The sequence below is a fragment of the Paenibacillus amylolyticus genome, assembly GCF_003719335.1.
GTDB lineage: Bacteria > Bacillota > Bacilli > Paenibacillales > Paenibacillaceae > Paenibacillus > Paenibacillus amylolyticus_D.
On record NZ_RIAS01000015.1, the window covers coordinates 1 to 56834 of the forward strand.

Below are 56834 nucleotides of genomic sequence, written 5' to 3' on the forward strand. Positions count from 1 at the left end.
CTTAGCTCAGCTGGATAGAGCGTTTGACTACGAATCAAAAGGCCGGGAGTTCGAATCTCTCAGGGCGCGCCATTATTTTTTCAAAGTTTGCCGGCGTGGCGGAATGGCAGACGCGCTCGACTCAAAATCGAGTGGGAAACCGTGGAGGTTCGAGTCCTCTCGCCGGTATATTTAACGGGATGTAGCTCAGCTTGGTAGAGCACCTGGTTTGGGACCAGGGGGTCGCATGTTCAAATCGTGTCATCCCGATTTCTAAAATCACTATCTAATCAGATGGTGATTTTTTGTTTTTCAAAAGATATCTACTTCTGATTTTGGATATGACGATTACTTTAACTTGTCTGGTCAAGACACTCTATTGTTTAATAAGGCTGGGTTTGCATAAAGGTTTATCCATTAGGTCACAATAGGTTTAAAAAAGTGATTGAAGGGGTTTATGTGAACAGGTTTACCTTACGAAAACAATTAAAGAGACGATGGCGGCGATGGAAACGAACGTTGTGGATGGTTGCTGCTATATGTGCGGTTACGATATTAGCATACCGTGGTTTATCTATATCAGCAGCAGTTGAGCGTTTACTAACAACCGATTTTGGTGAAGCCATGAATGTTATGGGTTCGGTTAAACAGGATCAACGATCGCCACAGGAGATTCAGGTGATTGTAGACCAGCTTGAAACAGGTGCAGACCAATTAATACGTGTCGTTTTACAAACCAAATATATTTGCGGTGTTGAAACGGAACAACTGGGGAGAATGAATATCCCTCAATTAAAAATGTTGCTTGCCCAACATCCTGAGTGGGAAGCAAAGGTTACTTCCTCAGATACGTTACATCTGAATCAAAGCGTGGATGATCTTTCACCTGTTTGTAAACAAGAAGCATACATCAGTATCGATGCTGCAGGTCATCTCAATCTGTATGAGGGCAAACCCACTGAAGAGAACGTTATTCGCACTTTTTTTCAACTCGATGTAGGTACGCTGGAAAGTTCATTGCCTGAAGGGGTACTGGAGCAATTGCAAGAAGGCATTCGTATACAGGACAAAGATGAGTATGACAGTGTAATTTCGACGTTTAGTGACTTTGCTGTGGATGAAACACATCATTTACTTCGAAATGGCGGATAGCCAATGAAACAAGGAATATAACCTCTAAGTCAGAAGTGTACAGTTACCTAAGAGAAACGATATGAAGAGAAGTGAAGAGATGGCTAGGGAAGGACATCGTGCTGATGTCCTTTTTGTCGTTTTTTAAGTCAACCCGCTCTATAAACTGAGATCTTTGGAGAATGCAGACGAAATACAATAAGCTTTGGCATAGACAAAGTTTTTCCTGCCGCCAGGCCTATCTTTTGTTATAATGAAATGAACGATACATATGTTCGCTTTTGTAAGGGAGAGATGGTTTTGCGTTTTTTGGGAATTGACCCGGGTATTGCGATTGTGGGGTTTGGCTTTGTAGATAAAATCGGGAACAAGGTTGTGCCCGTACAATATGGATGTATTCAGACGGAGGCTCATACACCAGATGAGGATCGGCTTCTTCACGTATATGAGGGCATGGTGCAACTGATTGATAAGTATAAACCAGATGCAGTCGCACTGGAGAAACTCTTTTTTAACCGTAACGTAACAACAGCGATGTCTGTCAGCCAGGCTCGAGGGGTGATGATTCTTGCAGCTGCTCAGAAAGGTTTGCCGATTGCGGAATATACTCCAATGCAGATCAAACAGGCAATCGTAGGATACGGTAAGGCGGAGAAAAAACAAGTGCAGGAGATGGTCAAAATGTTCCTTCGTCTACAGGTTGTGCCTAAACCCGATGATGTTGCAGATGCATTGGCTGTTGCCGTTTGTCACGCACATTCTTATACATTAAATTCCAAGTTGAATGAGGTATTGCGAAAATGATTGATTTTCTAAGAGGACAGTTCATACATGTCGAAAGTGATTATATTGTTCTGGATGTTCATGGCGTAGGTTACCGTGTGTTCTGTCCGAACCCCTATGCGTTTGCCAAGCAGGAAGGCGAGATAATCGTATACACCCATCATCATGTGCGTGAAGATGCGATGCTGTTATTTGGATTTGTGACGAGAGAGGAACAGCGTTTGTTCCGCAAATTGATTGAAGTATCTGGAATCGGGCCAAAGGTGGCACTAGGCATTCTTGCTGGAGGTACGCCAGATCACGTCGTTACGGCGATCTATCAGGAGAATCTGACATTCTTGACGAAATTACCAGGTATCGGTAAAAAAACAGCGCAACGCATGATTCTGGATCTGAAGGACAAATTGGACGGTTTCGGTACAGCAGTGTATGCAACAGGTCTCTTTGCACCACCATCCGAAGAGGTTGGAAGTGGGTCCTCATGGGATGAGGCGCGTGAAGGTCTGAAGGCGCTTGGATATACGGATAGTGAACTGGACAAAGTATGGCTCAAGTTGAAAAAAGATGTGACAACCGCAGATTCTGTGGATGTACTGATGAAGCGGGCACTGCAAATGTTATTTACGGGTTAATTTATTTTTCATAGTCGTACTAGTGTTGCAACCTGCAAGAAAAGGGTGGGAAGAACATGGATGAACGGATTATATCCGCTAACCTGATGATGGAAGATCAGAACGTTGAATTAAGCCTTCGTCCCCGATATCTAAATGAATACATCGGGCAGAATCAGGTGAAGGAAAATCTTAAAATATATATTGAAGCTGCTAAATTGCGGAATGAAGCATTGGATCATGTCTTGTTATACGGACCTCCGGGTCTAGGTAAAACAACACTCGCGAATATTATTGCAAATGAACTTGGCGTAAACCTAAGAACCACTTCAGGCCCTGCAATTGAACGTCCAGGTGATCTGGCAGCGCTGCTGACGAATTTGCAAGAGGGGGATGTGTTATTCATTGACGAGATCCATCGACTTCATCGTACCGTTGAAGAGGTGATGTATCCGGCGATGGAGGATTCTGCTCTGGATATTATGATCGGCAAAGGGCCAAGTGCGCGTTCCGTTCGTTTGGACTTGCCTCCATTTACGTTAATAGGAGCTACGACACGCGCAGGACTTTTGTCAGCTCCGCTTCGGGACCGTTTCGGTGTGATTAGTCGTTTGGAGTTCTATACGGTTGATGAACTGGCTTACATCGTGTCACGATCCACTGATATTCTAGGTGTAGAGATTGTTGGGGATGCTGCGGAAGAGATTGCTTTGCGTTCACGAGGGACACCGAGGATTGCAAACCGTTTGTTAAAAAGAGTACGTGATTTTGCACAAGTACGCGGTGATGGCATCATTACACAAGCACTGGCAGAAGAGGCGTTGCAACGCCTGCAGATTGATCCGCGTGGGTTAGACGATATCGACCACAAGATGCTCAAGTCTATGATTAACAGCTTCCGAGGAGGCCCTGTTGGACTGGATACGATAGCGGCTACAATTGGGGAAGAATCTCAAACGATTGAGGATGTGTATGAACCTTATCTTTTACAGATCGGTATGATTCAGCGTACGCCAAGAGGGCGAGTAGTTACTGATCTAGCCTACCATCATCTTGGTTTGCCTGTTCCGCCAAGAGACAGTAAGTAAGACTTAGCTTTTACACGTCGTCTATGCGAAAAACTTGAGAGCATAGATGAAGAGCACGACATTGCCTGGATTTAAACAGAAAACGGAATTCATAGAAATTGAACAGGAAGTTGAAATCTCTGTGAAAACTGACCGATATAAAGTGAAAGACATGTATGGAGAGGAGCCTGATTGTGGGAAAAGCAATACGCACGAAGAAGTGGAGTCGTCGATTGAAGGTACTGGCGGCTACTCTGTTGACAGTGGGGTGCTTGCAAATGCCAGCTTTTGCGGCTGGTGATAATGCACAATTGATCCGAGTAGCTATGTTTGCGAATTTAGGGAGCACATATAAATCAACGACACCTCTAATTACACTTGAATCAACAGGTTCATGGAGTATTCAGGCTAGTGGGGATACCAATGTGACTCTTCCATCGGGGCAAACACGTTTTAGTGCAGATGGATTCCGCGTAAAAGTATTAGAGACTGTTGATTTCAAAACAGCCGCAGCGGCAGCAAAATTGCTTCAGGCTACGGCTGATAAACCTTTACTGTATGTGGTGACGTTTAATGGCAAAACACTGTATCAGCTATACACCGGTAACTACGGTTCAGCAGCACTTGCAGGACAAGCCGTTGCACGGGTTCAAAAGACAGCAGGGACTCAATTAGCGGGACAGAAACCCGTTGTAACCGGTAGCGAACGTCTGTCTTCTGGGAATTATGCTTCTCTTCAGGAAGCAGAAGCAGCACAGTCAAGTTTGCTTGCAGCAGGATTTACAGCTTATCCTGTATTGCAATTAGATGGAAGCAATCAGCCCTATACGGTATGGGTTGGTGAAGCGACATCTGCGGCCGAGTTATCCACCTTGAAGCAACGTGTTGAATCCAGTGTATCTGGCATTAGCCTCTTTCCTGTAGGTAACAGTCCAGGTTTGATTATCCGTCAGGACGCAGGATTAAGTATGGATGCCCTTAAAACAGCTCCACATTACACGATTGCAGGCAATGACTCCAAGGTAATGGTACAAGGAAGTGGCAACGGTATAAAAGTTGTAGAGCGCTCCCAGCGTACATATCGCGGAGATATGGAGATCAGCATCGTTAATGGGGATCTAGCTTTAGTTAACGTTGTGCCACTAGAACAGTACTTGTACTCGGTTGTTGGCGCAGAAGTGTATTCTTCTTGGCCAACTGAAGCACTTAAAGTGCAGGCGGTGGCTGCCCGTTCCTATGCGCTTCAACAGGGCGAGCGTTTCAAGATCGCCAATGTTGTGGATACCACACTGAGTCAGGCATACAACGGAATGAACTCTGAGAACGACAAAGTAACGAGTGCGGTGGATGCAACGGCTGGGGAAGTGCTCAAAAGCGAAGGCAAAATTGTAGAAGCTGTATTTTCATCTAATGCAGGAGGGCAAACTGCTCATCCTTCTGAAGTGTGGAACGGTGGGGCAGCCGTATTTACCAATGTGGATAGTCGCGGCGATCTGTCTGCGCAGGCTGGACTGCATACATGGTATCATGTGCTGATGAGTTCAGGTGTGAGCGGATATATTCGTGAGGACAATGTAAAAGAATTAACAACGAAGACGGATGCTGGACTCTCCAAAGCAACCGTAACGGCTCAAAATACAAACATAAGACCGATCCCGCTCGTTCAATCCAATGTTGAGCCAGTTGCCAAAATCAATCCTGGAACGGAGGTTGTTGTATTGGCAAAAGTGGCTCAATCCAATGATTATGCATGGGTGAGAGGGCCGTTTACTTCAGCACAACTGGTCAAGACATTGCAAGGTAAGACAACTGTAGCCGCTCCAGCTTCCATATCAACGTTGGAAGTGACCAAGCGAGGGCCTTCCGGACGAGCACTGGAAGTTACGGCCAACGGGCAACCGTTGACTGTTAAATATGCCGATACTTACCGCTCTGCACTCGGCGGATTACCAAGCACTTTATTTGATATTGCAGGGACCGGAAGTTATACTGTATTAGGCGCTGACGGTCAAAAAGTCAGCAAAACCGGATCACAGGGCGCTTCAGTATTGTCTGCTTCAGGCACGAGCACCTCATCCAGCAATGCACTTGTTGTGATGAGTGCAGATGGTCAAGCGAGAGCCGTGACACAAGGTCAGACCTTTATGTTTATTGGTCAAGGGAATGGACACGGACTTGGCTTATCTCAATGGGGCGCCAAGGGTATGGCTGACGAAGGGTATGATTACCAGGCGATATTGAAACACTATTATCAAAACGCGACTATTGTTAAGGAATAGAAGACTATGATGTTAAGAAACGAAACGAATATCAAAGCATTAAGGAATGAATAGAACATGAATGTGAACTTATATGATTTTGAGTTACCAGAGGAATTGATCGCTCAGACACCGTTGCTGGATCGTACCGCTTCTCGTTTGCTTACGTTGAACAAAGAGACAGGGGAGGTTACCCATCACCATTTTCCTCATATTATCGATGTACTGGAGCCAGGAGATACACTGATTCTGAATGACACACGTGTATTGCCTGCCCGCTTGTTTGGTACTAAAGAGGACACGGGGGCAAAAGCCGAGGTGCTGTTGCTTAAAAATGTCGAAGGTGATCAATGGGAGGCACTCGTCAAGCCGGGTAAAAAGCTGAGAGCTGGCTCTGTTATTGTGTTTAGTGATGAATTAAAGGCTGTCATTAATGAAGTAGGCGAAATGGGTGCACGTACATTAACGTTTGAGTACAACGGTATTTTCCAGGAGATTTTAGATCGCCTTGGTGAAATGCCGCTACCACCCTATATCAAGGAAACGCTGGACGATCGAGAGCGTTACCAGACGGTATATGCCAAACATGAAGGCTCTGCAGCTGCACCGACAGCAGGTTTACACTTTACTGATGAGCTGCTGGATCAGATTCGCGATAAAGGTGTGAATATTGGATTTATTACCCTACATGTTGGGCTTGGTACGTTTAGACCGATGTCTGTTGACGTGGTTGAGGATCATGTTATGCACGAGGAGTATTATTCTTTATCACAGGAAACGGCTGAACTTATTAATCAGACAAAAGAGCGTGGTAATAAGGTTTTTGCAGTGGGCACGACCAGCTGCAGAACGCTGGAGACGGTGGGAAGTAAATTTGAAGATGGTATGTTGCAGGAAAGCAGCGGCTGGACGAGCATTTTCATCTATCCCGGGTACTCCTTCAAGGTGATTGACGGAATGCTGACGAATTTTCATTTACCCAAATCAACACTGGTGATGCTTGTTAGTGCACTTGCGGGTCGAGAGCATATTATGCATGCCTATGAGGAAGCCATCAAGGAGAAATACCGTTTCTTTAGCTTTGGCGATGCGATGTTGATTTATTAATAAACCGATTAACTTTTAGAGGATGATTATAACCAATGGCAGCAATTACGTACGAACATATCAAAACGTGTAAACAATCTGGTGCGCGTCTGGGACGTGTGCATACACCTCATGGTGTTATTGAGACGCCAACGTTCATGCCGGTTGGCACACAAGCAACGGTAAAAACGATGAGTCCCGAAGAACTGAAGGAAATGGATGCTCAGATTATTCTGAGTAATACGTATCATTTGTTCCTGAGACCGGGTCATGAAATTATCCGTCAAGCTGGCGGTTTGCATAAATTCATGAACTGGGATCGTCCTATTTTGACAGATAGCGGTGGTTTTCAGGTGTTCTCCCTCAGTGAGATGCGTAAAATTACCGAAGAGGGCGTTCATTTCCGCTCCCATCTGAATGGTGATAAAAAGTTCCTTTCCCCGGAAGTGGCTATGGAAATTCAGAACGCTCTGGGATCAGATATTATGATGGCATTTGATGAATGTCCTCCATATCCAGCTGAATATGAATACGTCAAAAAATCACTCGAAAGAACAACTCGCTGGGCGGAGCGTTGTATTGAAAGTCATGCTCGTCCGCATGATCAAGGATTGTTTGCCATCGTACAGGGAGGCATGCACGAGGATCTCCGTCGTCAAAGCGCGGCTGATTTGACTTCCATGGATTTCCCGGGGTATGCTATTGGTGGACTGAGTGTTGGAGAACCGAAACATTTGATGTATGGTGTATTGGATTACACGGTGCCTTTGCTACCTTCCAATAAACCACGTTATTTGATGGGGGTAGGTTCACCCGATGCATTGATTGAGGGATCGATTCGTGGAGTGGACATGTTTGACTGCGTGTTGCCGACCCGAATTGCCCGTAACGGAACAACGATGACAAGTCAGGGACGTCTGGTCGTTCGCAATGCCAAGTTTGCAACCGATTTTGGGCCTCTTGACCCGGAATGTGATTGCTACACTTGCCGCAACTATTCCAGAGCGTACTTGCGCCATCTGATCAAAGCAGATGAAACGTTTGGCTTGCGTCTCACAACGATCCATAATCTTCATTTCCTACAGAACTTGATGCGCAATGTGCGCAAAGCCATAATGGAAGATCGTTTGCTTGATTTCCGGGATGAATTTTTCGATCAATATGGTCTGCATGACAATGACAAAGGTTTCTGATTGAGGTTTTTGCGGAACCGATGTGACAAGCAGTAACTGTACGTATAGTCGATAAGGGGGAATTTTGATGTTTCAAGCAATGACTGCTCAAGCTGCAAATCCTGGTGGTGGAATTTTTTCGTTGATCGTACCATTGGTATTGATGGTCGCGATTTTCTACTTCCTGATGATTCGCCCACAGAACAAAAAGCAAAAACAGCGTAATGCGATGTTGAGCCAGTTAAAAAAAGGCGATAAAATTGTAACGATCGGTGGTCTTCACGGTACGATTGCTGAAATTACAGACGACGTGGTGGTATTGCGTGTAAACGACGTTACCAAGCTTACGTTTGACCGTAATGCGATTAGCAGCGCTGTAAGTCGTGAAACGGCTGAATAATGGTATACATGATGAGAATATGCACCGGCATATTCCCGAAAAGAGAATCGGATCTGAAGTAGATCCGGTTCTCTTTTTTTCGTGAATTGATTATGAACGTTGTGTGTTGACTCCAAAGATGCCGCCAAGAGCCGATATGAGGAACGCGCTGAGTAGCTGCAAGCTGTCTTTCCAGTTAAACGAAGCGTCCAGTGCCAAAAAACCGATGAGCAACACGAGAAGCCCATAAACGATCCCTGTGAAGCCACCATAATACCATCCTTTCTCACCTGAACGTTTCCCCGCAATGAAACCACCGATGAGCAATGACAAACCATGTACAACATAGGTATAGGTGGAAAGATCCTGTTCTCGCATGCCGCTCATCCACAGGAAGAAAGAAAGAATTAATGCTCCGATAAACATCCAGACAAAAGCATGACAGAGGCCAGACAGAATCGGATTGGACATCCGAATTGAGAACAAGCGGCGAATCAATTGCATAAAGCAACCCCCTTGTACAAGTTTGAAATTATTACAGTGTATGGTCAAGCCTTCTGACTTATGAACTGATTTCCATTAAATGAACGGATTATTTCTGCATGAGCATGTGAGGTTCAGGTCAAAATAGGGATTGCACTTCAGATCTCTGTACAATGCTGAAATTCGAAGGAGGTTCCTGTTATGAATTTCACTGATTTTGGCCCTCACATATATCGAACCATACTCATGTATTTCCTGGTGTATTGCGCTATTCGTGTTATGGGTAAACGTGAGATCGGCAAGTTATCTATGTTTGATCTGGTCGTGTCGATCATGCTTGCCGAGATGGCTGCTTTTGTGATTGAGGATATCAAAAAACCGCTATCTCATGGTATTGCTCCGATGCTAACAGTCATTGTTATGCAAATTGGGATGGCTTATGTCGGTTTGAAAAGCCGCAAGCTTCGTCTGATGATCGATGGAAAACCTACGGTTTTAATCTCCAAAGGCAAGCTTCATCGGGATGAAATGCGCAAGCAACGTTACAATCTGGATGATCTGTTACTGCAACTTCGGGAACAAAATATTGACAGCATCGGTGATGTAGATTTTGCGCTCCTGGAAACAACGGGGAAACTGACTGTGTTTCCGAAAGATCAGAGCTCTGAAGGCTCCGGTTCCGGTTCCGGTTCCGGTTCTTCCAATTCATCTACACAACAAAAAGAAAATGTTAAACTGAAAGGTTTCCCTAACATCAAATACGAGGGTTTACCCGTGCCCTTAATTATGGATGGGAAAGTACAGGATGAGAATTTGGAAATGATCGAGAAAACACGTTTCTGGCTGAAAAATCAAATTCAGCAAAAAGGCATTAACGATTTTAAAGATGTGTTTATATGCTCAATTGATCATAATGGCAAGTTATATATAAGTGCTCGTGAAGACAAAAAATAAAACTATTTTTTTTCAGAGCGACCTTTGAACCATGAGCCAATGAGGGGAGCGCGTGATAGATCATGAAAGTCTATCATTTTGGTTAAACCCATGACCATCAAGTAAACAAGCAAACCGATGGAGGGTGCAAGGATCATGCGAAGCCAAAACGGAAACAGCGCCGCGGTATGCTCATAGACGAGTAAGGTTGCAGCACCCATGATGAACATGCCAGCTCCAGTTTTGACCCAATCCATCAGCTTGAAGCGAAAGTTTAATAACTGGCGAACACTGCCCGCGTGTAGCAAGGTTACAACCATCGAATTAATACAGATGGCAATAACGGCACCGAAGATTCCATACTCAGGTCGCGAGGCCAGCATTAGAATTAACGAAATTTTGATGACGGCCCCTATAAACGTATTCAGCAATGCTTTACCCGGACGGTCGAGCGCCTGCAGCGCAGCCTGTAGTGGAGCTTGAATATAAATAAACAAGGCAAAAGGAGCCATCAGCTTTAGCATGCTTCCAATCGATGCATCATCATAAAGCAGCAGACACATCGGTTCGGCAAGCACATACATAAAGACAGAGAAAGGTGCACCAGTGACTAGAGCTAGCCGCAGAGCCTGATGCATTCTTTTGTGAATCAGCGCACGATCACCATTGGCTGAAGCTTCTGACAGGGAGGGTACGAGTGATGTTGCGAGAGAAGAAGTCAGTGCTCCCGGAAGTAGCAACAGAGGGATTACCATTCCTTGTAATGCACCATATTGAGCCGTGGCTAGTCCTTTAGCAATACCGGCAATGGCGAGGCTCTGGGCTGTCACGATCGTTTCAGCGAGATAAGAGAGAGAACCGACAAGGCGACCAGCCGTAACAGGAACAGATATAGCCAGCAATCGGCGGATTAATCCTCTCTGAGAAGGGGGAGCTGCTGCAGAGAACTCCTCTTTCTCTTGCAAGTTTAAAAAGACATCTTTCACAGACTCCGATGAAGGAGGGCGAGCCTGTTTTCTACGACGAGAAAGGGGCAATTCTCTTTTAAACTTTGCATAATTCCACAGGAGCACCAGCATTCCGCCCAGTTCTCCAACCATGGCACCGAGCATGGCCCCAGCGGCGGCATGTTCAATCCCTTTAGGTAGCAACAGCCATGCAAACCAGATCACAAAAATGATACGGATGATCGTTTCAGTAATGGATGAGATCGCGGTTGGCATCATATTTTGCATACCTTGGAAATATCCCCTGTACACTGCTGAAACTGCAATGATAGCAATCATAGGGCTCATGCTGACAAACGTATGATATACTCGCTCATCTGTGAGTACATATTGGGTGATCCAAGGGGCAAACAGGATGCATAAAAACATAAAAATAACACCGAGAGTGAGTGTGAAGCTAAGGCTGATCTGCAAAATACGTTGGGGCGAGTAACGGTTAGCACCCGTCTCGGCTTCGGCGACTAGCTTGGCCACAGCTAAAGGAATGCCTCCGGTAATCAGTGTCACCAGCACGATGAAAAAGGGATAGCTCAGTTGATAGATCCCTACACCCTCTGCACCGATTACTCGTGGCAGTGCGATCCGTGGAATGAAGCCGAGAATCCGGTTGATAATGCCTGCTGCGAGCAGGATCATGGCCCCCTGAATAAATGTCTGTTTCTTCAAAACTACCCCTCTTTCCCGGTTGAAGGTACAGGTTATCCTCATAATTGGGACAAAGCCGTTGTATTTCATCCTATGCCGGTCTTTCATCATCTCATGACAACTCGGACACGATTAACAAAAAGAACCATAAACAAGAAGAAGGAATATGAAAGGGTGAGGTCGAATGATGTAGTATTGGTGCCGCATAAAGGCTCGGATGTATGAAGGGAGGCTCCCCGTTGGAAGAAATGAATGATGTGGAGTTGGAACAGTCAATAGAGATGCTCTGTCGAAGTAAGGCGGAGGAATTAAGGCTTGTCGGTTACGAATATGTCACCAGCAAAGATGTCTGGAATTGTGTCAGTCACAAATACGAAAAACAGGGTATTCCACCGCTTCACCAACTGGTGAATGACATATTGTCACTGAAAGCAACAAGCTTTATGAACTTTATGACGGTGTCTGCATACCGGGGATCCTCTTTCTAGACGAAAGGGATCTTTTTTGTTGAAAATTGACTGCTTTTTACGGCATCGCTATAATAGGAATATTGAGAACGAAAGGGGATCTAGGAACGGCATGAAAAGAATTATCAGTTTCATTCTGGTCGTGCTTGTCACCACAGGGGTTATGGTGGGTACAAGCCCGGAGCTGCTCAAAAATATACGCTTGGGCCTTGATTTAAAAGGAGGCTACGAGATCTTATATGAAGCAGAGCCGCTCGAAGCAGGGCAACAACTCAGCAAAGCATCCTTGGTACAGACAGCCAAAAGCCTCGAAAGCCGTGCGAATGCGCTCGGAACAAGTGAGCCGGAAGTAACTACGGAAGGAACCAACCGGATTCGATTGAAACTGGCAGGAGTTACGGATGAGGCCGAGGTTAGAGCCAAAATGAAAGAACCCGCTGTTCTGACCTTCCGGAGTAAAGCTCCGAACGACAAAGAAGGCGAGTACTCCAAAATCGAGCTTCGCGGTAATGAGTTTGTCGAAAATGCGGCCAAGGTTGTTTTCACTCAATTGAATGAGCCTATGATCGACATTAAAGTAAAAGACAAAGCCAAATTTTCTGAAATCACAAAACGTTTGATCAATCAACCTCTTGCAATCTATCTGGATGATCAATTGCTTTCAGCACCAGAAGTTAGACAACAATTGACTGATGGGTCTGCTCAAATCTCAGGTTCCTACACACGCGAAGAAGCGAATCAGCTTCGTGATACGATTAACCTGGGTGCCCTGCCGCTGAAACTTACGGAGAAATACTCCCAAAGCGTAGGCGCAACTCTTGGTAAATTGTCTCTGGATCAGACGATTAAAGCCGGTTTTATTGGCTCGATCATCATTCTGATCTTCATGATTGGACTGTATCGCATCCCAGGTATCATCGCGAGTTTTGCACTGATCACCCATACGTGGTTAGTACTTGCCATTTTCTATCTGGGGGAATTCGTGCTTACCCTTCCGGGTATTGCGGCCTTCATTCTGGGTATAGGTATGGCGGTTGATGCAAACATCATTACGTACGAACGGATTAAGGAAGAGATGCGCAGCGGCAAGTCTATCTTGTCATCCGTTAAGGCTGGCGGTAAACATTCCTTCCGTACGATTATTGACTCCAATATCACAACCATTATTGCGGCAGCTGTAATGTTCTTCTTGGGTACTGGTGCAGTTAAAGGTTTCGCACTCGTACTGATTTTCGATATTGTGACCAGTATCATCACGAATATTTTCTTCTCCCGCTTCCTGTTAGTCCTGCTTGTGCGGGGTAACGTAGTCAAGAAGCCTAAGTATTTCGGAGTGAAGGAGAGTGAAATTCGTGCGCTTTAATTGGAATTATGATTACGTAAAAGGCAGTAAGATTGCCTATATCTTTTCGATTATTTTGACCGTGGCGGGGATTGTCAGTATTCTCGGATTGGGGCTTAATTACGCAGTTGATTTTAAATCAGGTTCCAACGTAGATATTACGGTATCCAAAGCGATTACTACAGAGCAAATTAATCCAATCATCAAGGACATGGGTGTCAATGAAGGTGATGTACACATCACGCCTGGTGCAGATCGGGTCAATGTTCGTTTTTCCAATGTACTGGATGAAAATATGGAGAGTAAATTCAAGCAGGAATTTAGCAAGCTGGATTCCACAGCTTCTTATGAGGTCAACACCGTTGATCCGGAGATGGCGAAGGAACTGGAGCGCAACGCGATCTATGCCGTTCTCATTGCGAGTATCGGGATTATGATCTACGTGGCCATCCGGTTCGAATGGCGATTTGGTCTTGCAGCTGTTATTGCACTCTTCCATGATGCATTTGTCGTTATCAGTATATTCTCCATCTTCCGATTGGAAGTGGATTTGACCTTTATTACAGCAGTGCTGACGATTGTCGGTTTCTCGATCAACGATACCATCGTTATCTTTGACCGGATTCGGGAAAATCTGCGTTTTGCCAAAAAGACAACGAAAGCCGATTTACGTGAGGTTGTGAATCATAGTTTGGCTCAAACGATGACCCGTTCCTTGAACACAACGTTTACGGTATTTGCTGCTTCAATCTGTTTGTTCATCTTTGGTGGAGAGTCCATTCGTATGTTCTCTCTTGCTATGGTAATCGGAACGTTGTTCGGCGCTTATTCTTCAATCTTCATTGCTGCTCCACTCTGGTTGGTGCTTAAAGGTAAACAAATTAGCAAACCTAAAGCAGCGGCAAAAGCTTCTAACTAAACATCGGAATGTAAAGCCGCGTCTGCCAGGCGCGGTTTTGCAACGTTAAGTACAGAATTAAGGGGGAATCAACATGACAAGAGAAGCTGGTCGGTCCGCACAAGCGGCAACATGGAGCGGGATCGTCGGAAACATGGCACTTGCGGTCATCAAAACAGGAGTAGGATACATGGCGAATAGTAAATCATTACTGGCTGATGGCTTGTATTCTGCCTCCGAAGCCGCCTCTTCCCTGGTTGCTCTTTTCCCCTCAAGATCTTCTGTACAATCCAAAGGCAAGATGCAAAAGGAACGCCTAAGAGAACATGCAAGGGCTGCAAAACCGGGCATGACTGTTCTTTTAGCGGTGCTTATTTTGATGGGAGGCCTACAGCTGGCTATTTCCGCATTAAGCAGTCTATCCAGTGGTGAACTCGAAGCGCCTGGAAAGTCTGTCCTTTTGGTAGCTGTTGCTGCGCTAGCTGTGAAAGAAGCTATATTTCAATTTCAATACCGATATTTCCGTAAACGAAATCAGTCCCAGGCTATGTCGTATGCCTTGCAACATAGACGTGCATTATATTGTTCACTAGCGGTATTAATAGGTATCATCGGTGCGATGGCAGGGGAAGAAACGGGCTTGAGTCTGCTGCTTTATCTTGATCCAACCGCAGCTCTTATTGCTTCCGGTTTCATTTTGTATAAAGGATATCGGATGATTGTAGACACGGTCTATGGTTCACTTATTCAAGAACTTGAGCAAGAGGATGCTGCGGACTACAAGGAAACAGTACAACGGGTATACGGTATTATCACAATTGAACATTTGGTTGCACGGGAGCAGGAACATGATGTTACCATTGAGTTGGTTGTTAGTGTGAATCCCAGAATCTCCATATTGGAGGCGCAGGAAATTGCAAACCGAGCCAAGACATTGTTGTTAACACGTTTCAGTCATGTAAAAGAAGTTCAGATCCAGGCTATACCATATGATCCTGGATATCCTTATAAATCCAATCATGAACTGCCCGATCATGAAGCGACATTAATTCAGTGATGGCGCTGGGATCTCGTAGATCAGGAAAGGAGCGTTAGCGTTGCTATATTCGCAATATCGGTGGAATACACCACATATCAATCTGGAGGCGGCTGCGGCACTATCGCAGGCGCTTTCCGTTTCCCCTCTAGTAGGACGTTTGCTTGTAAGCCGAGGTGTGCACAATGAAGAGGGAGCAGAACGTTTTTTACATCCTGACTTGAATCAGATGCATGATCCTTATCTGCTGCTAGGCATGAGTGAGGCTATTCCTCGAATCAAGCTTGCATTGGAGCGAGAAGAACATATTTTAATTTATGGAGATTATGATGCCGATGGAGTATCCAGTACATCGCTCATGATCCATCTGATGCGTCATTTGGGAGCCTCATATGATATCTATATTCCTCATCGCTCGAATGAAGGTTACGGTCTTCATAATCATGCTTTGGACTGGGCTCAACAGCAAGGGGTTACATTAATTATTACTGTCGATACGGGAATCAGCGCTGTAGAACAGATTGCATATGCTGCAACACTGGGGATAGAAGTGATTGTGACGGATCATCACGAACCCCCTGAGGTTTTGCCAGATGCTTACGCACTGATTAATCCGAAACTACCGGGGTGCCCATATCCGTTCAAGGGCCTAGCCGGGGCAGGTGTAGCGTTGAAGGTAGCTCAGGCATTGATTGGTGAGGTGCCGGGTGAATGGATGGAGATTGCCGCGATTGGAACGGTAGCTGATTTGATGCCGCTTGAAGGTGAGAATCGGGTGATTGTCAGTTACGGGATCGAATCCATGAGAGGTTCCAAACTTCCTGGAGTTAGTGCCTTACTTGAGATTAGTGGTGTGGATCAAAGCCAGGTGACATCCATTAATATTGCTTTTGCCATGGCTCCACGTATTAATGCTAGCGGCCGATTAGATCATGCCGGAAGAGCGGTATCACTGCTCACGACGGAAGATTTGGATGAAGCCCATGCCCTTGCGGGACAGCTGGATCTACTGAATCGAGAGCGGCAACAAGTCGTGGAGGGTATTCTACAGGAAGCGACGGCACAACTGGAACAGAAAATTGAGCAACGTTCCGGAACTGTGCCGGATGTTATTGTACTGGCAGGTGAAGGGTGGAATGTTGGTGTAGTCGGCATTGTGGCTTCCAAGCTGCTGGAGCGATACTATCGCCCAACACTGATTCTGGGAATCGATCCCGAGAGTGGCGTCTGTAAAGGATCTGCACGTTCCATTGAAGGTCTGGATATTTATGAGGCACTTACAGTGAACAAAAATAGTATGGATCATTATGGTGGACATCCTGCAGCTGCAGGAATGACGCTGCATCGTGATCAATTGGAAGAGCTTGAGGCGGGTTTAAATGAATATGCCGCGACGGTACTAACAGAAGAAGATTTTGTACCTCAGCGCCTGGCTGATGATGAATGCAGAATTAGTGATGTGCCACTCAAGGTGATCGAGGAGATTGACCGATTACAGCCTTTTGGCATGAGCAATCCATCACCACGTTTTGTATTGAGAAAGGTAACTGTCAAGGAAACCAGGACGATGGGGCGGGAAAAGCGCCATTTGAAGCTGGTTCTTGAACAAGACGGTCAGCAGTTGGAAACTGTTGCTTTTGGCAAGGGAGCACTGGCTGAATTTCTCTCCCCCGGTTCTGTTATCGATGTGATGGGGGAACTGTCGATCAATGAATGGAATGGCATGAGAAAGCCACAGATGATGCTTCAGGACATCCACGTTCCTGGGGCACAAGTGTTTGATATGCGCGGACATGCTGAGCCGCTGACCGCAATGAAGCACTTCCTGAGTGCGCTTGACGTACACCTGCGATATAAAGCGGGGGCGATTGGGGCCATTGTTCGAAAAGAAACCAATGTTTCTGAGGGAAATTCATTGTATGAACCGTGCCTTTGGGTATATGATAGAAAGGTCGGGTTATTTCCGTGTAATGCTGCCGCAGAGCAGTATGGGCAGGAAGAAGTCCGGACGTTATTTGTGTTTGATACGCCGGAAACTCCGGAACAACTTGATGCAATGCTGGCTTTGTTCAGCGGAGCCGAGAATATCATCCTTCTGCATGGATCAGGCAACCGTCGAGACCGACTTCAGATGCCCTCCAGAGAACTGTTCAAACGGTTTTATATGCTGGTGTTCCAATGGAAAGCGGAACCTGTGGAGGAACAAGAGATAATTCCTGTGCTCAGTCGTCAGTGTGGTTGTTCTACGCGTATGATCACGATGATGCTTGATGTTTTTGAAGAGCTGGCCTTCATTACTCGGAAGGACGGTAAAATCATAGTTGCGGCCAACCCGCCAAAACGTGATTTAACTTCAGCAGGTCATTATCAGGCGCTGGAAATTATGGCTGAGACAGAACGGGTGATGCTGGATGCATCTACACCTCAGTTGACACAATGGATGGTATCCCGGATGAAGGGCGTATCTTAGATGGAAGTTTGTGTATTTATTTTAGGAGGAGATTATTTTGGATTTTAAAGAGTATATTCGTGTCATTCCTGACTTTCCACAACCGGGAATCAGCTTCAAGGACATTACAACATTGTTGAAAGATGGAGAAATGTACCGCAATGCGATCAATGAACTGAAACAGATGGTATCTGAACTGAAAATTGATGTCATTGCTGGACCTGAAGCACGCGGTTTCGTTGTGGGCGCCCCACTGGCATACGCTCTTGGCGTTGGTTTTGCTCCAATTCGCAAAAGCGGAAAATTGCCTGGAGCGACGATCGAAGCAGGGTATGATCTCGAATATGGCAAGGATACACTTGCAATGCATACAGATGCAATCGAGAAAGGCCAAAATGTCCTGATTGCAGATGATCTGCTCGCAACGGGTGGAACCATTGCAACTTCCATTAATCTGATTGAACAATTGGGCGGTAACGTGGTAGGTGCTGCATTCCTAATTGAATTGACAGATCTGAATGGCCGCGGTAAATTGCCTGAGAATATGAATGTGTTTACGTTGATGAACTACTAATACGTAAATCCATCTAATGAGTTGCTGTGAGTCATGAAAGTTTACTTCCCAAGTTTCCCGGGAAATAATATACAGCATTAATGATCGGCAAAAAGCCTGCTTCTCCAACGTCTTACGTTGGGAAGGCAGGCTTTTTGAATTTCTTTTTTTGAAGATGAGATACGTGATGAAATACGCTATCTATGTTGAGATAAGCACACGCGAATCTTACATTTTGTTCATTGTAATACTTAATCAGGTGTTTTTTCGATGATTGGCTGTTTCTTACTGTCTTCGTTCAATAAACCAAGTACCTCGAACAATTTAAACAACAGACTAAGAACCATTCCGGCAATCGTAGCCAGCGCCATGCCTTTCAGGTGTACTCCATAGAAAGAGATTTCCGTACCGCTAAGTCCAATAACCAATACGAGTGTAGTTAGGAGCAGATTTGTCGGTTTGGCAAAATCGACTTTTTGTTCAACCAAGATGCGTAGACCAGAAGCCGCAATGACTCCGAACAGAAGCAGGGATACACCGCCCATAACCGGTACTGGAATGTTCGCAACAAGCGCTGAGAACGTGCCTGAGAAGGAGAGCAGGATGGCAATGACAGCTGCACCACCGATAACGTAAATGGAGTAGACACGAGTCAGAGCCATAACACCGATATTTTCGCCATACGTTGTATTCGGTGTGGAACCCACGAAACCGGACAGAATGGTAGACACGCCATTACCGAGCAAGGAACGATGCAGTCCAGGGTCTTTGGACAAATCTTTGCCCACAATGCTGCTCGTGACGAGTAAATGCCCGATATGTTCTACAATTACAACAAGAGCAACTGGTAAAATTGTAAGGATTACTGACCAGTCAAATGTAGGTGTAGTTACAGTTGGAAGAGAAATGAAATTAGCATCAGAAATTTTGCCCGTATTAACAAGTCCCATGGAATAACCAAGGACATAACCGGATACAATACCGATCAAAATATGAATAATTTTAGGAAAGCCGCGGAAGGTTACAGCACCAATGACGGTTATTCCTAACGTGACCATAGATAAAATAATAGGTTTGGCTTGAGGAACCCAACCGGGGTTGTTCACAGGATCAGAATTAATCAGACCCGCCATTCCGGCGGCGACAGGTACAAGCTCCAGACCAATCAGGGCAACGATCGCGCCCATCACTGCTGGCGGAAATACAACATTAATCCAGCCTGTGCCGGCATATTTAATAATGAGTGCTACGAGGCAGAACACGACACCTGTTACGATAAAAGCCGCGAGAGCCATGGAGTATCCATTCTCTGGATGGCCTTTCAAAACAGCCATAACCGGTGCAATAAAAGCAAAGCTTGATCCGAGATATGCGGGGATTTTCCCTTTGCACATCAGGATGTACAGTAGCGTACCAATTCCGTTCATCAACAGAATCATGCTAGGGTCCACTCCAAAGAGGTTAGGTACCAGTACTGTACTGCCAAACATAGCGAACAAATGTTGCAAACTCAATAATGCGCCTGGGCCAAAAGGCATCTTCTGATTAACTTGAATTTCGCGTTGCAACGAATCTCATCTCCTTTTCCGATACACAAACTTTCAATAGATTACAGAGTTTCTTTCAAATTAGCAATAACAATTTTCAGGATTGGACTGTAAATCACTTATTTTCTCAGATTCTCCTTCTATTTCAGCAATTATCGGTAATAATGCATAACAACTGAACGTTTAAAAAAATTGGATAAACGCTCTTATTCGTCAGCAGTTGACGGGAAACGGGCAAGGCGTCATAATTATAGGAAATTACTTTTACGGGGAACCTGTGTTGATATATTGTCACGGGTTCCATTTTGTATAGAAAGGACACGGAACAGATCAGAATGGGCATAGAGCAATTACTCGAGAAGGCCGGGGCGTATATCAAAGAACCCGATCTGGTGCGCATACGAGAAGCTTACGAATTTGCTGATCAGGCTCACCACGGACAGACGCGAAAATCGGGAGAACCGTATATTCTGCATCCGCTTGCGGTTGCCGACATTGTTGTGAATATGCAGATGGACACCATCTCCATTATTGCAGCACTTCTTCATGATGTAGTAGAGGACACTACGGTGTCACTTGAAGAGATCCGCACTCATTTCGGCAATACGTGTGCCATGCTTGTTGACGGCTTGACGAAGCTGGAACGCATCCAGTTCCGCTCCAAGGAAGAACAGCAGAACGAGAACTACCGCAAAATGTTCATCGCCATGGCGCAGGACATCCGTGTCATCGTGATTAAATTGGCTGACCGTCTGCATAATATGCGGACCCTCAAATTTCAGTCGGAAGAAAGCCAGCGTCGAATCTCGTATGAGACGCTGGAGATTTTCTGTCCGATTGCAAACCGTTTGGGGATCTCTGCGATCAAATGGGAAATGGAGGACATCGCCCTCCGTTATTTGAATCCGCAACAATACTACCGTATTGCAAATCTGATGCACAAGAAACGTGCAGAGCGAGAGCAGTACATCGACACCGTAATGGACGGCATTACAAGTAAGCTCGAAGAGATGGGCATTCAGGCAGACCTGTCTGGACGACCGAAGCATATCTACAGTGTGTTCAAAAAAATGACAACCAAGAACAAGCAGTTTAACGAGATTTATGACCTGCTTGCGATTCGTATTATTGTGGATAATATCAAGGATTGTTATGCTACGCTCGGCATTATCCACACATTATGGAAGCCCATGCCTGGACGATTCAAGGATTATATAGCCATGCCAAAAGCCAATATGTATCAGTCCTTGCACACAACCGTGGTGGGACCTAACGGGGAGCCAACTGAGGTACAGATTCGTACCTGGGATATGCACCGTACAGCCGAATTTGGTATCGCGGCACACTGGGCTTATAAAGAAGGAACTGCGGCAGGGCCTCAGTTTGAAGATAAAATCACCTTTTTCCGGGAAATTCTTGAACTTCAAAATGAAGCACAAGATGCTTCCGAATTTGTGGAATCGCTCAAAATGGATTTCTTCTCCGATCTGGTGTTTGTATTTACGCCAAAAGGGGAAGTCATTGAATTGCCAAGCGGCTCCGTACCGCTAGACTTTGCCTACCGCATTCATACCGAGGTGGGGAATCGAACCATTGGTGCCAAAGTAAATGGCCGAATTGTTCCGCTCGACTATCATCTCAAAACGGGCGATATTATCGAAATCTTAACTTCCAAGCATTCTTACGGTCCAAGCCAAGACTGGTTGAAAATTGCGAAATCTTCACACGCACGGGCTAAGATCAAACAGTGGTTCAAGAAGGAACGCCGTGAAGAGAACGTAGAAAAAGGCCGGGAGAGCTGTGAGCGAGAACTGAAACGTATGGGACTTGATCCTTCTGCGTGGATGACCGATGACAAGCTAATGGAAGCGGCGAAGAAATTTGCGTTTAACGATATCGATGATATGCTCGCAGCGGTTGGTTTTGGCGGAATTACGGCTGCTCAGATTGTCACGAAGGCAACGGAAAAGCTTCGTAAAGAGCAGGAAGAATCCAACTTGCTGGAACTGAATTCCGAGATGCGTGAACTGAAGCCGGCTCCTGAACGCAGAAACAGACCAACCAACGGCATTCGTGTCAAAGGGATTGATAACCTGCTGGTTCGTTTTGCAAGGTGCTGTAACCCTGTGCCTGGAGATGACATTATCGGTTATGTTACACGTGGCCGCGGCGTTTCTGTGCACCGCAGTGACTGTCCAAATATCCCTACAAGTGCGGATGGAGAAGAGGCAGCACGGGTAATTGAAGTCGAGTGGGAAGAGAATATCGAATCGAGCTACAGTGTCGATATTGAGATTACAGGTCATGATCGTAATGGACTGCTCAATGAGGTGCTTCAGGCTGTTTCCGAAAGTAAAACGAACATATCTGCTGTCACCGGACGGACGGATAAAAATAAATTAGCATTGGTGCACGTCACCATTCTCATTCGCAATACAGATCATCTGCATGCCGTTGTGGAACGAATCAAACGGGTGAAGGATGTTTATTCTGTACACCGAATTATGCAGTAAGGAGTCCGTAAGATGAGAGTGCTGGTACAACGCTGTAAAGAGGCTCAGGTAACCGTGGGAGATGAATTGACAGGCAGAATCGAATCCGGTTTAATGCTGCTTGTAGGCATAACTCATGAGGATACGGAGAAAGACGCGATCTACTTGGCAGATAAAATTAGCGGGCTTCGCATTTTCGAGGATGAACAGGAAAAGATGAATCTCAGCCTGCTGGATGTAGGTGGTGCGGTTTTGTCCGTTTCACAGTTTACGCTGTATGGTGATTGCCGTAAAGGCAAACGCCCAAGCTTTGTTGCTGCGGCTCGTCCAGAGGCAGCTGAGCAATTATATGAAACGTTTAATCAGTTATTGCGAGATAAAGGGATTCAGGTGGAAACGGGACGTTTCGGAGCGACGATGGATGTTACGTTTACGAACTGGGGACCGGTTACCCTGATGGTAGAAAGTCCTTCGCGAGACTGAGTTTGCGCATAAATGCGCAGTGAAGAGGTCATAATGAGAGAGAAATAAACGTTGGTATTACATTGTAGTTGTATCTTTGTTAATCAAAGGAGTTTCTCTTAATTATGCGCCAATCTGCAAAAGTAATTAAAAATCAGAACGAGCCGCTAATGATGCCTGGCAATCTGGCTGAGTCACTTCAACTTGCCCGCTCTGCTGCAGCACATGTGTCCACATTGTGGATGTTGCAAACTTCAGATAAAGACAGGCAGGAGCATCACCCACGACCATAGCCTAACCATTTAACAAAACTTAATAGTTATGTAAAAAGCCCCGGTTGTTTGACAATCCGGGGCTTTTTGCTGTTATGATTCACAGTTCATTTTCTCGGAGAAAGGCTGCAAAATTAATTCCAAATGTATTGATTGTTATAAAAGGCACTCCTTGGGGTAATAACAAAACGAGGCACAAAAGACGTGCCAAAGGATAGAATCAATCTCTCTAGGTTTAATCACATTCGAATACGGAAAGGAGACCATAGATCATGAGTAAAGTTGCTTTTTTGCTTGCGAATGAGTTTGAGGATTCAGAAATGAAGGTTCCGTACGATGAGGTGAAAAAGGCTGGACATGAGGTACACATTATCGGGTTAAAAGCGGGTGAAACGCTTCAAGGCAAGGGAGGCAAGGCTTCCTATACGACGGACAAAGCGATCTCAGAGGTTCATGCGTCAGATTATGATGCTGTCGTTATTCCGGGTGGGTCGTCGCCGGAAAATTTGCGAACAGACGCCAATATCCTGAAGTTTGTTACAGAAATCAATGCGGCTAACAAACCAATCGCTGCAATCTGCCATGGTCCGCAAATTTTGGCTAGCGCAGATCTGCTCAAGGGACGAACAATTACATCTTATCCTCCACTCAAGGATGACATGGTAAATGCAGGAGCAGACTTCAAGGATCATGAAGCGGTTGTGGATGGGAACTATATTACATCCCGTACACCTGAAGATGAACCAGCATTTGTTCGTGAATTAATGAAAGTAATATAAGCAAAAGGGTAAACTGAATACGATAGTGGCATCTAATGATAATTTTATTCCATAAAGGAGGGTTTGACATGGCAAAACATATTCAGGCGTATTTTCGAACCGAGGACGAGGCAGAGGGTGCAAGAACTTCACTATTGACGTTCCATACCGAGCAGCTTGAGGTAGGTCAACTGGATGCTGCCATTGGCAGGGATACACGAGTTATGGTTCCACTGGTACCTTATAATACGGCTGGTGGTGTAGGCACGAACGGTGCTATGGGCGTAGGAGCAGCTCCAGGGGTTCCAGCTAGCGAAAATGTAATTCCAGTTGTCACCGATGTCAATCGTGACGCTGAACGCGACCCTCGCAACAGAGTGAACGAAGACGGAGATATGCTGGATGCCGCAGATGTGACTTCGGCCGATTATGATGACCTGCATTATGTTCTGTCTGCCAAAGTAAGAGATGAGGATTATGATGCAATCGTTCATAAACTTCGCTCTAACCATGCCTATGTGGAAGAACTCGATTAATCAATAGATATTAAGCTGGCCCTTACGTTGCCCGGTTTCCTATTGCCGGGAAGACGTAAGGGCTTTTAATAATACGTGGAGATTCGATGGAACCTGCAGATTTGCTGACTAAAAAGAAAAGATGCTGTGGAAAAATCCTATATTAAAGCGCTATCATTTTTGTAATATTCCTGTAATTACTCTTCCTTTCCCATGTCATACTCTGAAATAAGGAATTGCGCTACATAAGCAATGGCAATCATATAAAACATCCCACACACTACGCGATATAATGGTAAAAATGTATCAAGTATTCCTGTATCTTTGAAATAAAAGTACAGGAATTGTAGAAGCCATAGAAGTACAGCACAGAAGATCAGCCAGACTAGAACATAATTAATCTTCCTTCTCACAAACATCATCCTTTCTACAACGAATTAGATATTACTGATTTTTTCAAGAGCAGAACGAGTTTGTTCCAAACTAGAAATAAGATACTCATAATAGCCAGGCTCATTATCTTTATCTATATTCTTAGCAACATTTTCATACTGTCTAATACGCGATTCCAAAGCGGACTGTATTTGAAACCATTCATGAAAAGTTAATTCTTCCATAACAACACATCCTCATTAAAATTTTCTATAAAAATAAGCCAGGGCAAGCATAATAGCCAAACAGATACAAACCACACCCAAAGCTATTTTTGGATCACCAACCGTATAATCAAAAATCGAATCGTTCATAGAAAAACACACCTTTCACATTTCAAAGTCCATAATGGCACGGTCTATATTTTCCTGAACAAGTCCTATGTATATCATCGTCATTCGTGGCGTACTATGATTAAGGATTTCCTGTAAGGTTCCTATGTCTTTCGTCCGCTGGTAGAAATGATATGCAAAGGATTTTCGCATGGTGTGAGTACCTACATCATCTAGACCCAACTCATTAGCAATCTTTTTTAAGATTCTCCAGGCTTGTACGTCGCTGATCGGGAAGTCACCCATCTGGCTTTTAAACAACAGATCATCAGGGCCGAGCCAGTCATACTCTGAAAGATAATGGTCAAAATAACTACGTAGGCGTTTGTTAATAATAATCTTGCGATACTTTTTGGTTTTTTTCTCAGTTAGTTCGATATATTTGCCTGAAACATCCCTAACCCGAAGCGGCAATATGTCGCTGATCCGAAGACCTGTCGAAATCCCAACGCAGAAGAGTAGCCAGTTCCGAAGTTCCCACTGCTTAAGAAGCTCTTTAAAATCTTCAATAATGTCGAGATTTCGTATAGGCTGCATCCTGCGTCCCATTCCGAAAAACTCCATTCGTGTTGTTTTGTGCAAAGAAAAAACCGTTTAAAGAAAAATTCGTTTTTAAGGGCTGAAAACCGCGCTGTGACGGCGTTCGTGGAGCCACGCATGTATTTTGTACCCCCGTGTTACAGAACGGGGGTTCAGGGCGGCTACGCCGCCTACAAACGCTTTAATATCCAAAGAACAAAAAGCGAAACCGTTCAACAACTGACAACGGATCGAGAAGAAAACCAATAACGAACATTGACGCACCAAGAACCCCTAGAACTAACAAACATTTATCTAAAAAAGCATTTTGTTCTTTATCCATGGTTAGACCTCCACAGCCCATTGAAGGCCACAACAAGGACAGCGATCCACTACAGAAGGGAGTTGACGTCCGCGAACGTCTCTAAGGCGATCCTTGGGATATGTAATGCGTATCGTTTGAACAGTCTTACAACGTAAACACTTCATGCTAATAACCTCCTGAAATTGTTTAGTTAGTCAATAGCCTGCCGGATCGGCAGTGTGTTAAAAGGGAAAGGGGACAGGCCGAGGTGAATAGAGAACATATATTCGTCTTATCTTTCCCGGTTTTCATGATGCTACAGGATAAGTAGGGGATATATCCCCTACACCCCTAAAAACAAAATCGCTTAAGCAATATTTCTATAGAACTGACTAGTTCATGTATAGATATTAACACCATGTCTATAGATATGTCTATAGATCATTGATACTTTTCTATAGATTCTGCTATAATCATATCCAGAAGGGATGTGAACAGACCATGAGAAAGCAAATGCAGGTCTATAGTAGCGTGAAGGCCATCGTCCAGGACTTGAAGAAAGACTTGGAGCTATCGAACGAATCGGAAGTAATTGCCTATATGTACACGATTTTTAACAGCCGCAGAAAGTCGATTACATTGGATGAACATCGAGCGGCATTACAGGCTACCCGAGACATTATCAATCAATCAACGATGTAAAAGCCCTCCGATCAGGAAGGCTTTTTTTCTTTGTTCTGTTTTAATTGTTGTTTGAGGTTCGTTTCAAAATCAGCAAAATAGTTAGCCATATTTTGATTATGTTCAATGGCATTAATTAAGCTTGAACCGATCCCTGGAACCTCTGGCAGATCGGCGTGATCTTTAAGCCAGGACAAAAATTCCGCAGTTTGTTTACTGACCTCTTTGAGTTGTTTCACCTGACTTTGCAATCGTAGATTAGTTAATGGGTTGATCATAGCTCTCTATCACTCCTCATCCGGCGACGACTTCCGGTAGCTCCGCTTCCGGCGCGTTCGTCGCCTGTCCGTTTATGTAATATTGATCGCTTAAATCTTTCAGTTTATTAATAATGGCGTTGTACTCTTCCTTGGTGTTCGGGAACTCCATGGGGACAACCATTGTATGCGTATCATATATCTGATGGCCTATCGAAAATGCTTTTTGCTGATTGACGGTCATGGTACGTAAATAAGCACCAGATTGCATATCCCACATCTCATAGCGGAATTTATTTTTGGTCTTGGACACTTGACAGTAAACGTTCATTACACCTCTGACACGATACTCTACATTGCTGATCAACGGACTGGAGAACATAATTGTGCATCTGAGTTTTCGTAGGTAGAAAATCATGTGCGTAAAATATTTTGAAATATTGGTATTACCACTGCGGCTGTCCAGATCGGTGTGAATCTCGTCAAGACAGATGATGCTAGACGGTTGCTGTGCAACGTCTAAAAATTGGTCAAACGTGGTAAATAACTTGCTACCAGCCAGACCATAATTGCTATACAAAGTGCAACCACTTTTCTGACGGAAATGTTGAGCCAGCAGGGACATTCCAAACGTTTTTCCTTCACCCATTCGTCCGTCAAAACCCATGAGATACATAGATTACTTCACTCCTTTTTCGATACCCATTGGTATGCCTTGTTGGTTTGCTGGGTTGGCATTGGCTTTAAGCAAATTACCCAACTTCGCATTCCCTTTGATCCGATCCGCAAGGGTGAGTTTTTCTGTCATTTTCATGTAGCGGCTTACTGGCGTCATTTCCGGTCTCATGGTATGCACTGCAAGTGCCATATCATCAAGGCCAAACTGTTGCAAAAGGAAGGAACCTCGTGCCTGGTCTTGTGTAAGTGGGACACCATTTTTCCGAATGAAATCAAGTACCTGGATCATATCGTTATCATCATTAGACTCTAACAATTCTTCTATCATAAATTCTTGAACGGTTGGCTTTTTGGTTAGCATAAGGAACCTCCTATTTGAACAGAATGAGCATTGCGATTATGAAGTAAGGAACCCAACGGAACATGTCGGGCTTGTCCTGAATATTAAATTCAAGCATCCGTTTCAGCGCAGTAGACTTACGCAGCTGAACAAGATTGGCCGCTTCCATTTTGGCTGGCAAATCCACATTCGCCACGTAGAGAATGTAACCATTATGAGTATCGATATGCTTATCTAAATTCTCGATCTGATACATGCCTTGCTTGGTAAGAACCGCTTCGGCAGAGACTTCTTCGACCTGAAGCATTTGCACAGTCTGATCTTCATTGAAAATTAATATCTTGTCACGTTTAACTGCCATTACTTTTCACTCCTACTTCAACATCTTTTTTTTGAGCCAAAACGCAGGGATCACCAAGGTGATCAGGAGGCTAATACCTACAGCAGAACCAATTTCAAAAAATGTTCTAAAGACTGAACTCATTTTTTTTCACCTTCTTTTTGAATGATGGTAGAAGACCACCAATAAAACTACCGAGATTACTAGCACCAAGTCCAACCAGTACACCGATGATAAGGAAATAAGCCATAAGGACTTTTCCTTCTCCATTAAGCATTTCTTTCATGACCGGAATAGCTCCGGGAAATTGAGTAAACAGAGTTGGCAAATAATATCTAAGAAACAGATAAGCACACGTCAAATACAAAAGGCCGACAATTAAACTGGACAAATTAATTTTAATTTTCATAAGTCACCACCACTTTATAAATTCTTTAAATTTCAGGAACAGTCCCATGTTATTGGTCACAAGGTAAACAATGAAATATATAAATGCGAGCGTGCAAGCCGTAGTAATAAATGTGATCCAGATCGGGCCGAGAAAAGAGAAGTAACCGAAATATTTCCCGAAATCGAGCGGCCTAGCCACTGGAACAGACAAAGACCGCAACGCATCGGCTATTGTTGTCAAAAATACAAGTACAGGGCCAAATATCGTATCAATCAGGTTTTTCATAACCCAAGACTCCTAACGATATAAACAGTGTCGTCCCGATCAGGAAGGCAAGAACCATGAGCAACACATCAAAGCCACTAAGCATTATCACGTTCACCTCCAAGAAGTCCGATCACCTTAATCACGAAAAATAACCACAATAGCGCAAGTAGTACAGCAGGGATCACGGTTAGAAAACCAACAGGTTGCAAGACTTTTTCAACCACAAGTTGCATTCCGGTTCCGGTAGAACTGGGATAGTTCACAGGCGTTCTTGAAAAATCTATAAACAGCAAAGCCTTGATCGTGCGTAAGAATCCAAGAGCAAGCGATCCGAGAAATTGAAACAGTGCAATAAAAATATCAATGACCTTAATAACAATGGTCACAAGCTTGGTCAGAAAATACCATATGCCCTCGATCAGGGCGACAAGCCATCCAAGAGGGACAGCCAGAAAGTTAAGCAACGTCTGAATGCCATTCCCAATTACCTTGAAGGCTCCAGACAAGAAACTCATCAACGTATCAACGAATGTCATTCAATCATCAGTCGTTTTATACCGTGAGCAACTGCCATAGCTAACATTGCAGTAAAGGCAAGAAAGAGAGGACTTTCAAAGCAACTCACTAACGCCTGTACACCTTGCATAATCAAATTCAACCGATAATCGTCCATTATGATGCCAACTCCTAACGGCAGTTACCGGACATCAAGACTGTGTAAGACATAATGCCCGGGCGGCCTGTTATGATTCAAATAATCCTTTGACACGATTCGATACATAAAAACTGAGGGGGATGGAAATGGTAAAAGCGAGTAGGAGCCAAAAGGATGAAAACCAACTACTCGTGCCGTCCGCGACATCTTTGAGTTTATAACCTAGCGATACATCCGGTGCAAGACTGGACTCTGGTTTCACTTCAACGACATTTGACCTTGGCGAATCGCCTATTGCATTACTGGCGATCACATAAAACGCATGTACCTGACCGTTTTTAAGCCTGGTAATTTTAGCACTTGTCTGTGTCGTCTTCATAATGAATGTACCATCCGAGTTATACACTTTATATTCTCTTGCTGTAGCAACAGGAGACCAGGACAACAAAGCTCCACCGTTAAACGGACTAGCGGTTACAGATACGGCTACTGGTTCAGTTTCCAGCGTAAGAGTTCGAAACTTCGACTTCGAAGACCGGGCACTGATATTGCCTGATGTATCAATAGATGCAACTTCAACTTCATATTCAGTATCCAGCTTAAGACCCTGCAAAGTAAAAGGGAGTTGCACAGGTTGAGATGTAACACGGTTGCCGTCTAAAAAGACATGATATCCGGCTAAATCCGAATCAGGCACAGGATCGGCGGTAACGGAAGCCGTATAGCGATCAGGTGTTATTTTTACGCCGACAGGAACTTGGGGCGGCGTCGTATCTGGCACAGGTACGGTGTAATCCATAGAACCAGAAGTGTACACCTTATCATTAACATCTACAGGAGCCACCTTGAAGTTGTAGGTTTGTCCTGGAACGAGTGAACTGACACTGTACGATGTAGCGGTAACATTACCTAATAGCTGATTATCGCGATAAATCTGATAGCGTTTAAGATTAACGGACTGTACTGCATCCCAAGATAGTGTCATGGATGTTCCAGAAGTGGGAACAGCCTTCAAACCGTTAATGACAAACTTCTCTGGATCAGGAATTTCCTGTGCGCCATAAACCTCAAACTCATAAGGCATCAAAATAGTAGACCCGGTAGTTGTATTAACAAAATAAACAGCACGAACACCAGAAACTGGAGTAATGGAAGTTTTAACACTGCCACTCACAGGAGGAGAGATAACAGCTAACTTTTCATTATTAGCCCCCAGTAACCAAATAGCCATGGAACTATTAGAATAAGCAACCTGATAGGCATCAATAGTCACAGGAACAGGAAATACGTAAGCTAGAGCATTATTGGGTGAGCCAGAAGGAGCATAGATAGTACCACCAAGAGTAGATGCATTACCATCCGTAATTTTAGGCATATCAACAGATTGTGTAGACTGATTAACAATGGTTGGATAATTACGAACGTCCTTATAAGCCAATGTTTTACCATAAAGCAAACCATCACCATAAGCAAAGATTTGTGTTACTGGCATAATCGCCAAAAATAAAAAAGTAAGCAAAGATATTTTTTTCATTAACACCACCCCTATGGGTATTGGGACGAATCCCAGCGCAATGGATGATTTTCCACTTGCACCTGCATTTCAGGATCAGCCGTCATTTCAGGATCAGCGACCATTTCCCTATCAGGAGTACGTTCGGGTTCGGGCGTCAGCTCCGGTTCTAAAGTTGGCTCTTGATCCGGCGATAGTTCGGTTTCCGGCGTAAGTTCAGGCTCTGGCCTAAGTTCGGCTTCGGGCGTCATTTGGGCATCCGGTCTTAACTTCACACCATTTTCATCAGACCAGGCTTCGGGTTCTGGTGCCGCTGGCATCGCATCCGGTGTAGCTGCGTCTCCCTGATCGGTAAAGTTCGTTTGGTTATTTTGATACGGTGTTTGCATAACATCATCCGGCTTAAACAGATCGGGCTTCGTGATCGGATCAGGTAAAGCATATTCCCTAGTCGGCGTCAGCTGACGTACGATTTCCTTCAAGGAACCATTGGCTTTCTTCAATTCATCATTCGTAGTTTTTAACTCATCATGAATTGCCTTGGTGTTATCACGGATTTCGTCGAGCGTAGGCTGTAAATCCCTGATACACTGACAGATCGCATCGGCATCACTGTTCGTAGATGCACCAATGTAAGGCGTATTTACGTCTGACTCTCCAACCACATTGCCGTTTGGATCTCGGCCGACAATGCTATAGCTACCGTCGCCGGGCAAGTCATATGATGTATCCGTTGTTTCTCCGATTTTTTGACCGTCTTTGTAGATGTCGTAACTACTGGCTCCGGGTGTTGCATCCCATGATACTTTTGGTAGGCCAGTACTGTCCTGACCCGTGCAAGCCGGCATTGTGACTTTTGCATTCAAATCATCCTTTGGTACAGGCTCGGGAAACGACGAGCACACGTTTTGTTGTATCTGACTGGTTTGTAAACCACCAACAGAGGATACGACTGATCCGGAAGCGTTAAGGTACTGCAATTGATATGTACCCGAGCAAGTCAGATACAGTGTGCCGCCTACCTGATCAATAGGCCATTCTCTGTCATACACGGCTCCCGATGCGGCTGTAAACACAAGCTTTACGCTAGCGGCACTTGATGGAGCATCCCAATAATCCAAACGATATTGGTCTTTGTATGGCACGTAGAAAAATTTATATTTGGAAAATGGCGTTCCCGTTCCTGAACCCGGAGAATCTGATCCTGGTCGATCACCCCAATTCGTCGGAGCATTGAGCGTATAATTGTACGCAAGCTGTTCCGGTGCGTCTGGATCGTCAACATATACCGTTAAAACCTTCACATACGTTTCACTATTCGTGGACTTGTCCAGAACAATAGATATGCTCAACGTTTCACGGTCTAATATAACGTCATTGCCGGACACATCTTGTGTCGATCCATCAGGATACTTCAAGTACAGCCGAGTGTTTTCACGCCCGTTTGAACCAAACTTAATGCGCTTAATGACACCGTTATTATTGGTGCTATCGCCATAAATGACCGTCCGATCAGCACGATCACTTAGGAGTTGACCCGAACCAGATGTGTTCGAATGAATGTAATGATAGTTACTCAGGTTAATGTCCTGAGCGTAAGCAAGTGACGGAAGCAAGACAAACACAAATGGCAAGAGATATAAAATACGTTTCATAGGCGTCTGTACATCAAATCAATATCAGATTGTGGAACAAGTTGTGCTTGCCAGATAACAGCAATCAGGTAAATAACGACTAGGCCGCCAATTGCCAGCCCGATGTCTCTGAATCTACTCTGTAGTTCAAGGTTCGAGGACTTATCAAAATGAGTTTTACCTGATAAAGCACGTGAATGGGAATCTGATAACTGTTTCTGTATATCCATGACTTTATAAATATCTCTGCCAAGCATGATTGATATTACCACCGCCGCTACAACGAGTAGAGCAGACAAGGGCAACAACTCCCATGTGATCATTTAATCAAAAAGGGTCTTTGAAAGACCCCGTTACTGGAACAAACCTTTGATCCGGTGTGCCACGAAAAAGGACAACGGAATCGCGATGGAAAACGCGAGAATCAGCCATTGAGAACTAAACCAACTTGATGTAGAAGTAGCTACGTCAGCCAGATTATAATCCAGCGTAACTACTGGGATAGTGCCACCTGTACCGCCCATAAGATCAGACTCCTATTCATTATTTCTAAATTTTTTCAACAGCCACGTCCCGAACAATATCCCGAATAGCAGGGAAAGAACAGGGGTGAGTGTATCCCAGTTAAGAGCGAGATTCGCAAAAAGATCACTGATCGGTGGCCCGTCCGGAATTTGTGGGACACGATCACTATGTAGCAAATCCCTCACTTAACGTTGTTAATCACTTTAAAGATAATCCAAATGGCTAATCCTGCTCCGGCATACAGATAGACCAATGGACTGAAACTGGAAAACATGTTGTACGCATATTGCAAAATCGACGACATCTTAAGTGTAAAAGTCAAGCATAACGCCCCCAAGCTTTGAGGATGGCGAGAAGTGATATGACGGCAACCACAAACGTAATTCCGCTAACGAGTAGGGCAATGACATAATCACCACCGAACACAAGCGTAAATCCTTCCAGTAGTAGTTGCTTCATCGGCTCACAAACCTTACCCAGCTTGCCGCAAGTGCGCCCAGTACAATGAGAACAAGAGGCAAGCCAAGGAGAAAGTAAGAATCCACTAACGCGCTAATAACGCACCGCCTCCCAGATCCATTTGAACACGAGCAACAAAATGATAGCAGCCAGTAAAATACAGATCATTATCTCCCCGATCGTCAGGGAGTGGAAGATTTGGAGATTCCCTTCTACGTGAGAACGGTAGAACTCATTAAGAGCCGACCCAACTTCCTGTTTAATGTCATAAATGATCGGCTGTTGCTCTACATCCGGTAAAATTACAGGATCGGTTCCAGCTACGGGATCAGGTTGCACAGGTTGTTGTTCTTCCATGAAGTGAATCTCCTTTCTTCATTACTGGAAAAGTCCTTTGATACGATGTGCCACGAAGAAAGAGAGTGGGATCGCGATCGAGAACGCGAGGATCAACCATTGACTGCTGAACCAGTTCGACGTGGAAGTCGCAACGTCTGCCAGATTGTAATCCAATGTAACTACTGGAATTGTACCCATATGCTGTTTCACCTCCCTTCATGGAATATACAAACCATGAATTAGGCTTTAACGGGCATTTCGAATGTAACTGGATCAATGAATTTGAAGTCAACAATCTTGATGCCAAGTTTTTTACCTCTCATATCAAGAGCCGTTACTGCTTCATAAATTCCAGGAACTTGTCCAATCTTGTTAAAAAAGCTGTATTCCATATTCTGAGACATAGGGATCGAACCTATTTCATTATCACCTGTTGAGTTATCAAGACTGATATAATGCACTTTACATCCTTCAACCGTGCGACCTGTTTTTTCATCATCAAAGCTGTAACGGTTGGCACCCAATACGACAACCTTCATGTTATCCATTTTTCATTTCTCCTCTGGGTTTTAGATTTTTATATTTGAACGATCCGAAGATCAGTGTTCACGATCCAATACAATGTTTCAGGTTTCCAATACGTTGTTTCATGTTCCAGCACAATGTTCACAATTTGTTCACATTTAATTTTTGGCATTTTTCGTTGCATAAACATTCAAATTTGCGGTGAATAATTATTCATCACATTGATATTTTTATGCATAAAAAAACGCCCACCAATTGGCGGACGTAGTTACAGAACATGTGTTCTGATTTATTTGTAGCATATAACGGGATATACTAAATGTAACGAGACACACTGGTTCACACAGTATGTCTCATAGGAAAGGCTAACTGAGTCCGCCAAGAAGCAGTTCGCCTTTCTGATATTTAATTAAGTTGGTAAATAAGTTTCTTCCTATAGTATAGTACAAGACCCGACATTTGCCAACGAAAATTTTGGGTTTTTTAGGCTTGAAACAGGTAAATATGTCCTATTTTTTTAGGTCTGGAGATTGAGACGTTCCCGCGTCTCTTTTTTCATGCTCATAATGCTGCTGTGCCAGTCGTTTTTGATGTTCCGCAATCGCCAAATCACGGTTTTCTCTGTACTGATCATAGCGTTTCGCTCTACCAGCAATATCATGAGCACGTTCGACTTCCATCATTTCGCGGAAAGCTTCCGCACGTTTCCATTGGGCTTCACTCATTTTGAGTAGGCCACGTTCCATCATATCGACAAAATACTCTTCGCCTGGACTGCCCATGGCGTACCAGACCTCAGCCTGAGTCGCTGAAACTTGATTATGGAGCCAGCCCTCTTTGATCGGGATCGTCTTATCTGGAGCCTTGGAAGCAAGTCGAAGCTTCGCGGCATCGTTCAGGAAGTCCAACCAAAATTCCGATATAGGCCAGCGCGCTTTATTACTGTCACCGTTATCATCTACATAATTAATGTAGTGAGACAATATGCCGAATATAATTTCGCCTGTCGTTGTACCTTTCGTTATAAACTCAGCTGTAGTCTGTGCCCGATCATCAGAAAGCTGTAACTCAATCCGGTTCCAAGCGGTGAGGCCTTCTTCAAGTTCTTTACCAGCATTCACACGCTCAAAATTCTTTTCATATATACGGAGTTGCATTTTAGATGTAGGAGAACCATAATAGATAGTTTTACCATGGCTAGACCCATCAGCCAGTTTAATTTTCTCCGTTGGCTGTGCAGATCGCCACTTGCTACGACATAAACCCTTTTTCGCCTTACGGATCAGGTCGCCAACTTTGAAATACGGCTTATCGTCATGATATCGGATATCATCCACAGCTAAATCAATTCGACTGATCTTAGCGTCATGATTCAGTAGTTCTTCTATTAAAGCGTCCCACTGATCGCCAAAGTACGTTTCCCATTGACGACAGCCTTGACCGGACATCTGTACATGGATTCCCATATCACCCGTGCCACCGTACAAGATGCGAATGTCTCCACACACTTTCTGATAATGGTAACCATGGAGTCCCCGCGGCATATCAACAAACTCAGATTCCGGAATATTTAAGAGCATACATACATCGTTCACGGTTACCGCCGTCCGGATCGTGCCGTGCTCCGATTCATGAGCCATGGTTTTGACCGTGAAACTAAGCCAGTCTATTAATGAAATCAAATTCTCTCTATTGTTATCAGGCATTGTGTACTAACCTCCATGAAACGGTTTTCAAAAATGTAATACTCCTGTAATGTTAGTAACACAAGCCTTTAACAATGTGCGTTTATAATAACAGACATGACCCCCTTTTTTTATATATCCTTTGAACCTGCACACCGTGTGCAGGTTATTTTTTTTCTATCTTTGCATGTTAGCCCTTGACTTTAGTACTGCGGTTCATTACAATCAGAAAATAATACGTTGACTATAGTCAACTAAAGTCGTTTTTTTGAATAATATGACTGATTTGATGACGGGACCAAGTACTCCGTACCCACATGACCAGAGAGGAATCCCCAAGGCTGTAAGGATTCTCTTGATGAGCGGACGAATGACTTCCCCGAGAACAGACGGCGAACAAGGCAGAGACAATCTGCGGATCTTAGTAGCCGGCCTGCGCATGACGTGCGTTATACGTAGAGCGGAAGAGCTGTTGATCTGGATGTAGCATTGAACACATCCTGACGTAACAGTGACAACCTGAACGGCTATAGGCTCAGGCTTCCGGAATGTGGGTGGTACCACGGGTGAATGTATATACAATCTCTCGTCCCTTTGTTTGCTGTATATGAGCAAACAGGGCGAGGGATTTTTTTGTTTTTTAGTTAAGATATGAGATTTACACGAAGAACGGAGAGGACAGAAAAAAACCTGGAAAAGCGAAGCGTTCGCCTTTATCACCGAATTTTAACATTTTAAAGTTTTATTCAAAAAAATTTGGGGATAACAGCGATTGAAAGGTTTTCTGTCCGCGTAGTGGGAATCGTGGAATATCTTAACGTTTACAGAGAAAATCAATGCTGGAGGGATACAGATGGGTTTTCAGAAACCGACAGGAACGCAGGATTTGCTGCCTGGTGTAGTCGAGAAATGGCAGTATGTGGAAGGGAAAGCAAGGGATCTGTGTCGACGCTTTAATTACCGCGAGATTCGCACGCCGATCTTCGAGCAGACATCCTTGTTTGTACGAGGCGTAGGAGAAACGACAGATATCGTTGAGAAAGAGATGTATACCTTTGATGACAAAGGCAATCGCAGCATGACACTTCGTCCGGAAGGCACAGCAGGTGTGGTTCGTGCTTACGTGGAGAATAAGCTTTATGGCGAACCGGATGTGAGCAAGCTGTATTATATCGGACCAATGTTCCGGTATGAGCGTCCGCAGGCTGGCCGTCAGCGTCAGTTTCACCAGTTTGGTGTAGAGGCTCTTGGTGCAGTTGATCCGGCAATTGATGCCGAAGTCATTGCACTTGGCTACCAGCTGTGTGTAGAGCTTGGCCTGAAGGATGTCAAAGTGGAAATTAACTCGGTGGGGAATGCAACAAGTCGGGCGGAATACCGCGAGACACTGCTTGGTTTCCTTAGACCAATGAAGGACACACTTTGCAAAGACTGCCAGTCCCGGATGGAGCGTAACCCACTGCGTGTACTGGATTGTAAGGTGGATCAGGATAAATTCGTTGGAGCTCCGTCCATCCTGGACAGCCTGGATGAAGAATCATTAAGTCATTTTGCCAAACTGCAGGGGTATCTGGACGATTTCGGCGTAGACTATGCGGTGAACAACCGTCTGGTAAGAGGGCTTGATTATTACACTCTCACTGCATTTGAGTTAAAGGCACAAGGTATCGGAGCCATTGATACCGTTGGTGGCGGTGGCAGATACAATGGTCTTGTTGGTGATATCGGCGGACCCGATCAGCCGGGCATCGGCTTTGGTATTGGGCTGGAGCGCATTCAGCTCATTCTGGAGCACCAGAACATTGAAGTAACAACACTTGCTCCGCTGGACGTATATTTTGTCGCTCTAGGTGAGGCGGCGGATCGTGAGGTCAATCGACTGTTGTTCAAGTTACGTCAATCCGGCTTATCCGGTGAACGTGATTATCTGGGCCGCAAGATGAAAGCACAGATGAAATCAGCAGACCGCTTCAAAGCTCGCTATACGGCGATCCTTGGGGATGACGAACTGGAGCGTGGCGAGATTTCACTCAAAGCGATGGATACAGGTGAGCAGCAGACCGTGAAGCTGGATGATCTGGTGGCAACGGTACGCGGAAACAATTAAGAACCTACGATGGAACGACAATTGTAGAATCGGCAAGTGGCTATGGTGAATGGATTCCGGTTGTACGGACGGTAATCTCCAGAGACAGGATGCCTTTCAAATATATATCTTCACGTAACCGGATTGTGGAAGGCGGGCTACATGCTTGTCTGCACAGAACGGAAATTTCACATAAGAGGAGTTTGGTTATGAAAAGAAGTCATCATTGCGGCGCATTAACAAACGCACATATCGGTGAAACGGTAACATTGAACGGCTGGGTACAGACCCGTCGTGACCTGGGGGGCGTACTGTTTATCGATCTGCGTGACCGCAGCGGTATTGTACAAGTTGTTTTTAACCCGGCATATTCCGGTGAAGCATTGCAGATCGCAGATCGTGTACGCAGTGAATATGTCATCGCGGTAACGGGTAAAGTGGTTAAACGTGATGCAGAGACTGTAAACAAAAACTTGTCAACAGGCGAGATCGAAGTTCAAATTACGGAAATCGAAGTGTTGAATGCAGCGAAAACACCTCCATTCTTCATTGAAGATGGTGTTGAAGTAGACGAATCCCTGCGTTTGAAATATCGTTACCTGGACCTGCGTCGTCCGGAAATGTTCGAAACATTGAAACTGCGTTCCAAAGCGTCCAAAGTGTTCCGTGACTTCCTGGACGGAGAAGAGTTTGTTGAGGTGGAAACACCAATCCTGACCAAGAGCTCGCCGGAAGGTGCGCGTGACTATCTCGTACCAAGCCGTGTGCATGAAGGAGAATTCTTCGCCCTGCCACAATCCCCACAAATCTACAAACAATTGTTGATGGTTGGTGGACTTGAGCGTTACTACCAAATTGCTCGTTGTTTCCGTGATGAAGATTTGCGTGCAGACCGTCAACCGGAGTTCACTCAAGTCGATATCGAGACATCCTTCTTGCAACAAGATGACCTGTTGCCAATGATGGAACAGTTGATGGCGAAATTGCTGCGTGAAACAAAAGGTATTGAGCTGGAATTGCCATTCCAACGGATTACGTATGCTGATGCAATGGGCAAATATGGTTCCGACAAACCAGATCTGCGTTTTGGCATGGAACTGGTGGAAATGAATGATATCGTAGCAGGCAGCGGTGTGAAAGTATTTGCTTCCGTTATCGAAAAAGGCGGCGAAGTGAAAGTACTGAACGCCAAAGGCTGTGGTACGTGGAGCCGTAAAGAGATCGACGATCTGGGACCATTCGCTGCTCGTTACGGCGCTAAAGGTCTTGCTTGGATTCAAGTGAAAGACGGCGAGTTCAAAGGGCCAATCGTGAAGTTCTTTACACCGGAAGAGATTGAAGCTGTTAAAGAACGTACAGGCGCTGAAGAAGGCGACTTGTTACTCTTCTCCGCTGACACCAAAAAAGTGGTTGCTGATGTCCTCGGTGCCTTGCGTCTGAAAATCGGACGTCAACTCGGTCTGATTGATGACAGCAAGTTCAAGTTTGCTTGGGTTGTGGACTTCCCGCTGCTCGGCTATGATGAAGAAGCAAAACGTTATGTGGCGGAACACCATCCGTTCACACGTCCAAAAGACGAAGATGTACATCTGTTCGACACAGACCCGGGCGCAATCCGTGCCCAAGCCTATGACCTTGTTCTAAACGGTTATGAAGTCGGTGGCGGTTCAATGCGTATCTACAAACGTGATGTACAGGAAAAAATGTTTGCTGCGCTTGGACTTACACCGGAAGTAGCTAACGATAAATTCGGTTATCTGCTCGAAGCATTTGAATATGGTACACCACCACATGGCGGTATCGCCTTTGGTCTGGACCGTCTTGTGATGCTGCTGGCAGGACGCACAAATCTGCGTGAAACCATTGCCTTCCCGAAAACGGCAAGTGCAACCGATCTGTTGATGAATGCACCTTCCGAAGTGGATGGATCACAACTCGAACAACTTCACATCCGTGTAGCCCGTAAACCTGTCGCGGAAAAGAAATAAAGGAGGCATCGATTTTCAATGCTCCATCAATTTTCAAGAACAGAGCTTGCGATCGGACCTGAAGGTCTGAATACGCTCAGAAATAGCACGGTAGCCGTACTTGGCATCGGCGGTGTGGGCGGGATTGCTGTAGAAGCACTTGCCCGCAGCGGCGTTGGCCGAATCATCCTGATTGACAAAGATGTAGTGGATATCACGAACATCAACCGTCAAATTCATGCACTTACCACCACGGTAGGTCAGAAAAAGGCCGACTTGATGGTAGAGCGTGTGAAATTGATCAATCCGGAATGTGACGCCATTGCGCTCAACATGTTTTATACCGAAGAAACGTATGAGGAATTGTTCAAGTACGATCTGGATTACGTGCTGGATGCTTCCGATACGATTATCTACAAAATACATCTCATTAAAGAGTGCCTAAAACGCAAAATTCCGATCATCTCCAGCATGGGCGCTGCCAACAAAATGGACCCGACGAAGTTCCAGGTGGCGGATATTTCGAAAACGTCCATGGACCCGATTGCCCGAGTGGTGCGCACCAAGTTGCGTAAAGACGGCATCAAAAAGGGCGTGAAGGTGGTATTCTCTACCGAGGAGCCATTGAAGCCACGCGCAGACGTGACGCAGAAGATCGTTCCCGAGAATGCGCCGGAGATTCGCAAAGCGAAACAGCCACCAGCAAGTAACGCTTTTGTCCCGCCGGTAGCTGGTCTGATTATGGTCAGTGTTGCAGTGAAAGATCTGCTTGAAAAAGCGGAGAAGTCAGAGGCTTAAGCAAACAACATATCAGATCAAATCAATTAACATTGTATAAGATCAACCGAATGAAGCGCGGGTGCTGCGAGCACCTGCGTTTTTTGGTTCTATTCTTTTTTCATTGCATGGATAACTAAATTAAGAGGGGATTCGATACGTCAGGATTACGTCATGTACTTCACCGTGAAAACGGTGTATGATATGGTGTGCTGCGCGAAATGATGATACATACATAATGATTTGCGGCCAGAGAGGGGAACAGAACGAATGAAACACGGGTGGTTGTCCAGACAACTGGGCATGGAACCAGAAGATCAGTGGAAGAAGGAAATTGTGGCTGGTTCCATATCTTATTTTGCCGTCGTTTATATTGTGATGGTGAATGCCAAGATTCTTTCTGATGCGGGGATGCCGCTGCAGGCAGCGATGGTAGGTACGTTGCTCACATCCATTGCAGGCTGTTTACTTATGGCTTTCGGAGGTAAATCACCGATTGTCGTGGTGCCAGGCATGGGAATTAACGCATTTTTCACATATACACTTGTACACTCGATGAAGCTGACTTGGCAAGAAGCACTGGCTGTAGTGGCTGTTACTGGTGCTTTGTTTGCTGTCGTTGCCTTTACGTCGTTATACAAAATGATCAGCGAAGCGATCCCGAAAAATTTGCAACATGGCATCACAGTTGGGATCGGATTGTTTCTAACCTTTATCGGATTGCAAAAGAGCAGCATTGTGATTGCCCATCAGACAACCTTTGTTGCTATAGGACACTTCAATGATCCCAATGTCATTACAGCCTGTGTAACACTTGTGCTCGCCGTTATTTTATTTATCCGAAATGTTCAAGGCGGTCTGCTTATCAGTATTTTAATTGGGACAGGACTTGCTTACGTGCTCGGAGCGGTACATCCCGGCGAAGCGGTATCTGCAATGGAAGCACTGCGGCAATATGGTGGTCTGTTTGGTGAATTATCTCTGATGAAGCTGGCAGATGTTGCATTCTGGATTGCTGTTTTTCTGCTGTTGTTAATCGTTGTGTTTGAAAATATCGGGCTCATCACCGCGCAAACAAATATGATTGGTCGTCCGGAACGTTTCAAGGGCAGTCTGCGTGCACTGTCAGTTAGCACCGTACTGGCTGGTATCTTGGGGAGCAGTCCGCCGGTAGCGGCAGCGGAAACTACAGCGGGCATCGCGGCAGGTGGCCGCACGGGTTTGACTCCGCTTGTAACAGCTGTGCTGTTCGGCGCGACCTTTTTCTTCATCCCACTGCTCGGATATATTCCCGACAGTGCGATTGCACCTATTTTGATCATCATCGGTGGTTTGATGGTACAGGGTGTCAGAGACATGGATTTCAGCGATTTTACCGAAGCGTTTCCGGCGTTTCTGATCATGGTTATGATTCCTTTTACATACAGCATTGTGGATGGGATGGCCTTTGGATTTATCGCATACCTGCTGGCAAAACTGGCTGCCGGAAAAGGAAAAGAAGTGCCTGTCGTCATGTATGGCATTTCGATTCTGTTCCTGGCGAACTTTGTATTACATGGTATTTTGTAAAACGTAGTGATGAGAGATAGAGAACGGGAGGAAGATGGATGGAAGAACAGGGAATGCAAGAACAGCAACACTCGGAGTCGAATAAGCCGAAAGTCGGAACAAAAGGATTCAAGGATTTTGTTAGACTGATCGCTTCCACGAATCCGCCAAAATTGATCCTGACCGTGGCTCTCATCTTGACCTTGATTCAAACGACGGCGGGACTCATCGTTCCTTTGATGACCAAAGGACTCATTGACGGACTGACCACATCAGCTCTAAATAAATCGGTTATATTTCTGTTGCTCGGGGCGTTTGTGATTCAAGCCATTGCTTCAGGAATTAGCATCTATATGTTGAATTACGCTGGGCAACGTGTCGTGGCGACGCTTCGCACCAAGCTGTGGAACAAGGTACTGTCACTCCGCATGCCATATTTCGACCGCAATCGTACGGGGGATACGATGAGTCGTATCACCAATGACACCAGTCAGATTATGACGTTAATTGCGGATTATCTTGTATCATTTGTCTCCAACATCGTTGCGGTAATCGGTGGGGTGGCACTGCTATTTTATCTGGACTGGGTGATGTCACTCATCATTCTAAGCCTGGTGCCGCTGACCATGCTGATCTTGTTGCCTGTGGGCAGAAAAATGTACAAAATCTCCAAAAAACAGCAGGATGAGATGGCTGGACTGACATCGGTGCTCAGTCAGGTGATTAGTGAAATTCGTTTGGTCAAAGCGTACGGAACCGAGAAGCAGGAATCCGAGGCGGGAGATTCCCGCATTCGTAAAATGTTTGCTTTTGGATTACAGGAAGCACGTATTCTGGCGTTGATCGGGCCTTTGTTTACTTTTGTTATGACGGCTGTGCTCGTCGTTATTCTTGGTGTCGGGGGGATGCGGGTTGCTTCGGGGCTACTGTCGCCGGGGGAACTGGTTGCATTCATTCTGTTGCTGTTCCAGGTTATTATGCCAATGGGACAGTTCACAACGTTGTACTCACGTTTGCAAAAAGTCGTAGGTGCTACCGAGCGCATTCAGGCGATTCTTGCGGATGAGGAGGAACCAGATCACAGCACAAAACGAGCTCCACAAGGTAATGACACGATTGCATTTCACAACGTACATTTCTCTTATGTTGCAGGTGAAGAAGTGCTGCACGGCATTAATCTAACGGTGCCGACTCGCAAAGTAACAGCCATTGTGGGTCCGAGCGGAAGCGGTAAGTCTACGCTGTTCTCACTGCTGGAGCAGTTCTATATTCCCGACTCAGGTCACATCTCCTATGGCGGAGAAGAGATAACTAATTATTCCTTGGCCTCATGGCGTAGTAAAATTGGCTATGTATCACAGGAAAGTCCACTAATGGCGGGTACGATCAAAGACAACATCACTTATGGTCTCAATCGTGAAGTCACCATGGAGGAGATCAGAAGAGCCGCGGAGATGGCCTATTCGGCTGACTTTATCGACAAACTGCCACAAGGGTTTGACACCGAAGTGGGCGAACGCGGAATGAAGTTATCCGGGGGCCAGCGTCAGCGGATCGCTATTGCCCGTGCGTTGCTTCGCAGCCCGGATATTCTGATGCTGGATGAAGCTACCTCCAGTCTGGACAGTACATCCGAATACGAAGTTCAGCAGGCGTTATCTAATCTAATGGAGGGCAGAACTACCATTGTCATTGCACACCGATTGTCTACTGTTGTGGATTCAGATCAGATTGTTGTGCTGGAGCACGGTCATGTTACCGGGACAGGAACTCATGCGGAGCTGATCGGCACGCATCCAGTTTATCGTGAACTGGCGCAAAAGCAGTTTGTGGCGCAGGATGGAGACGGCAATGCAAGCAGCAATGGGGAAATACGAAACAAAGAGTAACGCTCAATAGATAGAGGGATGAGGATCGAAGGATTTCTGCGGTACCTGTGAAGGTATCACTCAGCAGAGTCCTTCTTTTTTTTGGTTAGGACTTCATGGTTTGTTTTGTTCATATGGAAAATTGATATGGCTTTCAGTTACCCTTTGTGATATATTGGATATCCTTTTGTATTGCGCGATCTACAGCGATGCAGAGCAAACATATATTCTTAGGAGGTAACTGAAACATGTCAGACAGCTTTCAAAGTGCCTATCAAGAAGAAGAGTACAGGTTAGCGCGAACGATGGAAGAAGTGGATCGTCAGCTCACACGGCTGCGGAACTTTCCGGTGTATACCGGTCACGATTTCACGGAGCAAGTGCTGGAAGCCGGACGTGAAGAACGCCGGAATGCCTTGTCCAAGAGCGCGCAACAACCCTATTTCGGACGCTTGGATTTCGAAGAGCAGGGCAGTGGTGAACGGAAACCGCTGTATATTGGCAAAATCGGCGTAGACCGCGAAGAGATCGGCGAGCATCCGCTTGTGATCGATTGGCGCGCTCCTGTCGCGAGCCTGTTTTACTCTTTTACCGGAGGAGAAGCCTCTGCAACGTATGAAGCCCCTGAAGGGCTGATTGAAGGTCTGGTGTATCTGAAACGAAATGTCGTGATTCGTCAGCGCATACTGGAGCGAGTGGCAGATACGTATAACCGGGACAGTGACCAGCCCGCCGTATCCGATGAGTTCCTCGTGTACCGACTTGGTGAAAATAAGGACAATAAGCTGCGTGACATCGTATCCACGATCCAGGCCGAGCAGGATCAGATCATTCGGGCGGCGAGAAACACCGCATTGATCATTCAGGGAGTCGCCGGATCAGGAAAAACAACAGTGGCCCTGCATCGTCTTGCTTTTTTGCTGTACCAGTACAAGGAGCAGGTGTCGGCGGAGAAAATGGTTATTTTTGCACCCAACCATATGTTTCTGGATTACATCTCCGATGTATTGCCAGAGCTTGGTGTAGGGGATATTCAGCAGCAGACTTTTCCCGATTGGGCGATGAATCTGCTAGGTCTGGATATGCCGCTTGCAGATGCGTCAGAGACGCTACAGACGTGGTTCGAAACCCCTGCTGCTCGGCCTGAGCTGAATGATGATGTCCCTGGACGTTACAAAGGCTCAATTCGTTTCATGGAACTGATTCGGGAGTGGTTATCGGGGATGGAGGAAGCATCTGTGCCGGATGGTGATTTCAGTCCATGGGACGGTGCGGTGCTCAGTAAACAGGAAATCGATAACTGGTTTGGGACGGAGTACAAACATTATCCGCTGGCCAAACGCAAAGAGCGGGTCATGGCACGGGTTCACCGCTGGATCGAGATGGAATTGAAAAAGCCGATGCCAGACACGGTGCGCAAAGAACGTAAGAAGAAGGCGGCAACTCGGGAGAAATCCTATGCCAAAAAGTGGCCTGAGTACAATCCGCTGACGCTGTACAAACAGCTGTTCAAGGCGGCGAAAGGCGGGGCTGTGCCTGCAGAGCTAAGCAGCTTAATACCTAAAGCGATCATGAAACAAACGGGTGCAGACCTGAAACAGGATGTCATTCGAGAAGAGGATCTGCCGGCACTGGTTTATATCCATACGTTGGTGCATGACATTGAAGGAACGGAGCGTTTTGACCACGTTGTCATTGACGAAGCTCAGGACTTCTCTCCATTTCACGTTGCGCTGCTGGATCAGTTCGTGAAAGGGCATTCTTTCACCATTTTGGGAGACTTGTCCCAAGGTATTCATGAGTACCGCGGTGTTCATACCTGGGAAGAGATGAGTTCGTTGTTCCCGGAAGAACAGAATGCGTATTTTGCCTTAACCCGAAGCTATCGTTCCACGATGGAAATCATTGATTATGCCAATACCATCCTGGATCAGGGTGTGAAGAGTGGGATCACGGCAATTCCGGTGTTCCGGAGCGGTGATCCGGTGCGTACTTTGGCTTATGGAAGTGAAGGGCGAACGGAGAGCCTGGAACGGGCGCTGAAGGTGCTTACCTCGAAAGATTATCGGACGGTGTCCATTCTGACGCGGACATTGCGTGAAGCCGAAGAGCTTCATCGTGAGCTTCAGGCGACAGGCTGGGAATTGAATCTGATCGACGGTGGCAAAAAGCAGTACAGTGGCGGACATTCCATTTTGCCTGTGTATCTGTCCAAAGGACTTGAATTTGATGTAGCGATTGTAGCTGATGTCGATGAGCAGCACTATTTGCCTGGCGCAGGTGATGCGAAGTTGCTTTATGTCGGCTGTACGCGGGCATTGCACGAATTGTGGTTATTTCACGACGGCGACATGCCAGCGTATGCCGCGGCAACACATAATCCCGAGGGGGAGCAGGTTACGATTCAAGGCTGGCCGGATGAGGCTGTTTTATAGTCGAATAGATCACGTAGCACTAAGCTATATCGATATAGAGGCATGACGCAGGTTAACCCTGACGCATGCCTTTTTTGCATAGGATGATGAAGACAACTTTTTTATCCGAGGTTTACAAAGCGAGATGCGGCTTGTTTCTTCTTAGCTGAACGGCGGTTTACCAGATAGATGCCCACCCCGATCAGGACGCCTCCAGCCCCGACAAACCATTGAATCTGTTCGCCTATCAAAAACCAGCTTGATAGCACGCCGAAGAACGGTGCAAGAAACAAATAACTGCTGGTCTGAGCGGGATCACTGTTCTGTAACAGATAAAACCAGAGGGAAAACTGCATGATGGAACAAATCAGCGTAAGATATAACAACGATATGATGGAGACTGTAGTTACTGTAAAATGAGGCTGCTCCGTCCATACGCTTATCAGAAGCAATGCTGAACCTCCAGCAAGCATCTGATAAGCGGTAAGCACAAAAGTATCATAATCGACACCCCAGCGTTTAATCAGCAAGGTGGATATGGCAAACGAAATCGCTCCGCCAAAACCGATCCAGGTTCCGGGGTTGAAGCTCATATGCCACCCAAAGGTAACCAAAATGCCGACAAACCCAACAATTACGCCAATCCATTGGCTTGATCGATAGCTCAGGTTATATAGCAACGCACTGAGAACAATGACGATCAGTGGATTCGTAAACGTGATAATGGCCGACTCACCGGATGAAATCCAATTCATGCTGTAATAGGCGCAGCCCATCACCCCGGCGGATTGAAACAAGCCGATGAGAATAATTTTGCCCCAAGCTCGCCATCCCCTTGGTAAAGCACGCTTACGCAAGACCAAAGCCATTAAACCGCCCGCTAGTATATAGCGCAAGCCCATCAGTAGAAAAGGTGGTGCATAACTGAGCCCTATTTTACCTACAGGAAAAGAAGTCCCCATAATGAGTGTTGTCACAATAATCAATAGGATGTATTTGCCGGGTCTTAAGGAAGTTGGTATGCGTGCCGCTCTAGCAGGATTATGAATTGTTGTGCTCATAATGTCTGTCCTCCATCGACAGTAATAAGCTGCCCTGTCATGGATTGCTGTTCAAGAGCAGCGCAGACCATGTGGGCAATGTCCTCTGGCTGAGCGATTCGCTGCAGCAATAATTGTCCCCCGAGTTGGTGCATTCGTTCCTCATTGCCAGCCCACCAACGTGTGGAGACAGCTCCGGGAATGATGGCATTCACCCGAATGTGTGGAGAGAGTGCATGAGCCAGAGATAGGGTCAGACCATGGACTGCTGCTTTGGATACAGCATAGGGAAGAGAAGAACCTGAACCAGTGCTGCCAGCAATACTGCCCATATTAACAATGGCACCTCCACCGGCCTGCTTCATTCCTTGTGTTACGGCACGAGCACAATAAAACATACCTTTCACATTCACATCCATCAGTTCGTTCCAGATACCATCTGTGATGGCCTCCAGATCGCCCAGGGGGATATGATGGGTCATGCCAGCATTATTCACAAGGTCGGTGATGGGGCCATAGATTTCGGTTACGTTGGTGACCATTCGGCGTACCTCATCATCATTTGCAATGTTCCCCTGAATGCAAAATGCTTGCCCGCCTTGATTGAGGATGTGCTGGACGGTTTCTTCTGCGGCCTTCTGGGATCGGGAATAGCTCAATGCGACCCGTGCACCGCGTTCAGCCAGCAAGGTACTGACCGCCCGGCCTATACCTGTTCCTCCGCCTGTAATGAAAACCACTCTATTTGTCCAGTATGTCATTTCAAACACTCCTTCTTTGCTCTCAACCATTGAACAAGAGTCTCCATTGATCATCATCATGTGGTTTGACAAGCAAATCACAGATATTCAACCATTCGGAGACAACGAATGAACTCAATGGATATGTCCTCATTGTAGTACGGTCTGGCAAGAGAGTATAATGATTACAAATGAACTGGATATCATTTTGAATGATGTCAGAGTGGAGGCATGATGGAGAGCGGGGATCTTCGAATATTTCAATGTGTTGCCCAGGTAGGAAATCTGACCAGAGCTGCAGCCAAGCTAGGGTATGTCCAATCCAACGTTACGGCACGCATCAGGCATTTGGAAGCTGAAGTAGGTACGCCATTATTTATCCGTCACAATCGGGGAATGACATTGTCTCCAGCGGGACAAACGCTGCTATCTTACGCAGATAAAATCATTGGACTGTTGAACGATGCATCCAAAGCACTTCAGGCTACTAATACACCATCTGGCCCTTTGCAAATTGGGTCGATACAGACGGCCGCTGCGGTAAGGCTGCCGCGTCTCCTAGCGGAGTATTACAGCCATTACCCAGATGTTTCACTAGCTCTGGCTACAGGTCATTCACAAATGCTTATTGATCAGGTTATCGGGTATGAATTGGAAGGTGCATTTATTGGCTGTTCTTGCGACCATCCTGATATTAAATCTGTGGATGTGTTTGATGAGGAACTTTTTGTTATTTCGTCTCCAAGTCTGCAAGAGGAGGAACTGATCCGAAAGCCGATACTAGTTTACAGTATGGGGTGCTCTTACCGTAAAATTTTGGAGGACTGGATGCTTCTGAGCGGTATTCATCGACCCGTTATTATGGAATTTGGGACGCTCGAGGCCATTATCAGTGGTGTAACCTCTGGAATGGGCATCTCTTTACTGCCTGAAATCGTCATACGGCAGCAAATCCAAAACGGCCTGCTGCGTAAACATGCTCTTCCTGCCGGAATGAACCGTATGATGACAAGGTTTATTACTCGTAAGGATGCGTTTGTCAGCAGTGCGCTTGGGGCATTTATGGCTATGCTTCCGCAGGAATGATATGATAGCGAGTGGAGATTAGCTGAATGTGATATCCTACGCTAAAAAGTTGTAAGGATATATAAAAAGTATAATTGTAAAGTCGTGTTTATTGGATTTGGCAACCCTTTAAGGAAGTGATAAAACCATGGATTTATTTTCGTTTCAACAGGATACACAACCACAGGCCAGATTGCTCGCAGACCGCATGCGGCCTGAGCATCTGGATGAATATATTGGACAGGAACAGATTATCGGGCCAGGAAAGCTGCTACGCCGGGCCATTGAGGCGGATCAGATCTCATCCATTCTACTGTACGGCCCGCCAGGATGTGGCAAGACCACTCTTGCTCACATCATCTCGCAGCATACTCAAGGACAATTTGTGCGACTGAATGCTGTGGATGCCTCTGTGAAGGACGTACGTGAAGTGATTGAGCAAGCGCAGACGAACAAGCAGCTGTACGGAACCAAAACGATTCTCTTCCTCGATGAGGTACATCGTTTTAACAGTTCACGTCAAGATGCACTGCTGCCTGCGGTGGAGAAGGGAACGATTATTTTTATCGGTGCAACGACGGAGAACCCGTTTCATTATGTGAACGGAGCTTTGATGAGCCGTTCTACCCTTTTTCAACTGGAATCCCTAAATAAGGAACATTCCCTGATTGCGATGCGCAGAGCGTTAAGCGATGCGGATAAAGGCCTTGGGTTTATGGAACTGAAAGCCGATGATGAAGCGCTGGCGCACATTGCTACGATGGCGAATGGCGATATTCGCCGTGCCCTGAATGCTCTGGAGCTTGCTGCGCTAACGACACCGCCTGAGCAGGATGGAACGGTTCACATCACGCTGGCTGTTGCGGAAGAGTCGATCCGTCGTCCCATTGTCAAGGCAGACGAGTCCACGCAGTATGACGTATTATCCGCTTTTCACAAAAGCATTCGTGGTTCGAGTGATGCAGCGTTATTCTGGTTCCTATATGCCGTGGAGAAGCTGGGCATGGACCCCATGACGTTCATCCGGCGCCTGATTGCAGCAAGTAGTGAGGACATTGGACTGGCGAATCCACAGGCGATGACCCAAGCAATAGGAGCGCTTGATGCGTACCGAAATAACGGCTGGCCGGAGGCCAAGCTAAACATTGCGCAAGCTATATTGTTTGCGGTGGAAAGTCCGAAGTCCAATGCAGTATATACAGCAATATCCAAAGCGATGAGTGCCATTGATGAGGTGAAATCGGCCGAAGTGCCGCTGCATTTGAGGGATACCCATTACTCGGGTGCCGCGAAGCTGGGACATGAAGGATACCAGTATCCTCATAACTATCCGGGACATTATGTGAAACAGGAGTATCTGCCAAAACAGCTGTCTCGAAGAGTTTTTTATGAGGCGACAGAGCAGGGGAATGAGTCGAAGATCAGGATTAATCAACAACGGCGCAGGGAACTGTAGAGATGAAAGAGTTAGCATATATTGGAGCCGGCGGGTTTCTGGGCACATTAACCAGGTACACCATTCAACTGATGATCCCCTCGGCTAATGCAGGTTTTCCCTGGGCAGTGCTGTTGATTAATGCGATCGGCAGCCTGTTTTTGGGCTGGTTTTTTACCGTGGCTATTCCGGAAAAAATAACACCACATCTCCGCCTCGCCATTGGCACAGGATTTACTGGAGCTTTCACGACCTTTTCCACATTTACACTCGATATTGTTCGTTTATCGGAGAGCGGAGAATGGATCAAAGCCGTGGCTTATCTCCTTTTAAGCGTGTTGGCAGGACTGGTGCTTTGCGCCCTTGGCATCAAGCTGGGTAACCGAATGCTAAGTATCTCCTCCGAAGAGGGTGATGCCCGATGATGATCTGGATTGGATTAGCGGGTGTATTAGGTGCGCTGCTCCGTTACAGTCTGGGAAAGGTTGTCTCCCGCAAACTTGGCACCTCTTTTCCTTGGGGAACGTGGATGATTAACATCAGCGGTTCTGTTATTCTGGGAATGTTGTATGGCGGTCATCAAGCAGGGAATTTGCCAGACGAGATTTGGGTAGTATGGGGAACCGGCTTCTGCGGAGCGTACACTACGTTCTCTACCTTCGGGTATGAAACATTAACGTTGATGGCGCAACAGCGACAAACCAGAGCGGGTATTTACGTGGTGAGTTCTGTGGTGGTGGGCGTGTTAGGTTGTCTGGCAGGAGTCTGGATCACTGCATAAGTTAAATATTTTGAATTTTTTGCAAAAAAAGCAGGAAAAAAGCCATCCTTCATGGTATTACATGAAAGACGGCTTTTTTTGTAGGAATACATGGAATTGACTTCACCACTCTCAAGTGATGAGTAAGTCCTGTTATTGCATCGCGGGTACAGGGACCTTCTGTACCTGATCAATCGTACCACCGCCGAGGCAAACCTCTCCGTCGTAGAAAACAACGGCTTGTCCTGGTGTGATCGCTTTTTGCTGTTGATCAAACTGTACATCTACACTGCCGTCCTCCTGCCAGGTCAATGTAACGCCCTGATCCGGTTGACGATAACGGAACTTGGCTGTGCAGCGGAAAGGCACATTCGGTGTGCGCTCTGCACCGGCAATCCAGTTTACGCCGGTAGCTGTCAGACCTGTAGAGTACAAGCTGGCATGAGCATCGCCTTGCACCACGAGCAATTGATTTTTCTCCAGGTTTTTATCCGCGACAAACCAAGGCTCGCCGTTGCCGGAACCGCCAATGCCAAGTCCTTGACGTTGACCCAAAGTGTAGTACATCAGACCGTCGTGACGGCCTTTGACTTCACCAGTTACGATATCAACCATGTCCCCGCCTTTGGCTGGCAGATAGTTGCTCAGGAACTCCTTGAAGTTGCGTTCGCCGATAAAGCATACGCCTGTGCTGTCTTTTTTCTTGGCTGTGTACAGACCGGCGGCTTCAGCAATTTTGCGCACTTCCGGTTTAGGCAAGTGGCCAATCGGGAACATGGCTTTGGAGAGTTGTTTTTGATTAAGAGCATTCAGGAAGTAAGTTTGATCTTTGTTGTTGTCCACGCCGCGCAGCAACTTGAACGTGCCGTCCTCTTCAATGAGACGTGCATAGTGACCTGTGGCTACATAATCTGCGCCGAGATCCAGCGCTTTGTTCAGGAACTCGCCGAATTTGATCTCACGATTACACATGACATCCGGGTTCGGCGTACGACCCGACTTATATTCATCAAGGAAATAGGTAAATACTTTATCAAAGTATTCTTTCTCGAAGTTGACAGTGTAGTACGGAATGCCGATCTGTTCGCATACCCGGCGCACATCCTCTGAATCTTCTTCAGCGGTGCAATGGCCGAACTCGTCCGTATCATCCCAGTTTTTCATGAAAATGCCGATGACATCGTAACCTTGCTCTTTCAGAAGCAATGCGGTAACCGATGAATCCACACCTCCGGACATGCCAACGACGACCCGTGTATTTTCATTTGCTTTGGACATCGTTATCACCATTTCTATATATAAATGTGTTTCGTTACTATTCTAGCATAACCCGACCGAACTTACGATACACCCGGCCAATTTTGGATAGTGTCCACTCCAGGCGCACATTTTGCAATATCGTCAATCTTTCTTTTCCATAACGCATGCAGATATGTTAACATTACTTGAGGGTTATGATCGGAATACGGAGGATTAGATGGTTGAGGCCTGTCGTACCTGAGTTTCGTCTGGCGAAATCACGGGGTTAACGGTCATGAACCACATAGAGAAAGTGTATAGAGAAACTGCATAAAGAAACAGCGCTTGAGAACAGTGAAACACTTACGTTCCATCCATGTTTTTTTGAAAATTGAAAGAGGTGACTCCTTTGAAAATATCGACAAAAGGCCGTTACGGCCTCACCATTATGATGGAGCTGGCTGCAAGAACCGGCGAAGGTCCAACATCCTTGAAGAGCATTGCTGAGCGAAACCAGCTCTCCGAACATTATCTGGAGCAACTGATTGCGCCGCTGCGCAATGCTGGTCTTGTTAAGAGTATCCGCGGTGCATATGGCGGTTACATTCTAGCAGGTGACCCTGCAACCATGACCGCAGGGGATGTTATTCGTGTACTGGAGGGACCGATCTCGCCAGTGGACTTTACGGAAGAAGATGACCCGGCCAAACGTGATTTGTGGCTGCGCATCCGTGATAGCATTGCCAATGTATTGGATTCAACAACGTTGAAAGATCTGATTACGTTTGAGGATCAGGAGAAGAAAGATTCGTACATGTTCTACATTTAAGTTAATGAAGATCATAGGTTGATCATCTAGACAGCACACTAAAGCCCCCAAATAAATGGGGGCTTTAGCCGTGCCAACAGAGATAAAAGCATTAGCAAGCCAGCCTGTCCTTTCATCAATGGTTTTCCAGTGACTTTATATTTGCATTATAAAAGACGGTGCGACATGTTTGCATTTGACTAATTTTCATACCAGACTAAGAAATACAATGACATCATAAAATCTAACAACTAACGGGGTGATAACGATGAATCGTATATATTTAGATCACGCCGCATCGACACCTATGCATCCGCGCGTCGCAGAAGCGATGATGAATGTGATGACAGGGCAATATGGGAATCCATCCAGCATTCATGCCTTTGGACGTGAAGCCAAACGCACGGTCAGTGGAGCAAGAGACAGGATCGCGGCCTCTTTGGGATGTAAACCGGACGAGCTTGTATTTACAGGTGGCGGGACAGAGAGCGACAATCTGGCGATTTTCGGGGTGGTTGCTGCCAGAGCAGACAAAGGCAAACATGTGATTACAACGGAGATTGAACATCATGCTGTACTGCATTCATGCCAGGAACTTGAGCGGCAGGGATACGATGTGACCTATCTGCCTGTGGACGAGTCCGGACGCATCAAGATGGAGGAACTGCGTGAAGCCATCAGGCCTGACACCGTGCTGATAACAATGATGTATGCCAACAACGAAGTAGGCACGATTCAGCCGATTCGTGAGGTTGGTGAACTCGCGCGTCAGCATGATATTTTATTTCATACAGATGCGGTTCAAGCACTGGGCAGCCAGCCCATTTCCTGTACAGACTTGCCTGTAGATCTGATCAGCTTCTCAGCGCACAAAATTAACGGGCCCCAGGGTGTGGGCGCGCTGTATGTTAGACGTGGTGTGACATTGGAAGCCAGATCACATGGAGGATTACAGGAACGACAACGTCGTGCAGGTACAGAGAACATTGCGGGGATTGCAGGTTTTGCAGAGGCACTTAAGATCATTTCCGAGAATGCGGAGGAGCACCTGCAACATGCGCTGGAATTAAAAAAATTACTGCTGGACGAGCTTTCCATTCATGTGGGCGCAGAACGTTTTCATGTCAACGGACACCATGAGCACACGCTCCCCAATATCCTTAATATCAGCTTTCCCGAGGTATCTACTGAAACGATGCTGATGAACCTGGATATGGAGGGGATCGCTGTGGCCAGTGGTTCAGCTTGCACTTCTGGTTCCCTGGAAGTATCCCACGTACTCAGAGCGATGAACTTGCCAGAAGCATTTTTACAGTCTGCGATTCGATTTAGCTGGGGGTTGGGTAATACTACAAAAGAAATCATCACAACCGCCGAAAAAATTGGAACCATTCTTCAACGGCTGCGTAATAGACCTTAAGGGGTTCTTTACACATGGAACAGAAGGGGGGAAGAAGTTCCATTTTCATCGGTTGATATAGAAGCGGTTTGATGATCGGCGTCCTGATTGCCATTCATCAACTTTGGGCATACCTAGCAATAGCGCCGCGCCTATACAATGTGAAGAAGATGAGGGGGACCCAGCGATGAAGCTTCAGGAAATGATCGGACTTGCCGTTTTTGATGTTGAGGATGGGAAGCAGGTCGGTAAAATCCAGGATTTCATTGTGAATGATGATTGGGAGATTGAAGGCATTGAACTTGAGAATAAGGGCCTGTTTACCAATCATGTCAAAATGGTGCAATGGGAAGATATCGTTGCCTATGGCGAAGATGCCGTCATGATCCGTAATCAACAGGCTGTCCGCAAGACGGGGGCCGACGACATAAAATACACATACCTCCTTGGTCGTTCTAAATTGAAGGAGATGTCCGTGCTCACCGAAGAAGGTTTGCTGCTCGGACGTGTCTCTGATGTTTATTTTGACCAGGAGTTGGGAAATACAATAATAGGGATTGAAATTACGGACGGTTTTGTGTCCGATCTGATCGAGGGCCGTAAATGGCTGCCATGTACAAGTGATATGTCTATCGGGGAAAGTGCCATTATGGTACCGCCGCTGAGTGAACAGCGCTTGGAAAATGCCATTCATTCTGTTAATGGATAGGTGAATGAATATGAAATGTCCAAATTGTAGTTCGAAAGATATCGGAAAAATTGGCTCCCATCAGTTTTATTGCTGGGGATGCTTTATTGAGTTAACGGTAAACGGTGAGAAAATGTCTGTGTATCAAGTGGAAGAGGACGGTACGCTGAGTTCTCTGGATGATTTGTTCTTCGGAGAAGAGCTGCCACAAGACTTCCCACATATTCATGCTTCTTCTTAATACGCGGTTTAACTTCCTCTATATGCGGTTTCATGACAGTACATGTCATTTAATGCTGTCGCAATCTGGCGACGGATGGATATAGATGTAGTTACATAGTGTTCAGGAAGCATATGGTTGATTATATGAGGCAATGATTCATAAAATTCGCTTTCCTCTTTTCTAGAGGGGAGCGTTTTTTATTATGCAATGCTGAACACAGAACATATTCTAATTTTCTTCCTCTTTCATTACCACATCTGCACGGAGTTAATAAAAATTCCCTCTCCTACATATACTGACTTTCAGAGCCAGTCCATATACTGAACTGTAGAGGCAGTCCAAAGGGGAGAATGCAAATGGAGCAACTAACCAAAAATAAAATGTTTCGTTACGCGATCTGGCTCTTGCTCGGATTGATCATTCTATATTTTATCTGGCTGTTACGGCCGTTATTATTACATATCTATGGATTCTTGAAAACGGTACTGGCCCCATTCATCGTTGCCCTCATCATTTCTTATGTACTTAATCCGATTGTGAGCATGCTTGGCGGACGCAAAGTCCCGCGTTCCATTG

At 45.7% G+C, this 56834-nt stretch carries 63 protein-coding genes and 2 tRNA genes (1 of these 65 running past the window's edge); 38 read left to right on the forward strand and 27 right to left on the reverse strand.

The annotated features are described in order from the left end of the window. Window positions 1-89 precede the first annotated feature (89 nt). The 10 genes from EC604_RS22430 to yajC all read left to right on the forward strand — a co-directional run bounded on the left by EC604_RS22430 (window position 90) and on the right by yajC (window position 8487). Window positions 90-168, forward strand: a tRNA-Leu gene (locus EC604_RS22430). A gap of 7 nt (window positions 169-175) precedes the next feature. Next, window positions 176-249 (forward strand) — tRNA-Pro (locus tag EC604_RS22435). 255 nt (window positions 250-504) lie between these two features. Further along, complete coding sequence (locus EC604_RS22440) at window positions 505-1131, forward strand: BofC C-terminal domain-containing protein (protein WP_123066272.1); 627 nt, start codon at window positions 505-507, stop codon at window positions 1129-1131. A gap of 279 nt (window positions 1132-1410) precedes the next feature. Beyond that, window positions 1411-1914 carry a crossover junction endodeoxyribonuclease RuvC gene (gene ruvC, locus EC604_RS22445; RefSeq protein ID WP_090915614.1) on the forward strand — a complete coding sequence of 168 codons (504 nt, stop codon included), beginning with the start codon at window positions 1411-1413 and terminating at the stop codon, window positions 1912-1914. Next, complete coding sequence (gene ruvA, locus EC604_RS22450) at window positions 1911-2525, forward strand: Holliday junction branch migration protein RuvA (RefSeq protein ID WP_123066273.1); 615 nt, start codon at window positions 1911-1913, stop codon at window positions 2523-2525. The genes ruvC and ruvA overlap by 4 nt, the downstream gene beginning before the upstream one ends. Before the next feature lie 56 nt (window positions 2526-2581). After that, window positions 2582-3592 carry a Holliday junction branch migration DNA helicase RuvB gene (gene ruvB / locus EC604_RS22455; RefSeq protein WP_123066274.1) on the forward strand — a complete coding sequence of 337 codons (1011 nt, stop codon included), beginning with the start codon at window positions 2582-2584 and terminating at the stop codon, window positions 3590-3592. A 173-nt stretch (window positions 3593-3765) separates the two neighbouring features. Further along, entirely contained in the window at window positions 3766-5850 is a 2085-nt protein-coding gene (locus EC604_RS22460) for a SpoIID/LytB domain-containing protein (protein ID WP_123066275.1), read from the forward strand. 57 nt (window positions 5851-5907) lie between these two features. Next, on the forward strand, window positions 5908-6936 hold the full coding sequence (queA, locus tag EC604_RS22465) for a tRNA preQ1(34) S-adenosylmethionine ribosyltransferase-isomerase QueA (RefSeq protein WP_123066276.1): 1029 nt from the start codon (window positions 5908-5910) through the stop codon (window positions 6934-6936). Between the two features lie 35 nt (window positions 6937-6971). After that, the gene (gene tgt / locus EC604_RS22470) at window positions 6972-8108 is read left to right on the forward strand and encodes a tRNA guanosine(34) transglycosylase Tgt (RefSeq protein WP_090915605.1); all 1137 of its coding nucleotides are present in this window, start codon (window positions 6972-6974) and stop codon (window positions 8106-8108) included. Between the two features lie 67 nt (window positions 8109-8175). Then, the gene (gene yajC, locus EC604_RS22475) at window positions 8176-8487 is read left to right on the forward strand and encodes a preprotein translocase subunit YajC (RefSeq protein ID WP_123066277.1); all 312 of its coding nucleotides are present in this window, start codon (window positions 8176-8178) and stop codon (window positions 8485-8487) included. A 90-nt stretch (window positions 8488-8577) separates the two neighbouring features. Here yajC and EC604_RS22480 read toward each other — a convergent pair whose 3' ends face one another. Then, a complete protein-coding gene (locus tag EC604_RS22480; RefSeq protein ID WP_123066278.1) occupies window positions 8578-8970 on the reverse strand; it encodes a TIGR04086 family membrane protein in 393 nt (130 codons plus the stop codon). A 180-nt stretch (window positions 8971-9150) separates the two neighbouring features. Between EC604_RS22480 and EC604_RS22485 the strand changes: the two genes are divergently transcribed. Then, window positions 9151-9903 (forward strand): DUF421 domain-containing protein, encoded by a 753-nt coding sequence (locus EC604_RS22485; RefSeq protein ID WP_123066279.1) that lies wholly within the window; start codon window positions 9151-9153, stop codon window positions 9901-9903. 2 nt (window positions 9904-9905) lie between these two features. Here EC604_RS22485 and EC604_RS22490 read toward each other — a convergent pair whose 3' ends face one another. Continuing rightward, window positions 9906-11555 carry a putative polysaccharide biosynthesis protein gene (locus EC604_RS22490; RefSeq protein ID WP_123066280.1) on the reverse strand — a complete coding sequence of 550 codons (1650 nt, stop codon included), beginning with the start codon at window positions 11553-11555 and terminating at the stop codon, window positions 9906-9908. Window positions 11556-11782: 227 nt separating this feature from the next. Here EC604_RS22490 and EC604_RS22495 point away from each other — a divergent pair, with 227 nt between their 5' ends. The 6 genes from EC604_RS22495 to EC604_RS22520 all read left to right on the forward strand — a co-directional run bounded on the left by EC604_RS22495 (window position 11783) and on the right by EC604_RS22520 (window position 18300). Next, window positions 11783-12022, forward strand: a complete 240-nt coding sequence (locus EC604_RS22495) for a post-transcriptional regulator (protein ID WP_036617497.1) — start codon at window positions 11783-11785, stop codon at window positions 12020-12022. 91 nt (window positions 12023-12113) lie between these two features. Then, window positions 12114-13364, forward strand: a complete 1251-nt coding sequence (gene secD, locus EC604_RS22500; RefSeq protein ID WP_123066281.1) for a protein translocase subunit SecD — start codon at window positions 12114-12116, stop codon at window positions 13362-13364. After that, complete coding sequence (secF, locus tag EC604_RS22505; RefSeq protein ID WP_123066282.1) at window positions 13354-14262, forward strand: protein translocase subunit SecF; 909 nt, start codon at window positions 13354-13356, stop codon at window positions 14260-14262. The genes secD and secF overlap by 11 nt, the downstream gene beginning before the upstream one ends. 73 nt (window positions 14263-14335) lie before the next feature. After that, the gene (locus EC604_RS22510) at window positions 14336-15298 is read left to right on the forward strand and encodes a cation diffusion facilitator family transporter (protein WP_123066283.1); all 963 of its coding nucleotides are present in this window, start codon (window positions 14336-14338) and stop codon (window positions 15296-15298) included. Window positions 15299-15338: 40 nt separating this feature from the next. Then, the gene (gene recJ / locus EC604_RS22515; RefSeq protein WP_123066284.1) at window positions 15339-17747 is read left to right on the forward strand and encodes a single-stranded-DNA-specific exonuclease RecJ; all 2409 of its coding nucleotides are present in this window, start codon (window positions 15339-15341) and stop codon (window positions 17745-17747) included. Between the two features lie 37 nt (window positions 17748-17784). Then, window positions 17785-18300 carry an adenine phosphoribosyltransferase gene (locus EC604_RS22520; RefSeq protein WP_123066285.1) on the forward strand — a complete coding sequence of 172 codons (516 nt, stop codon included), beginning with the start codon at window positions 17785-17787 and terminating at the stop codon, window positions 18298-18300. A 230-nt stretch (window positions 18301-18530) separates the two neighbouring features. Here the strand turns inward: EC604_RS22520 and uraA are convergent, their stop codons facing one another. Next, on the reverse strand, window positions 18531-19847 hold the full coding sequence (uraA, locus tag EC604_RS22525) for a uracil permease (RefSeq protein ID WP_123066286.1): 1317 nt from the start codon (window positions 19845-19847) through the stop codon (window positions 18531-18533). A gap of 314 nt (window positions 19848-20161) precedes the next feature. Here uraA and EC604_RS22530 point away from each other — a divergent pair, with 314 nt between their 5' ends. From EC604_RS22530 to EC604_RS22545, 5 genes are all read left to right on the forward strand, one after another. Then, a complete protein-coding gene (locus EC604_RS22530) occupies window positions 20162-22339 on the forward strand; it encodes a RelA/SpoT family protein (protein ID WP_090915582.1) in 2178 nt (725 codons plus the stop codon). A 12-nt stretch (window positions 22340-22351) separates the two neighbouring features. Beyond that, the gene (dtd, locus tag EC604_RS22535) at window positions 22352-22801 is read left to right on the forward strand and encodes a D-aminoacyl-tRNA deacylase (protein ID WP_123066287.1); all 450 of its coding nucleotides are present in this window, start codon (window positions 22352-22354) and stop codon (window positions 22799-22801) included. A gap of 104 nt (window positions 22802-22905) precedes the next feature. Beyond that, window positions 22906-23073, forward strand: coding sequence for a hypothetical protein (locus EC604_RS29980; protein ID WP_161557009.1), 168 nt, complete (start codon window positions 22906-22908; stop codon window positions 23071-23073). 251 nt (window positions 23074-23324) lie between these two features. Continuing rightward, complete coding sequence (locus EC604_RS22540; RefSeq protein WP_123066288.1) at window positions 23325-23831, forward strand: type 1 glutamine amidotransferase domain-containing protein; 507 nt, start codon at window positions 23325-23327, stop codon at window positions 23829-23831. A gap of 68 nt (window positions 23832-23899) precedes the next feature. After that, window positions 23900-24346, forward strand: coding sequence for a hypothetical protein (locus tag EC604_RS22545; RefSeq protein ID WP_123066289.1), 447 nt, complete (start codon window positions 23900-23902; stop codon window positions 24344-24346). 416 nt (window positions 24347-24762) lie between these two features. On the opposite strand, the gene EC604_RS22555 is transcribed toward EC604_RS22545, so the two are convergent. The 3 genes from EC604_RS22555 to EC604_RS29985 all read right to left on the reverse strand — a co-directional run bounded on the left by EC604_RS22555 (window position 24763) and on the right by EC604_RS29985 (window position 25951). Beyond that, complete coding sequence (locus tag EC604_RS22555; protein WP_123066291.1) at window positions 24763-24942, reverse strand: hypothetical protein; 180 nt, start codon at window positions 24940-24942, stop codon at window positions 24763-24765. A 144-nt stretch (window positions 24943-25086) separates the two neighbouring features. Then, the gene (locus tag EC604_RS22560) at window positions 25087-25638 is read right to left on the reverse strand and encodes a tyrosine-type recombinase/integrase (RefSeq protein ID WP_123066292.1); all 552 of its coding nucleotides are present in this window, start codon (window positions 25636-25638) and stop codon (window positions 25087-25089) included. A 172-nt stretch (window positions 25639-25810) separates the two neighbouring features. Then, window positions 25811-25951, reverse strand: coding sequence for a hypothetical protein (locus tag EC604_RS29985; RefSeq protein ID WP_161557010.1), 141 nt, complete (start codon window positions 25949-25951; stop codon window positions 25811-25813). Between the two features lie 462 nt (window positions 25952-26413). Between EC604_RS29985 and EC604_RS22565 the strand changes: the two genes are divergently transcribed. Continuing rightward, on the forward strand, window positions 26414-26614 hold the full coding sequence (locus EC604_RS22565) for a hypothetical protein (protein WP_123066293.1): 201 nt from the start codon (window positions 26414-26416) through the stop codon (window positions 26612-26614). An 11-nt stretch (window positions 26615-26625) separates the two neighbouring features. On the opposite strand, the gene EC604_RS22570 is transcribed toward EC604_RS22565, so the two are convergent. The 18 genes from EC604_RS22570 to EC604_RS22630 form a co-directional block, all read right to left on the reverse strand. Continuing rightward, a complete protein-coding gene (locus EC604_RS22570; protein WP_123066294.1) occupies window positions 26626-26871 on the reverse strand; it encodes a hypothetical protein in 246 nt (81 codons plus the stop codon). Between the two features lie 16 nt (window positions 26872-26887). Beyond that, a complete protein-coding gene (locus EC604_RS22575; protein WP_123066295.1) occupies window positions 26888-27526 on the reverse strand; it encodes a zonular occludens toxin domain-containing protein in 639 nt (212 codons plus the stop codon). 3 nt (window positions 27527-27529) lie between these two features. Next, the gene (locus tag EC604_RS22580; RefSeq protein WP_123066296.1) at window positions 27530-27889 is read right to left on the reverse strand and encodes a hypothetical protein; all 360 of its coding nucleotides are present in this window, start codon (window positions 27887-27889) and stop codon (window positions 27530-27532) included. Between the two features lie 10 nt (window positions 27890-27899). Beyond that, entirely contained in the window at window positions 27900-28229 is a 330-nt protein-coding gene (locus EC604_RS22585) for a hypothetical protein (RefSeq protein ID WP_123066297.1), read from the reverse strand. 106 nt (window positions 28230-28335) lie between these two features. Further along, on the reverse strand, window positions 28336-28617 hold the full coding sequence (locus tag EC604_RS22590) for a hypothetical protein (RefSeq protein ID WP_123066298.1): 282 nt from the start codon (window positions 28615-28617) through the stop codon (window positions 28336-28338). A gap of 3 nt (window positions 28618-28620) precedes the next feature. Continuing rightward, the gene (locus EC604_RS22595; protein WP_123066299.1) at window positions 28621-28884 is read right to left on the reverse strand and encodes a hypothetical protein; all 264 of its coding nucleotides are present in this window, start codon (window positions 28882-28884) and stop codon (window positions 28621-28623) included. A 77-nt stretch (window positions 28885-28961) separates the two neighbouring features. Then, entirely contained in the window at window positions 28962-29402 is a 441-nt protein-coding gene (locus tag EC604_RS22600; protein ID WP_123066300.1) for a hypothetical protein, read from the reverse strand. After that, window positions 29399-29539: a hypothetical protein gene (locus EC604_RS29990; protein ID WP_161557011.1), complete on the reverse strand. Its 141-nt coding sequence runs from the start codon at window positions 29537-29539 to the stop codon at window positions 29399-29401. Before EC604_RS29990 ends, EC604_RS22600 begins: the two co-directional genes overlap by 4 nt. Before the next feature lie 70 nt (window positions 29540-29609). After that, window positions 29610-31055, reverse strand: a complete 1446-nt coding sequence (locus EC604_RS22605; protein ID WP_123066301.1) for a fibronectin type III domain-containing protein — start codon at window positions 31053-31055, stop codon at window positions 29610-29612. An 11-nt stretch (window positions 31056-31066) separates the two neighbouring features. Beyond that, on the reverse strand, window positions 31067-32689 hold the full coding sequence (locus tag EC604_RS22610) for a hypothetical protein (RefSeq protein ID WP_123066302.1): 1623 nt from the start codon (window positions 32687-32689) through the stop codon (window positions 31067-31069). Continuing rightward, window positions 32686-32991 (reverse strand): hypothetical protein, encoded by a 306-nt coding sequence (locus EC604_RS22615; protein WP_151458109.1) that lies wholly within the window; start codon window positions 32989-32991, stop codon window positions 32686-32688. Before EC604_RS22615 ends, EC604_RS22610 begins: the two co-directional genes overlap by 4 nt. Before the next feature lie 30 nt (window positions 32992-33021). Next, window positions 33022-33192 carry a hypothetical protein gene (locus EC604_RS29995; protein ID WP_161557012.1) on the reverse strand — a complete coding sequence of 57 codons (171 nt, stop codon included), beginning with the start codon at window positions 33190-33192 and terminating at the stop codon, window positions 33022-33024. 182 nt (window positions 33193-33374) lie between these two features. Beyond that, window positions 33375-33515, reverse strand: coding sequence for a hypothetical protein (locus EC604_RS30000; RefSeq protein WP_161557013.1), 141 nt, complete (start codon window positions 33513-33515; stop codon window positions 33375-33377). Beyond that, window positions 33512-33652 carry a hypothetical protein gene (locus tag EC604_RS30005; RefSeq protein ID WP_161557014.1) on the reverse strand — a complete coding sequence of 47 codons (141 nt, stop codon included), beginning with the start codon at window positions 33650-33652 and terminating at the stop codon, window positions 33512-33514. The genes EC604_RS30000 and EC604_RS30005 overlap by 4 nt, the downstream gene beginning before the upstream one ends. 93 nt (window positions 33653-33745) lie before the next feature. Continuing rightward, window positions 33746-34009 (reverse strand): hypothetical protein, encoded by a 264-nt coding sequence (locus EC604_RS22620; RefSeq protein WP_123066304.1) that lies wholly within the window; start codon window positions 34007-34009, stop codon window positions 33746-33748. Between the two features lie 21 nt (window positions 34010-34030). After that, window positions 34031-34189: a hypothetical protein gene (locus tag EC604_RS30010; RefSeq protein ID WP_161557015.1), complete on the reverse strand. Its 159-nt coding sequence runs from the start codon at window positions 34187-34189 to the stop codon at window positions 34031-34033. Window positions 34190-34230: 41 nt separating this feature from the next. Beyond that, window positions 34231-34539 (reverse strand): hypothetical protein, encoded by a 309-nt coding sequence (locus EC604_RS22625; protein WP_123066305.1) that lies wholly within the window; start codon window positions 34537-34539, stop codon window positions 34231-34233. 486 nt (window positions 34540-35025) lie between these two features. Continuing rightward, window positions 35026-36222 (reverse strand): replication initiation factor domain-containing protein, encoded by a 1197-nt coding sequence (locus tag EC604_RS22630; RefSeq protein ID WP_123066306.1) that lies wholly within the window; start codon window positions 36220-36222, stop codon window positions 35026-35028. 832 nt (window positions 36223-37054) lie between these two features. On the opposite strand from EC604_RS22630, the gene hisS reads away from it, so the two are divergent. The 6 genes from hisS to EC604_RS22660 all read left to right on the forward strand — a co-directional run bounded on the left by hisS (window position 37055) and on the right by EC604_RS22660 (window position 46882). Then, window positions 37055-38308, forward strand: coding sequence for a histidine--tRNA ligase (gene hisS / locus EC604_RS22635; protein ID WP_123066307.1), 1254 nt, complete (start codon window positions 37055-37057; stop codon window positions 38306-38308). A gap of 188 nt (window positions 38309-38496) precedes the next feature. Beyond that, a complete protein-coding gene (gene aspS / locus EC604_RS22640) occupies window positions 38497-40275 on the forward strand; it encodes an aspartate--tRNA ligase (protein ID WP_123066308.1) in 1779 nt (592 codons plus the stop codon). An 18-nt stretch (window positions 40276-40293) separates the two neighbouring features. Further along, window positions 40294-41052 (forward strand): tRNA threonylcarbamoyladenosine dehydratase, encoded by a 759-nt coding sequence (locus EC604_RS22645; protein WP_090915572.1) that lies wholly within the window; start codon window positions 40294-40296, stop codon window positions 41050-41052. A gap of 249 nt (window positions 41053-41301) precedes the next feature. Beyond that, window positions 41302-42600 carry an NCS2 family permease gene (locus tag EC604_RS22650; protein WP_123066309.1) on the forward strand — a complete coding sequence of 433 codons (1299 nt, stop codon included), beginning with the start codon at window positions 41302-41304 and terminating at the stop codon, window positions 42598-42600. A 38-nt stretch (window positions 42601-42638) separates the two neighbouring features. Further along, a complete protein-coding gene (locus tag EC604_RS22655) occupies window positions 42639-44468 on the forward strand; it encodes an ABC transporter ATP-binding protein (protein ID WP_123066310.1) in 1830 nt (609 codons plus the stop codon). 227 nt (window positions 44469-44695) lie between these two features. After that, the gene (locus EC604_RS22660; RefSeq protein ID WP_123066311.1) at window positions 44696-46882 is read left to right on the forward strand and encodes a HelD family protein; all 2187 of its coding nucleotides are present in this window, start codon (window positions 44696-44698) and stop codon (window positions 46880-46882) included. Window positions 46883-46983: 101 nt separating this feature from the next. On the opposite strand, the gene EC604_RS22665 is transcribed toward EC604_RS22660, so the two are convergent. Together EC604_RS22665 and EC604_RS22670 are read right to left on the reverse strand one after the other, a co-directional pair. Then, window positions 46984-47922, reverse strand: coding sequence for a DMT family transporter (locus EC604_RS22665; protein ID WP_123066312.1), 939 nt, complete (start codon window positions 47920-47922; stop codon window positions 46984-46986). Continuing rightward, window positions 47919-48662, reverse strand: a complete 744-nt coding sequence (locus EC604_RS22670) for an SDR family NAD(P)-dependent oxidoreductase (protein ID WP_123066390.1) — start codon at window positions 48660-48662, stop codon at window positions 47919-47921. The genes EC604_RS22665 and EC604_RS22670 overlap by 4 nt, the downstream gene beginning before the upstream one ends. Before the next feature lie 213 nt (window positions 48663-48875). On the opposite strand from EC604_RS22670, the gene EC604_RS22675 reads away from it, so the two are divergent. The 4 genes from EC604_RS22675 (at window position 48876) to crcB (EC604_RS22690) (ending at window position 51922) form a co-directional block, all read left to right on the forward strand. Beyond that, window positions 48876-49727, forward strand: a complete 852-nt coding sequence (locus tag EC604_RS22675; RefSeq protein ID WP_123066313.1) for a LysR family transcriptional regulator — start codon at window positions 48876-48878, stop codon at window positions 49725-49727. Between the two features lie 127 nt (window positions 49728-49854). Then, a complete protein-coding gene (locus EC604_RS22680; protein ID WP_123066314.1) occupies window positions 49855-51162 on the forward strand; it encodes a replication-associated recombination protein A in 1308 nt (435 codons plus the stop codon). A gap of 2 nt (window positions 51163-51164) precedes the next feature. After that, a complete protein-coding gene (gene crcB / locus EC604_RS22685) occupies window positions 51165-51566 on the forward strand; it encodes a fluoride efflux transporter CrcB (RefSeq protein ID WP_123066315.1) in 402 nt (133 codons plus the stop codon). Next, on the forward strand, window positions 51563-51922 hold the full coding sequence (crcB, locus tag EC604_RS22690; RefSeq protein WP_123066316.1) for a fluoride efflux transporter CrcB: 360 nt from the start codon (window positions 51563-51565) through the stop codon (window positions 51920-51922). Before crcB (EC604_RS22685) ends, crcB (EC604_RS22690) begins: the two co-directional genes overlap by 4 nt. A 132-nt stretch (window positions 51923-52054) precedes the next feature. Here the strand turns inward: crcB (EC604_RS22690) and mnmA are convergent, their stop codons facing one another. Further along, window positions 52055-53179 (reverse strand): tRNA 2-thiouridine(34) synthase MnmA, encoded by a 1125-nt coding sequence (gene mnmA / locus EC604_RS22695; RefSeq protein ID WP_123066317.1) that lies wholly within the window; start codon window positions 53177-53179, stop codon window positions 52055-52057. Window positions 53180-53549: 370 nt separating this feature from the next. On the opposite strand from mnmA, the gene cymR reads away from it, so the two are divergent. The 5 genes from cymR to EC604_RS22720 form a co-directional block, all read left to right on the forward strand. Next, window positions 53550-53969, forward strand: a complete 420-nt coding sequence (cymR, locus tag EC604_RS22700; protein WP_123066318.1) for a cysteine metabolism transcriptional regulator CymR — start codon at window positions 53550-53552, stop codon at window positions 53967-53969. Window positions 53970-54216: 247 nt separating this feature from the next. Then, the gene (locus tag EC604_RS22705) at window positions 54217-55368 is read left to right on the forward strand and encodes a cysteine desulfurase family protein (RefSeq protein ID WP_123066319.1); all 1152 of its coding nucleotides are present in this window, start codon (window positions 54217-54219) and stop codon (window positions 55366-55368) included. Window positions 55369-55534: 166 nt separating this feature from the next. Next, window positions 55535-56056, forward strand: a complete 522-nt coding sequence (locus EC604_RS22710) for a PRC-barrel domain-containing protein (RefSeq protein ID WP_090915545.1) — start codon at window positions 55535-55537, stop codon at window positions 56054-56056. Between the two features lie 10 nt (window positions 56057-56066). Then, complete coding sequence (locus EC604_RS22715) at window positions 56067-56276, forward strand: hypothetical protein (RefSeq protein WP_090915543.1); 210 nt, start codon at window positions 56067-56069, stop codon at window positions 56274-56276. A 338-nt stretch (window positions 56277-56614) separates the two neighbouring features. Then, a protein-coding gene (locus tag EC604_RS22720) for an AI-2E family transporter (RefSeq protein ID WP_090915541.1) crosses the window boundary here: on the forward strand, window positions 56615-56834 show its 5' portion. Its footprint extends 848 nt past the window's final position; only the first 220 of its 1068 coding nucleotides appear in the window; its start codon is at window positions 56615-56617; its stop codon lies off the right edge, out of view.

What these genes read in the sequence shown, in the direction of transcription:
- EC604_RS22440 (WP_123066272.1), top strand. Translation starts at nt 505, where the DNA reads ATGGTTGCTGCTATATGTGCGGTTACGATATTAGCATACCGTGGTTTA.
- ruvA (WP_123066273.1), top strand. Translation starts at nt 1,911, where the DNA reads ATGATTGATTTTCTAAGAGGACAGTTCATACATGTCGAAAGTGATTAT.
- ruvB (WP_123066274.1), top strand. Translation starts at nt 2,582, where the DNA reads ATGGATGAACGGATTATATCCGCTAACCTGATGATGGAAGATCAGAAC.
- queA (WP_123066276.1), top strand. Translation starts at nt 5,908, where the DNA reads ATGAATGTGAACTTATATGATTTTGAGTTACCAGAGGAATTGATCGCT.
- tgt (WP_090915605.1), top strand. Translation starts at nt 6,972, where the DNA reads ATGGCAGCAATTACGTACGAACATATCAAAACGTGTAAACAATCTGGT.
- yajC (WP_123066277.1), top strand. Translation starts at nt 8,176, where the DNA reads ATGTTTCAAGCAATGACTGCTCAAGCTGCAAATCCTGGTGGTGGAATT.
- EC604_RS22480 (WP_123066278.1), bottom strand. Translation starts at nt 8,970, where the DNA reads ATGCAATTGATTCGCCGCTTGTTCTCAATTCGGATGTCCAATCCGATT.
- EC604_RS22485 (WP_123066279.1), top strand. Translation starts at nt 9,151, where the DNA reads ATGAATTTCACTGATTTTGGCCCTCACATATATCGAACCATACTCATG.
- EC604_RS22495 (WP_036617497.1), top strand. Translation starts at nt 11,783, where the DNA reads ATGAATGATGTGGAGTTGGAACAGTCAATAGAGATGCTCTGTCGAAGT.
- secD (WP_123066281.1), top strand. Translation starts at nt 12,114, where the DNA reads ATGAAAAGAATTATCAGTTTCATTCTGGTCGTGCTTGTCACCACAGGG.
- EC604_RS22510 (WP_123066283.1), top strand. Translation starts at nt 14,336, where the DNA reads ATGACAAGAGAAGCTGGTCGGTCCGCACAAGCGGCAACATGGAGCGGG.
- EC604_RS22530 (WP_090915582.1), top strand. Translation starts at nt 20,162, where the DNA reads ATGGGCATAGAGCAATTACTCGAGAAGGCCGGGGCGTATATCAAAGAA.
- dtd (WP_123066287.1), top strand. Translation starts at nt 22,352, where the DNA reads ATGAGAGTGCTGGTACAACGCTGTAAAGAGGCTCAGGTAACCGTGGGA.
- EC604_RS29980 (WP_161557009.1), top strand. Translation starts at nt 22,906, where the DNA reads ATGCGCCAATCTGCAAAAGTAATTAAAAATCAGAACGAGCCGCTAATG.
- EC604_RS22540 (WP_123066288.1), top strand. Translation starts at nt 23,325, where the DNA reads ATGAGTAAAGTTGCTTTTTTGCTTGCGAATGAGTTTGAGGATTCAGAA.
- EC604_RS22545 (WP_123066289.1), top strand. Translation starts at nt 23,900, where the DNA reads ATGGCAAAACATATTCAGGCGTATTTTCGAACCGAGGACGAGGCAGAG.
- EC604_RS22555 (WP_123066291.1), bottom strand. Translation starts at nt 24,942, where the DNA reads ATGGAAGAATTAACTTTTCATGAATGGTTTCAAATACAGTCCGCTTTG.
- EC604_RS22560 (WP_123066292.1), bottom strand. Translation starts at nt 25,638, where the DNA reads ATGGGACGCAGGATGCAGCCTATACGAAATCTCGACATTATTGAAGAT.
- EC604_RS29985 (WP_161557010.1), bottom strand. Translation starts at nt 25,951, where the DNA reads ATGGATAAAGAACAAAATGCTTTTTTAGATAAATGTTTGTTAGTTCTA.
- EC604_RS22565 (WP_123066293.1), top strand. Translation starts at nt 26,414, where the DNA reads ATGAGAAAGCAAATGCAGGTCTATAGTAGCGTGAAGGCCATCGTCCAG.
- EC604_RS22570 (WP_123066294.1), bottom strand. Translation starts at nt 26,871, where the DNA reads ATGATCAACCCATTAACTAATCTACGATTGCAAAGTCAGGTGAAACAA.
- EC604_RS22575 (WP_123066295.1), bottom strand. Translation starts at nt 27,526, where the DNA reads ATGTATCTCATGGGTTTTGACGGACGAATGGGTGAAGGAAAAACGTTT.
- EC604_RS22580 (WP_123066296.1), bottom strand. Translation starts at nt 27,889, where the DNA reads ATGCTAACCAAAAAGCCAACCGTTCAAGAATTTATGATAGAAGAATTG.
- EC604_RS22585 (WP_123066297.1), bottom strand. Translation starts at nt 28,229, where the DNA reads ATGGCAGTTAAACGTGACAAGATATTAATTTTCAATGAAGATCAGACT.
- EC604_RS22590 (WP_123066298.1), bottom strand. Translation starts at nt 28,617, where the DNA reads ATGAAAATTAAAATTAATTTGTCCAGTTTAATTGTCGGCCTTTTGTAT.
- EC604_RS22595 (WP_123066299.1), bottom strand. Translation starts at nt 28,884, where the DNA reads ATGAAAAACCTGATTGATACGATATTTGGCCCTGTACTTGTATTTTTG.
- EC604_RS22600 (WP_123066300.1), bottom strand. Translation starts at nt 29,402, where the DNA reads ATGACATTCGTTGATACGTTGATGAGTTTCTTGTCTGGAGCCTTCAAG.
- EC604_RS29990 (WP_161557011.1), bottom strand. Translation starts at nt 29,539, where the DNA reads ATGGACGATTATCGGTTGAATTTGATTATGCAAGGTGTACAGGCGTTA.
- EC604_RS22605 (WP_123066301.1), bottom strand. Translation starts at nt 31,055, where the DNA reads ATGAAAAAAATATCTTTGCTTACTTTTTTATTTTTGGCGATTATGCCA.
- EC604_RS22610 (WP_123066302.1), bottom strand. Translation starts at nt 32,689, where the DNA reads ATGAAACGTATTTTATATCTCTTGCCATTTGTGTTTGTCTTGCTTCCG.
- EC604_RS22615 (WP_151458109.1), bottom strand. Translation starts at nt 32,991, where the DNA reads ATGATCACATGGGAGTTGTTGCCCTTGTCTGCTCTACTCGTTGTAGCG.
- EC604_RS29995 (WP_161557012.1), bottom strand. Translation starts at nt 33,192, where the DNA reads ATGGGCGGTACAGGTGGCACTATCCCAGTAGTTACGCTGGATTATAAT.
- EC604_RS30005 (WP_161557014.1), bottom strand. Translation starts at nt 33,652, where the DNA reads ATGAAGCAACTACTACTGGAAGGATTTACGCTTGTGTTCGGTGGTGAT.
- EC604_RS22620 (WP_123066304.1), bottom strand. Translation starts at nt 34,009, where the DNA reads ATGGAAGAACAACAACCTGTGCAACCTGATCCCGTAGCTGGAACCGAT.
- EC604_RS30010 (WP_161557015.1), bottom strand. Translation starts at nt 34,189, where the DNA reads ATGGGTACAATTCCAGTAGTTACATTGGATTACAATCTGGCAGACGTT.
- EC604_RS22625 (WP_123066305.1), bottom strand. Translation starts at nt 34,539, where the DNA reads ATGGATAACATGAAGGTTGTCGTATTGGGTGCCAACCGTTACAGCTTT.
- EC604_RS22630 (WP_123066306.1), bottom strand. Translation starts at nt 36,222, where the DNA reads ATGCCTGATAACAATAGAGAGAATTTGATTTCATTAATAGACTGGCTT.
- hisS (WP_123066307.1), top strand. Translation starts at nt 37,055, where the DNA reads ATGGGTTTTCAGAAACCGACAGGAACGCAGGATTTGCTGCCTGGTGTA.
- aspS (WP_123066308.1), top strand. Translation starts at nt 38,497, where the DNA reads ATGAAAAGAAGTCATCATTGCGGCGCATTAACAAACGCACATATCGGT.
- EC604_RS22645 (WP_090915572.1), top strand. Translation starts at nt 40,294, where the DNA reads ATGCTCCATCAATTTTCAAGAACAGAGCTTGCGATCGGACCTGAAGGT.
- EC604_RS22650 (WP_123066309.1), top strand. Translation starts at nt 41,302, where the DNA reads ATGAAACACGGGTGGTTGTCCAGACAACTGGGCATGGAACCAGAAGAT.
- EC604_RS22655 (WP_123066310.1), top strand. Translation starts at nt 42,639, where the DNA reads ATGGAAGAACAGGGAATGCAAGAACAGCAACACTCGGAGTCGAATAAG.
- EC604_RS22660 (WP_123066311.1), top strand. Translation starts at nt 44,696, where the DNA reads ATGTCAGACAGCTTTCAAAGTGCCTATCAAGAAGAAGAGTACAGGTTA.
- EC604_RS22665 (WP_123066312.1), bottom strand. Translation starts at nt 47,922, where the DNA reads ATGAGCACAACAATTCATAATCCTGCTAGAGCGGCACGCATACCAACT.
- EC604_RS22670 (WP_123066390.1), bottom strand. Translation starts at nt 48,662, where the DNA reads ATGACATACTGGACAAATAGAGTGGTTTTCATTACAGGCGGAGGAACA.
- EC604_RS22675 (WP_123066313.1), top strand. Translation starts at nt 48,876, where the DNA reads ATGGAGAGCGGGGATCTTCGAATATTTCAATGTGTTGCCCAGGTAGGA.
- EC604_RS22680 (WP_123066314.1), top strand. Translation starts at nt 49,855, where the DNA reads ATGGATTTATTTTCGTTTCAACAGGATACACAACCACAGGCCAGATTG.
- crcB (WP_123066315.1), top strand. Translation starts at nt 51,165, where the DNA reads ATGAAAGAGTTAGCATATATTGGAGCCGGCGGGTTTCTGGGCACATTA.
- crcB (WP_123066316.1), top strand. Translation starts at nt 51,563, where the DNA reads ATGATGATCTGGATTGGATTAGCGGGTGTATTAGGTGCGCTGCTCCGT.
- mnmA (WP_123066317.1), bottom strand. Translation starts at nt 53,179, where the DNA reads ATGTCCAAAGCAAATGAAAATACACGGGTCGTCGTTGGCATGTCCGGA.
- EC604_RS22705 (WP_123066319.1), top strand. Translation starts at nt 54,217, where the DNA reads ATGAATCGTATATATTTAGATCACGCCGCATCGACACCTATGCATCCG.
- EC604_RS22710 (WP_090915545.1), top strand. Translation starts at nt 55,535, where the DNA reads ATGAAGCTTCAGGAAATGATCGGACTTGCCGTTTTTGATGTTGAGGAT.
- EC604_RS22715 (WP_090915543.1), top strand. Translation starts at nt 56,067, where the DNA reads ATGAAATGTCCAAATTGTAGTTCGAAAGATATCGGAAAAATTGGCTCC.